The following is a 57,671-nucleotide window of genomic DNA, read 5'->3' as shown; positions in this document are numbered from 1 at the left end:
ACTGTTTTCTTCAATCCGATTTTTTAAACGTAATTGTGATGAAATCGGACAAGTTAGGAGATGAATAATAATAATATCGAGGAGAAATACATACGATGGAAGGATGAAAAGCATGTTTAATAAAATATTTCTTACAGTAGCGCTTATAGGTGTACCACTTTCTGTAATCGGAAAAACACTTCATTGGCCACAAACCATTATGTTTGCTGTATACTGCATTACTATTATTGCATTAGCTGGTTTTATGGGGAGGGCGACAGAAAGTTTAGCAATCGTTTCTGGGCCTCGGATAGGTGGTTTATTAAATGCCACTTTCGGTAATGCCGTTGAACTTATCATTTCAATTTTTGCACTTCAGGCAGGATTAACAGAAGTTGTTTTAGCTTCCTTAACTGGTTCTGTACTTGGAAACTTATTACTGGTAGGAGGGCTATCCTTCTTTATAGGTGGCCTTAAGTATAAAAGGCAAAGTTTCAATGTTTATGATGCAAGACATAATTCAGCTTTATTAATATTTGCTGTTGTCGTAGCCTTTGTTATTCCGGAGATTTTTTCAATGAAGATGGATGCTGGAAAGACGTATCAATTAAGTATTGGTGTTTCTATTATCATGATTATTATGTACCTTGCTGCATTGCTATTTAAGTTAGTTACGCACCGTGGTGTATATCAACATAAAAGTGATGAAGTAGCACATGAGGAAGAGCCAGAGTGGTCCAAAGGTAAAGCGCTACTCGTTTTAGCGATAGCAACACTTGCAGTTGCTTATGTGTCAGAGGCACTCGTACATACTTTTGAAACGGTCGCAAAGTCGTTTGGCTGGTCAGAGTTATTTATAGGGGTTATTATCGTTGCAATTGTTGGTAATGCAGCAGAACATGCATCTGCGATTATTATGGCATATAAAAATAAAGTGAATATCGCAGTAGAAATTGCAGTAGGTTCTACATTACAAATCGCTATGTTTGTTGCTCCTGTGTTAGTACTTCTTTCGATGCTTTTTGCACAAAAGATGCCTTTAGTATTTACAATACCTGAACTTGTTTCTATGATTACAGCTGTTTTCTTAACCATTGCGATTTCAAATGATGGGGATACAAACTGGTTTGAAGGAGGCACTTTATTAGCGGCGTATGTCATTATGGGAATTGGTTTTTATTTATTATGAAAAATAGGGATAACAATGCTTCAGAGGGAAAACAATAAATACAGATTTATATACCTTTATGTAGGAAGGAGCCAGACAGGTGAAACGAGTATACAGCATATGTCTTTCAACCATGGTCTCGTTTATTTTATTATTTCCTAACAGTAGTTTTGCAAAGACACCGGTAGAAGTAAAAATGCCTTCATCTGTTTTAAATATTTCAAAAGATAATACATTTCCAAATGACGCACAAGATTTACCGCGTTTACAGCCAAGTAAGTTTGCGCAAGAATTATTGAAAACAGCAAATATAAAAATTGAAAACCCTGATTTAATTCGAATGTTTAATGAAACAACAATTTCGAATGCACCGCTTGCGGTAGGATACCGGGCGAAAATTTATTTAGGTCAATGGGCATTAAATTATGAGTCAATAGACACATCGATTAATTGGGAATATAAGCAAGTAAATCGGAATGTATATGATAATCGCGGAGGTGATCGCTTATACCCACTTCGCTATAAGCAAGAAACCCAAAAGACAATCGAAGGTGATTTAACAGCAGATATGAAAGATGCTACAGATGTGAAAAAAATGATGCTTCTAAAAGCGCTTGAAAAAGTACAATTGCCACTTTCATTTAAAACAACCATTGGTTATGGTACCGGACATGAGCGTGTTTATAATATTAGTCCAAGTCAACTTGGATATTTATATGCGTATACACCAGCAGTAAATGAAAAAGGAAAAGTAACATTTGGAGAAGTCTACCTTGTGTTAAAAGGGAATCAAAAAAGGCTTGTCGTGAAAAATATTACATCTCAAGGAATCGGAGCTGCTATTCCAATTCATGATCATTTATTTTTTAAATTTGTTTCTTCATCACATTCACAATGAAATAAAAAACGTCAGCCTATAAGCTGACGTTTTTTATTTATCCCGCTATTTGCCGGACAGTAAAACTCCCACCTCAAAATTCGGTTGGAGCAAAGAAGTTAGGTGGGAGCCCTGCTGCCTGTAAACGCCCGAATGGTGAAGGCTAATAATCGGTGGGGGATGAATAAAACCCCCACTGATTAAAGTTTCACTTTATAACATAATGTTTGATGTTTTTGATAAGAAATCTTCTTTTGGATAGTAGCTATTTTTTACAAGAACATTTGGTCCAAGGCATTTCACGGCAGGACAATGGCAACTTAATGATTTTGCTGTTTTTGAGTCACACCATTTGTCGTAAGCTTCTTGTAGTGTATTTGTTTGTACATTACCTAGAAGCGGGACATCACCGAAATCGGTCACGATAATATTTCCATCGAAAATATTTACGTTCAAACGAGAACGACCATCGGGATCATTGCGGACAGTTACATTTTTACTTTCATGTAATCTCTTCAATGTGTATAAATCACGTTCATCATCACTACATGCATAGAAAGGTAATGTTCCAAATAACATCCATACATTTTCATCACGGATCTCTAATAAATGTTCAATTGCATTTCGAATTTCTTCTTTTGTTAAAATTTCAAGTGTGCTAGCGAAGTCACTCGGATACATCGGGTGCACTTCATGACGTTTACAGCCCATTTCTTCAACGATTTGATGGTGAATATGTTCAATATGTGGTAGAGTTCGTTTGTTTAACATAGTTTCGGCTGATACGAGTACACCTGCCTCTGATAGAGCCTTACTATTTGTAATCATTCTTTCAAATAATTTAGCGCGCTGTTCATAAGTAGGTTTACGCTCCATCATTGCAAATCCACCTTCAACGAAGTCATCGATTGTTCCCCAGTTATGTGAAATGTGCAATACATCTAAGTAGGGAATAATTTGTTCGTAACGTGCTAAATCTATAGTTAAGTTTGAGTTGATTTGAGTGCGAACGCCTCGTTCATGGGCGTATTTTAAGAGTGGTGTTACATAGTTGTCGACGGATTTTTTTGAAAGCATAGGTTCTCCGCCTGTAATACTTAAAGAACGTAGATAAGGAATCTCATCTAATCGTTTTAATAAAAGCTCCATCGGAAGCGGATTTGGATCTTTCGGCTGTAATGTGTAACCAACAGCGCAATGCTCGCAACGCATATTGCATAACGTCGTCGTTGTAAACTCAACGTTTGTTAATAGTAGTTTGCCGTACTCTTCAAGGTCCATATACGCTTCCCATGGATCGTAAGAAGGAGTAATCGGCTTCATTATTTGTGATATCGTCATATGAAATACTCCTTTGACTATTGAAATAACAATTTGTCCATTCTCTATAATAGAAGAATATGTGCTTTTTATAAAGTGAAACTTTTTTGTGAAAAAAGAGAGAGGGCTTACATTATAATGAATTACTGCGACAAATTTGATGAAATTACATGCCCATATCCATCATTTTTGCGGTATAATAAAAGCAACTCGAATTAAAAGGAGAGTGCCTTCATGGGAAAAGCAATTCAAGATAAAGATTCACAACTAGTATATTTGAAAAAACGTTTAAATATGTTCATTGAAGTAATTGATACGATTGAACCAGAAGAGGTAGAATTGGAAGATGTAGATCGTCTTCTTGCAATGTTAGATGAATTAGAACTGAAATGTGAGCAATTTAAAAAAGACGAATAATATATTAAAAAGGCTGCCACTACAAAATTGGCAGCCTTTTTCTGTACGGATAATAGAAGGAATATAGAAAAAAAGGTATAATCAAGTTGTGAAAAATTTCATTTAACCTTTAATGGCGTGAAATAAAGTGAAACTTTACTCAGTGGGGGTCATTCCCCACTGAGTATTAGTTGAACCAATCGGGCGTTTACGGGCAGTTGATCTCCCACCTAACTTCTTTGCTCCACCTGAATTTTGAGGTGGGAGTCTTACTGCCCGCAAATAGCGGGATAAATAAACAGCTGAAGAGTATAACAATGGAATTTTCATTTCATAACGTTTTGGTAGCGTTCACAATTGAGGGGGAAGTAACAATGGAAAAGCTTCAAGAAAGCATGTATCAACTAATTGTTGAAACGTCAACGAACTTACCGAAAGATGTTCGTCGCGCAATTCAACAAGCGAAAGAACGAGAAAATGCAGGAACTCGTTCGGCGATGGCACTTGGCACAATTACGAATAATATTAAAATGGCAGATGATAATATCTCGCCAATTTGCCAAGATACAGGGATGCCAACGTTTAAAATTTATACACCAGTTGGTGTGAATCAATTAAAACTGAAGGAAGCTATCTATAGTGCGCTTGAGCGGGCGACAAAAGATGGTAAACTTCGTCCAAACTCTGTTGATTCTCTTTTTGGAGACAATAGCGGAAATAATTTAGGACCAGGTACACCTGTTATTAAGTTTGAACAATGGGAAAAAGATTACATTGATGCACGTTTAATTTTAAAGGGCGGGGGCTGTGAGAACAAAAATATTCAATATAGCTTGCCTTGTGAAATAGAAGGACTTGGACGAGCTGGGCGTGATTTAGAAGGAATTCGTAAATGCCTTCTTCATGCAGTATATCAAGCGCAAGGGCAAGGGTGTAGCGCTGGGGTAATCGGCGTCGGTATCGGGGGAGACCGCACATCAGGTTACGAATTAGCAAAAAATCAATTATTCCGTACATTAGATGATGTAAATTCAATTCCAGAATTACAAAAGCTTGAAGAGTACGTATTAGAGAATGCAAATAAGCTTGGCATTGGTACGATGGGATTTGGCGGAGAAACAACTTTATTAGGTTGCAAAGTTGGAGTATATAATCGTTTGCCAGCGAGCTTCTACGTATCTGTTGCATATAATTGTTGGGCATATCGTCGTCTTGGTGTAACAATTCATCCTGAAACAGGTGAAATTATGGATTGGTTGTACCAGGAAGGTGAAGATACACTTCAGCAAGATGCTGCGCAAGAACAAACAGAGCAGCGTGAAATCGTATTACAAGCTCCAATTACAGAAGAGCAAATTCGTGAACTTCGTGTTGGTGATGTTGTTACAATTAACGGCATGATGTATACAGGACGTGATGCGATTCATAAACATTTAATGGATAACGATTGTCCAGTAGATTTAAAGGGACAAATTATTTATCACTGCGGTCCAGTTGTAGTGAAAGATGAGAATGACAATTGGCAAATTAAAGCGGCAGGTCCAACGACAAGCATTCGTGAAGAGCCATATCAAGGCGATATTATGAAAAAGTTCGGTATTCGTGCTGTGATTGGTAAAGGCGGTATGGGTGTTAAAACATTAGCAGCTTTAGAAGAACACGGTGGTGTGTACTTAAATGCAATTGGTGGTGCAGCACAATATTATGCTGAATGTATTAAAGAAGTGAAAGATGTTGATTTCTTACAATTCGGTATCCCAGAGGCAATGTGGCATTTACGTATCGATGGTTTTAAAGCAGTTGTAACGATGGATTCTCATGGTAAAAGTCTACATGCTGATGTTGATAAAACATCACTTGAAAAATTGGCGAGCTTTAAAGAACCTGTATTTAAGTAAAGAGAAATGCATCTCGAATTATTCGAGGTGCATTTTTTGGTATATATAGAAAAACATGTTCAGCATGAAAGAAAGCAGGGAAACAGAAACTACAGGTACGATTATATATGGAAAGGAGACTATTTATGAAATATAAATGGTTATATATAGGTCTCATTTTTTCAATTATGATGGCACTTGTTCCAGTTTCAACATTTGCTTATACGAATACACCACATAACTGGGGAATCCCACGTCCTAAAAATGAAACGGTGCCAGATGCAGGGAAACTATATACAGAATTACTACAAAAAAATGGTGGGTTTTATTTAGGAGATACGAAGAAAAAAGATATTTATTTAACATTTGATAATGGATACGAAAATGGATACACAGGAAAGATTTTAGATGTATTAAAGGAGAAAAAAGTACCAGCAACTTTCTTTGTGACGGGACATTATATAAAAACACAAAAAGATTTATTATTAAGAATGAAAGATGAAGGACATATTATTGGTAATCATTCTTGGAGTCATCCAGATTTTACAACAGTAAATGATGCAAAACTTCGTGAAGAATTAACGAGCGTAACGGAAGAGATTAAAAAAGTAACGGGGCAAAAAGAAGTGAAATATGTACGCCCTCCGCGAGGTGTATTTAGCGAAAGAACGTTAGCTCTTACGAAAGAAATGGGATATCATAACGTGTTTTGGTCGCTTGCATTTCTTGATTGGAAAGTAGATCAGCAAAGAGGATGGCAATACGCTCATAATAATGTAATGACTATGATTCATCCAGGATCTGTTTTGTTACTTCATGCAATATCAAAAGATAATGCAGAAGCACTTGCGAAAATCATTGATGATTTGCGCGAGAAAGGGTATCATTTTAAAAGCCTAGATGATTTAGTAAAAAGCAATCAACCGTAAGCATGTATGCTTGCGGTTTTCTCATGCTATAATGATGTGTAAAAAGGATGGGGAAACGTATGTGGAGCGAACATGTTACGTTAGAATATCCGTACCATTTTGAAGAAGTGCTAAAGCGTTTAGCTTTCGACCCGTTAAACGTCATTCAATTAGACGAGAAAGTAATTTATGTCCCGCTTTTTATAGACGAAGAACAAATTGTTGTTCGTTTGCAAGGGATTGGTACTGTTCAAAATCCACAGTTTTGGATTTCTAGTCAGGCAGGAGATCAAGAGAAAGTAATGAAACGAATGAGGTCCATTTTTCACTGGAATGAACCGTTTCAAAATATACAAGATCATTTTTTAAACACATCATTACGTCCACTGTTTGAAACATATGCTTATACTCCAATTATATTAGAGTTTGATTATTTCGCTTGTCTTCTTCGTTGTATTATTCATCAACAAATAAATTTGAAATTTGCTACGGTGCTAACAGATCAATTTGTAAAACGATATGGGACAGAGAAGAACGGCGTTTTCTTTTTCCCAACACCAGAAAGAGTAGCGAATATTTCAATAGAGGAATTGAGAGAGCAGAAGTTTAGTCAGCGAAAAGCCGAATATATAGTAGGATTAGCAAAACATATTGCAGACGGTAAATTAGATTTAGCAAGGATAGAAAACGAAACAGAAGAAGAAGTATCGGCACAATTGTTACCAATAAGGGGTATTGGAGCATGGACAGTGCAAAACTTTTTAATGTTTGGGCTTGGCCGGAAAAACATGTTTCCAGAAGCAGATATCGGGATTAGGCGTGCACTTCAAGGTGTATTTCAATTAGATAATAAGCCTGATGATGCATTTTTAGAAAAAGTGAAACAAGAGTGTGAACCATATTGCAGTTATGCAGCGTTATATTTATGGAAAAGTATAGAGTAGAGGTGTAATAATGATACAAGAGCAACAAGAGAGTAAGTTGGAAGTTGGTCAAACGTTTCCTGTGACAATTAAACGTCTTGGGATTAACGGAGAAGGCGTTGGTTATTTTAAGAGACAAGTTGTTTTCATTCCAGGGGCATTACCAGGAGAAGAAGTTGTTGCTGAAGCAACGAAAATTCAGCGTGGCTTCGCTGAAGCGAAAGTGAAAAAAGTTCGTAAATCATCACCACATCGTGTGAAAGCACCATGTTCAGTATATGAGGAGTGTGGTGGCTGCCAATTGCAGCACTTAGATTATAAAGAACAATTAAATCAAAAGCGTGATATCGTTGTACAAGCATTCGAGAAGTATATGAATGACAGTCTAGAAGAGAAAATTCGCCCAACGCTTGGTATGGAAAATCCATGGCATTATCGTAATAAAAGTCAATTGCAAGTGGGGCGTAAAGACGAAAAGGTTATTACAGGGTTATATAAGCAAAACTCACATCAGTTAATTGATATTTCTCATTGCATGATTCAGCATAAAGCAACGAATGAAGCGACAAAAGTTGTAAGACGTATATTAGAAAAATTAAATGTTTCTATTTACAATGAGAAAAAACAAAAAGGTTTAGTACGCACAATTGTGACACGTACTGCAGTTCAAACAGGGGAAGTGCAAGTCACACTTATTACAACAAAAGAAGAATTACCAAATAAAGATCAATTTATCGCAGAAGTACAAAAACAAATGCCAAGTGTTAAATCAATTATGCAAAACGTAAACTGGCGTAAAACGTCTGTTATTTTCGGTGATAAAACATTTAAATTAGCTGGAAAAGAAGTAATTCAAGAAACACTAGGTGATTTATCATTTGAATTATCAGCACGCGCATTCTTCCAATTAAATCCAGAACAAACGGTTGTTTTATACGATGAAGCGAAAAAAGCAGCTGCTTTAACAGGAAACGAGAAGATTGTGGATGCGTATTGCGGTGTCGGTACGATTGGACTTTGGCTTGCGAATGATGCAGCGGAAGTACGTGGTATGGATGTAATTCCAGAAGCGATTGAAGATGCAAAGAAAAATGCAAAACGCCACGGATTCACAAATGCAAAGTATGAAGCTGGTAAAGCGGAACAATGGTTACCGAAATGGGTGAAAGAAGGCTGGAGTCCAGATGTCATTGTTGTCGATCCACCGCGTACAGGTTGCGATGATAAATTACTTGAAACGATTTTAAAAGTGAAACCGAAACAAGTTGTTTACGTGTCTTGTAATCCATCTTCATTAGCACGTGATGTACAAACATTAATGAAGAGTTATGAAGTGGAGTATGTGCAACCAGTTGATATGTTCCCGCATACAGCTCATGTAGAAAATGTAGTGAAACTTGTTAGAAAGTAACATTCAATAAGGATATGTCCCTCACAAAGCAGGAGTTATGTGAGGGTATATTTTATTTAGCGAATGGAAGTAAGGAGAATACGATGAACAATTATAAATTGACGATTCAATATGACGGTGCGCGTTATAAAGGGTGGCAACGTCTTGGGAATAATGACAATACGATTCAGGGGAAAATCGAAAGTATAATATCTGAAATGGTCGGAAAAGAAACTGAAATTATCGGCTGTAGTAGAACGGATGCTGGTGTACACGCTTTGAATCAAGTAGCTAACTTTCAAAGTGATGAGAAGTTAGTAGAACATAAAGTGAAAAAGTATTTAAATCAATATTTACCAAATGATATTAGTATTACGAGTGTAGAAGAAGTACCAGATCGTTTCCATGCTCGTTACAATTCTAAAGCAAAAACATATCTGTATAAAATTTGGAATGAAGAGCATACGAACCCATTTATGCGTAAATACAGCATGCATGTGAATAAACAATTAAATGTGAAAAGCATGAAAGAAGCTGCGAAACATTTAATTGGTTCACATGACTTCACTGCTTTTTCAAATGCAAAGTCTAAGAAAAAATCTATGGTTCGAGAAGTGTATACACTTGATGTTTTCGAAGAATCAGGATTTGTACAAATTAGAGTAAGTGGTAACGGATTCCTTCATAACATGGTGCGAAAAATTGTTGGAGCATTAATTGAAGTTGGATTAGGACAATTAGAGGCGGACGCAATTCCAAACATTTTAGAGGAAAAACAACGTAATCAAATTAATTGTCTTGCTGAGGCGAGCGGGTTGTACTTGGAGAATGTTAAATTTTAATAATAAGTAAAAAAATCGAGCTGATCAGGCTCGATTTTTTTGCACTTTGAAATTAAGAAGATTTTTCTTTCTTCATAAGTAGCTTCAAATTCCAAAAAGCAGCAAGCATAATAGCTGCAAAGGAGCCACTAATTATGCCTAATAGCTTTGCATGAGGAAAGCTGCTCATATCAATGAATAGCATTATACATAGAATGGTAGGGAAAAGACCTAAATAGTGTAGTAACTTTAATTTTTTATCATTACTCATATATATAGCCCCTTTCTAGCATGTTGCATGTATATTATAACATATTTTCCCAAATGGGTACTTACACTTGGAGAAATATTCATCCCGCTATTTGCGGGCAGTAAGACTCCCACATCAAAATTCGGCGAATGCGAGGGAGTTAGGTGGGAGTCGTGCTGCCCGTAAACGCCCAATTGGTGTGGGCTAATAATCAGTGGGGGATGGACAAAACCCCCACTGATCAAAGTTTCACTTTATTTCATATGTGTAAATGCAATTTTTTAATTCGATATTGTAAGTTTTGTCTGCTCAATCCTAAAAACTTTGCGGCTTGTGAGATATTACCTTTATTTTCTTTAAGAATTTGATGGATATATTTCTTTTCCATTTCTTCGATTATACGTTTTAAATTTTGTGGCGTATCAGTATTGTGACTAGTTAGCGGAGTCTGCATATTGAGTTCCTTTTTTGCTAGTTCGCGAAAGTGCGTTGGCATATGGAAAGCTGTAATGATATCTTCATCTTCTATTAAGTTCATGGAGCCTTCAATTATATGTTCTAGTTCTCTCACATTACCAGGCCAATCGTATTTATAGAAAAAGTTATTTACGTTTAAATCTACATCTTTTACGCTAAGATCAAATTGGATATTGTATTTTTCAATAAAGTGTTGAACAAGATATGCAATGTCTTCTTTTCGTTCCCGTAAAGGCGGAAGACATAAAGTAACAACGCTTAATCGGTAATATAAGTCTTGTCTTAATCGATTGTGTGCTATGGCTTCAAGAGGATCTTCATTAATAGTTGCTATAATACGAACATCAATTTCTTTTTCTTGTGTGCCTCCGATTCTTCGTATTGTTTTTTCTTGTATAGCCCGCAGCAATTTAGCTTGAAGTGTTGGACTTAATGAGTTGATCTCATCTAATAACAAAGTCCCGCCGTTTGCTTCTTCAAATAAACCAGGTTTATCTATTGCTCCTGTAAAAGCACCTCGATTTGTACCAAATAGTAGACTTTCCATTAAGGTTTCTGGTATAGCGGCACAGTTTTGCGAAATAAATGGTTTTGTTGAACGCTGGCTTTCATTATGGATGCTTTGCGCAAATAGCTCTTTACCGGTCCCTGTTTCTCCAATGATAAGTATGGAGGAGGATGTACGTATTACTCTCTTTGCCTCTGCAATGACCGATTGAATAGCTCTAGAATCACCAATTATGTGATCAAAGGTAAACTTAGTATTTTGTTTGCGAGAAAGGTTCGTTTTCATTGTTTGCTTTAAATGACTAATCTCTTTTGAAATTTCAATAGCGCCTTTAATTTTTCCATTTTCTATTATAGGAAAAGTATCGTTAATCGTCGTAATCTCTTGTCCTTTATTGTTAAAATACGTTTGTTTTATATTTTTGTTTGTTTTTCCAAGTTTTAATGCTTCTATAAGAGTACTATTTTTATTTTCTTCAAATGCAAATACTTCTAAAGGATTTTTGTCTAGCACATCAGAACGATCCATTGATTCAATGTCCATCATTTTGCGGTTATAGATAATCGTTTTACTTTCCTCATTAATAATATGAATCCCAATATCTAGTTCATTTAGTAAAGTTTCATATAGCATATTCATTTCAATAATCTTTTTAAAATTGATTTCTTCTGTATGCATGTATTATCTTCTCCTCGTTATACCCTATGAAGACTGACTTTTTATAATTTTATTAAAATTCTTATAAAATCGCAAAATTTTTTTTGCTATTTTCTCTTAAAACTTTTCAAATGATAGAAAAATTTTGCGGTTATGCAGATTTTTTTCGTAAGAAATCCCAATTTTACATAGGTGTTGAGGTTGGTACGTATTTTGCATGAATAGTAGTTGAGATCTCTAAATTTAAAGAGTAGGGGGATTAGGAATCTTTATAGGTTATGCAACGTTTCAGTGCCAATTAATAAGAGGGAGGAATTTATAAAGTGAAGACGGTTATAGAAGGCGTGTATAGTCCTTGTTACGGGAAAGTAGAGAAATTATTTGTTACTGAAAGTTCTTACGTATATGAGTGGGAAAAATTAGCGTTAATTGAAACAATAGATAAGCAGCAAGTGGAAATTAAAGTGGGAATCAGTGGTTATATCGAATCATTAGAAGTGGTAGAAGGACAAGCTATCGCTGATCAAAAACTATTAATAACAGTGAGGGATGACCTTTTAATAACAGGTAGTGATTAATAGTAGTAATATGTATTTTTGCTCTTTTAAATAATTATTTTTACTATGAAGGGTTTTAAAAACGCTTACATTAAAAGGGTTTGCAAAGTGAAAAGGGGGGATTTATATAATGGATCAAAACCAAGGATTAAAAAGGGAATTGAAAAGTCGGCACATATTTATGATTGCACTCGGAGGGGTTATTGGTACTGGGCTTTTTTTAGGATCCAGTTATACAATTCATGAAGCTGGACCTGGAGGAGCGATTGTAGCGTATCTTGTCGGTGGATTTGTTATGTATTTAACGATGCTCTGTCTTGGAGAGTTAGCAGTTGCGATGCCTGATGCAGGATCTTATCAAACGTATGCTACAAAGCACATTTCCCCTGCAGCAGGTTATGTAGTGGGATGGATGTCGTGGCTAAACTGGACGGCTACGATAGGTATTGAATTAATTGCAGTTAGTATTTTAATGAAACGATGGTTTCCGGATGTACCGTCATGGATTTGGTGTGTAGTGTTTGCAGTGTTGCTCTTTGTTATTAATGCGTTATCTTCAAGAAGTTTTGCGGAGGTTGAATTCTGGTTTGCAAGTATTAAAGTAATTACAATTATTGCATTTATCATTTTAGGCGGGGCAGCAATGTTTGGTTTTCTAGATATGAAAGGAAATGAGCCAGCACCGATGTTTTCTAGCTTTACTGATTATGGTGGATTGTTTCCAAATGGATTATCAGCTATTTTAATTACGATGATTGCAGTTAACTTTTCCTTCCAAGGAACAGAACTAGTTGGTATTGCAGCTGGTGAGAGTGAAAATCCAGAGAAAACTATCCCGAAGGCAATTAATAATACAGTTTGGCGCATACTTATTTTCTTTGTACTATCTATTTTTATTCTTGCGGGACTATTTCCTTGGCAGCAAGCAGGCGTGATAGAAAGTCCATTCGTAGTTGTATTTGATAAAATTGGTATTCCTTATGCGGCTGATATTATAAATTTCGTTATTATTACAGCTGTACTATCGGTTGCGAATTCAGGATTATATGCAACTTCCCGTATGCTATGGTCGATGTCGAATCAAGGAATGATTAGCCCGATTTTTGGTAAATTATCTAAAAACGGTGTTCCTATTTATGCATTGATTGTAAGTACGTTTGTAGGGTGTCTCTCATTACTATCAGGTATTTATGCGGAAGATACAGTTTATTTATGGCTTCTTTCAATTGCAGGGTTCGGAGCGATATTAGTTTGGGCATCTATTGCTTTATCTAACCTATTAGCTAGAAGGACATACTTAAAGCAGGGCGGAGATATTAAGGATTTGAAATTTAAAACACCACTGTATCCATTTGTTCCAATTCTTGCGTTAGTATTAAATTTAACTGTAATTGTTGCTATGGCTTTTATTCCGGAACAAAGAATGGCATTGTATTGTGGTATTCCATTTATGATTATTTGCTTACTGTTTTACCGTGCTACAAGAAATAAGGGAAGTAAAGTAGAACATATTGAAAAGACAAATACAACAGAAGTAGAAAGTTTACCCCGCATTAACGGGCAGTAAAACTCCCACCTCAAAATTCGGCTGGAGCAAAGAAGTTAGGTGGGAGATCAACTGCCCGTAAACGCCCGATTGGTGAAGGCTAATAATTAGTGGGGGATGAACACCCCCCACTAATTATAGTTTCACTTTATAATATTGATTAATTTGGAGACTGTAAGATTGTAAACAGTCTCTTTTTTTGTGAAAATAAAGCTGGAAACATACTACGTATGTAAAGGGGAATTAGCAATGAATCAAGAAGTTTCACAGCTATTAAAACAAATTGATTTACGAAAAGACGAGCTACTAGAACTTACAAAAGCTTTAATTCGCTTTGAAACACCAGCACCACCAGCAAGAAATACAAATGAGGCGCAAGAATTTGTGGCAGAGTTTCTAAAAAAACGAAATTTTAGTATTGATAAATGGGATGTATATCCGAATGATCCGAATGTTGTTGGAGTGAAAAAAGGGACAGCAAGTGAGTCACATAAAAGTCTCATTATTAATGGGCATATAGATGTTGCAGAAGTATCAAAGGACGAGCCGTGGGAAACAAATCCGTTTGAGCCGTTTATAACAGATGGTTGGTTAGTTGGGAGAGGCGCGGCAGATATGAAAGGTGGACTAGCTGGAGCCTTATTTGCTATTCAGCTTTTAGAAGAAGCGGGGATTGAATTACCTGGGGATTTAATTTTTCAATCGGTAATTGGCGAAGAAGTAGGAGAAGCAGGGACACTTCAATGTTGTAAGCGTGGTTATGATGCTGATTTTGCAGTAGTAGTGGATACGAGTGATTTACATATGCAAGGACAGGGCGGCGTAATTACTGGATGGATTACTGTGAAAAGCCCGCAAACGTTTCATGATGCAACACGTAGACAAATGATCCATGCTGGAGGACGTCTATTTGGAGCGAGTACGATTGAGAAAATGATGAAAATTGTGCAAAGCTTACAAGAATTAGAGCGTCATTGGGCAGTCATGAAAACATATGAAGGCTATCCATCTGGAACAACTACAATTAATCCAGCTGTTATTGAAGGAGGACGTCATGCGGCATTTATTGCGGATGAGTGCCGATTGTGGATAACCGTACATTTTTATCCAAATGAAACGCATGAACAAATAATAGAAGAAATAGAAGAGTATTTAGGAAAAGTGGCAGCAGCAGATCCATGGTTAAGCGAGAACCCACCACAATTTAAGTGGGGCGGAGAATCAATGATTGTGGATCGTGGCGAAATTTTTCCTTCTTTAGAAGTAGATAGCGAACATGTTGCTGTAAAAACTCTAAGTTCAGTACATGAATCTATTTTATCTAAAAATGCAATTTTAGATATGTCAGCAACGGTAACTGATGGCGGTTGGTTTAGTGAGTTCCACATTCCAGCGATTATTTATGGACCAGGCACACTAGAAGAAGCACACTCTGTAAATGAGAAAGTTGAAGTGGAGCAGTTAATTGAATTTACAAAAGTAATTACTGCTTTTATATATGAATGGTGTCATACGAGAAAATAGTTTGATTTTTGAATCGTGCGAGTGAGTATGCTTGTACGATTTTTTTGTAACTATTTCAGAGGTGGATAAATTCAATATCTGAAATAGCTTGTTATGCTGTTTATGTTCTTCGTTTGACTTCAATTAATTTCTCTTTAGCTAATTCAACGGCAATGGCATCATCTAAATAGCCAATTGGAAAAAGATAATCGGGGATAATGTCTGTTGATAAAATGAAATATAGTAAGGCACCCCCAATAATTGCACGTTCTTCGTTTGAAATGGTTTCTGTACAAAATTGTTGATACATACTTGTTAATTGTTCAATGAAAGGGCCAGCACTATCAATTTGTTCTAGTTTACTTTTGAAACTCTCGTGAATACGTTTTTCGCCTTCAGTAGTTTGAGCATAGCGCTCGTAATTTTCAAGTTCTTGTTTCACACGAGTTGTTGTGTACTCGAAGTCGAATAGGTTAGAGGATTGTAATGTTTGCTGAATTGTATCGAGAGATGTGTACATATCTGCTTTTTCTTTATTTATGTGTGGAGAGTCAGGATACATTTCATCAAGTAATAATTGCGGTGGAACTTGTAGACATTTTGCGAATTTTTGTAAATGGTTTTGCTTCGGTTGTTGTTTGCCATTAATTATTCTTGAAATTGTTGCAGGATCAATATTTGTCAGTGTTCCTAGTTGGCGCATAGATAGAGCGCGCTCCTTTAACAGTTTCTTTATTAATTTACCGAGCCGCTCATTTGGATTTTCATTGGGCATAATGTAGGCACTCCTTTTCTATTGTTTATCGTTGAAAAAATGTTGAGCATTTATTACAAGTATATGAAACAGACAAGCACAGTTGCTCAACATTTTCATAATATGCATTGAAAAGTGAGAAAGGGGTGACTGTACGATGAGTACAGCGGGTTTATTTTCAATTTTTTTAATCGGGATTGCGTCTAATTTAGATAATGCAGGTGTTGGGATTGCATATGGCATTCGCAAAATTCGAATTTCGTGGTTTAACAATTTTATCATCGCATTTTTTGGATTTTCATTTACTTTACTAGCTGGATTTTTTGGGAATTGGATCGCATTATTTATTTCAGAGTTCACAGCAAACATTATTGGAGCAATTGTTTTAGGAATAATTGGGGTGTTTATTTTATGTCAGCCTTTCTTGAGTCAAAAAGATACCGTAGGATCTAAAGATAGTAGTGTACTTATGGGGGTTTTACGTGATCCAGAAAAAGCAGATTTTGATGGTTCTAAAACAATTAGTTTTTCGGAAGCAATTGTTTTAGGAGTTGCATTATCCATAAATAATATTGCAGGTGGATTTGATGCTGGAGTAACAAATTTAAATCTTTGGCTTACGGCATGTATTTCTGGGATTTTTAGTTTTATTTGTATTAGCGGTTTTACGTATGTGGGTAAAAGATTTTTAGCTGAATACTTAGGGAAATGGGCAACTATAATTGCAGGTGTGTTATTAATTCTTATTGGAATTGATCAATTGTTGTAAGAAGGATAGAGAAAACAGTATTCGAGTATTTCCTTGGAAATACACTAAGAAATTGCATATATCGACGTGAAATCTTTTCAAGGTAACGAAAATTTTCAAGTATTATCCAATTTTTGCGCAAAAGGTTTAAAAAAATAAAAGCACCTGTATAGGTGCTTTTTAGCGTATATCTTCAATTAGTTGTGCACATTCATCATCATGCATACTGTACTCACTTAAAACTTGAATACAAAGCCATTTCAGTTCTTCAATACTATGTTCAAGTTCTTCGGGAAGTACATGGTAAATGTCTTCAAGTCCCATTCCGAAATGAATAAGTTCTAGTACTTGATCATCGATGTTCCGATCCATTAATAGTTCAAGCACTTCTAAATTGAATATGTATCGGTGAGCTTCATCGAGTGAAACAACTTTTAGTTTCAAACTTTCTACAATACTCAATATGAAAAGGAGAATTGTTTTTTCGAGAACAGGTTGTTTCTCCATTTGAAATATGAGTTTCATCTTTTACACCTCCACATACAGCGCTAGGTTGTACTATATTATTCAGGAGGGGGGAACAAATATGCATAATAAAGAGAACTTTTATTACTGTTTTTTTGAATTGTGTTGATGCCTAGTAGAACGGACTTTTTTGTGAAATAAAAAATCCTGCCAATATAGCAGGATAACTTCTAAATTAAAACATACTCCAACCTTCTTGGGCAGAAAGTAATTCGAGAATTTTAAAACCAGCGATACTATTTCCGTTTGCATCTAAAGCTGGTCCGAAAATACCGATTCCCATTTCGCCTTTTACGCAGCCGAAAATGCCGCCCGCTACACCACTTTTTGCAGGGATTCCAACACGAATTGCAAATTCACCAGATTCATTATACATCCCGCAAGTAACCATAAATGTTTTACAGATTTTCGTAATATGTTTAGGGATGATCTGTTTCTTTTTATATGGATCATATCCATCCATTGCAAAAATTAAGCCAATACGTGCTAAATCGATACAGTTTACTTCAACTGCACATTGACGAGTGTATAAATCCATAAGTTCTTCAATATCACAATCGATAATGCTGTTTTGTTTCATATAGTAACAAAGTGAACGGTTTAAGTAAGCAGTCTCTAATTCTGAATTAGCAACTGTAGAAGAATAATTAATAGTAGGATTATCTGTTATTTCACGTACAAAATGAAGAATATGCTCCATTTTTTCTTCGTTATCTTTTCCCGCTAACATGCTTGTAATAGCTAGTGCTCCTGCATTAATCATTGGATTAAGAGGTTTGGAAGGACTTGTCGTTTCTAACTTAATAATAGAATTAAAAGGGTCACCAGTTGGCTCCATTCCAACTTTAGAAAATACATATTCTTCACCACGATCTAAAAGGGCAAGTGCAAGTGTAATTACTTTGGAAATACTTTGAAGAGTAAATAGTGTTTGTGAGTTGCCAGCATGGATATATTCTGTTTCTTTATGGAAAATGGCAATCCCTAAATCAGCTGGATCTGCATTTCCTAGTTCGGGGATATAAGTAGCAAGTTTTCCTTTTTTCGTATATGGTTTTACTTGTTCTAACAACTGCTGTAAGTTGTTTGTTTCAATGCACTGCATAGTACCAACGCTCCTATTTCGAATTAACTAAGTTTACTTTTCCCGATATGCTCGGAAATAAATAATAACATGAAAAAGTGGAATGATAAAACGAAAGTTATTTGTGCGATAATAAGTTTTTTTGTCTGTATATTGTGGAGCTAACAAGGAGAATTTTCCTTTTATATAACAGTTTGGAAATAGAAAACTTATCCATAAAAAGTTCGGAAATAAAAACTACACATCTATACAACTATATGTTATTATGGTTATGTAATAGAAAGCGTTTTCTAAAGCGTACTTATAATGATAACGATTTCATAAATTTGATAGGGGGAATTAAAATGTTGCAGTTTTTACAACGTATTGGTAAAGCGTTAATGCTTCCAATCGCAGTACTACCAGCAGCAGGATTATTGCTTCGTTTAGGGCAACCAGATGTATTTAATATTCCTGTTATGGCACAGGCCGGCGCAGCGGTTTTTGATAATTTAGCACTTATTTTTGCAATTGGTATTGCAATAGGTCTTTCAGTTGATGGTAGTGGTGCAGCAGGTCTTGCAGGTGCAATTGGTTATCTTGTTATGAAAAACAGTATTGATGCACTTAGTAAGGGATATTCTACTGCAGAATTACAAGATAAATTAGGTAAAGTCCAAGATTTAATAGGCAATAGCGCGAATGTAGATCCATCTAAGCTTGCAGATACAATGACACAAGTATCTAAGGCAGCCGAATTATCGACTAAAGTGGATATGAAAGTTTTAGGTGGTATTATTGTCGGTGTTATAGCAGGGTTCCTTTATAATAAATTCCATAAAATTAAACTTCCAGAATGGTTAGGTTTCTTTGCTGGAAAACGTTTCGTTCCGATTGTTACATCGGTTGTGATGCTAATATTAGGAATTCTATTCGCACAAATTTGGCCGGCAATTCAAAATGGTATTGATGCACTGGCTCATGGAATTGTTAATTTAGGTGCAGTTGGTTCAGGTCTATTTGGTTTATTAAACCGTCTATTAATCCCAATTGGTTTACACCATGTAATGAACACATACTTCTGGTTCGTATTTGGTGACTTTACAAATGCAGCAGGTAATGTTGTAAATGGTGATATCGCTCGCTTCCTTGCAGGGGATAAAACAGCAGGTATGTTTATGACTGGTTTCTTCCCAGTTATGATGTTCGGTTTACCAGCAGCTTGTTTCGCAATGATTGCAGCTGCTAAACCAGAAAAACGTAAAATGGTTACAGGGATGTTAGGTGGTCTAGCATTAACTTCATTCTTAACTGGTATTACAGAACCTATTGAATTCTCATTCATGTTCTTATCACCATTATTATATGGTATTCATGCCGTGTTAACAGGTATTTCTTTATTCGTAACAACATCACTTGGCATTCACGATGGTTTCACATTTAGTGCCGGTGCAATTGATTACTTCTTAAACTTTGGTATTGCAACAAAACCAGTGTTACTAGCTGGAATCGGTTTAATTTACGCAGCAATTTACTTTGTAGTATTCTACTTCTTAATTAAGAAGTTCGACTTGAAAACTCCTGGTCGTGAAGATGATGATGATGAGTTAGTTGAAGATGGAGACGCACCAGTTGCAGGTTCAATTGGTGAAACTTATGTAGCTGCTTTAGGTGGAAAAGACAATTTAACAGTTATTGATAACTGTGCAACGCGTCTACGCTTACAAGTGAAAGATGCAGGTTTAGTAAATGAGCCGGCATTAAAACGCGCAGGTGCAAAAGGTGTTATGAAATTAAGTAATACAAGTGTACAAGTTATCGTAGGCACAAACGTTGAATCTGTTGCCGATGATATGAAAAAACACGTGTAAATAGTTAGATAAGAGGATATCCAAAAAGATTGATAACAACAGTCTTTTACAGGATATCCTCTTTTTTTGTTAATTTTTTAAAGGGAATCTTACTTTTATAAATTTTCTTTTTCTTTTTTGAACATATAGGTTGGTAATATGTTCGGTGCGTGATACAGTAGTGATGACATAAAATGGAGTGTCCATAATCTGCGAAAATGATTTGAAATAAGTCTTGTGTAGATGAATTAAATTATCGGTAAATAAGGGGAAAAAGGTAATCATGGATCAGGAAAAAAATACTGTTAATGGGAAAGCAAATCGGTCGATTGTATACATAAAAAGAACAATCATTCTAGCCCTACTACTGTCACTTGTATATTTCATGTATACAAAAATTGTTGCGCATAATAAAAAAGAGGAAACTTTAAAAGCAGCAGCAGAAATGAAGAAGCAAGAAGAGTTGAAAAAGAAAGAAGAAGAAAAAAAGAAGCAAGAAGCACAAAAACAAAAAGAGCAGGAAGAACAAGTGAAACAAGCGCAAGCTATAGAGCAGCCTGCTGAAGGACCGCCTCAAGAAATTAATGAAAACGCTCAATTGGATCAATATTTACAAAACGCAGGATTTAGTGGAACAGCTGTTATTGTGAAGAACGGGAAAGTTCTTTTGAATAAAGGGTACGGTATGGCGAATAAAGAGAAGCAAGTACCGAATAATTCAGAAACGACCTTTTATATTGGCTCTATTTCAAAGGCATTTGTAGCGACTGCTATTATGCAATTGAAAGATCAGAATAAATTACAAGTAGAAGATACAGTAGCGAAGTATATCCCAGATTTTCCTCAAGGTAATAGCATTCAGCTAAAACATTTATTAACACATACATCAGGAATTCCTGAATATGAGCAGGGAACAGAAGATATCTCTCATGAAGAACTGATAAAGCGGATAGGGAATCAAAAGCGTATTGGCGGTCCAGGAGAGAAATGGAAGTATTCCGATTCGAACTACTCTATACTTGCTTACATTGCTGAGAAGGTAAGTGGACAACCATTAGAAGAATATATTAAACAACATATTTTTGCTACTGCTGGTATGAAGCATTCTGGTTTTGGTAAAGCGTTAGAGCAAACAAGGTTCCCATCAACAGGTTATAAAATAGTGAATAACAACATGACAACACCTAACATTCCGAGCATGTCACAACTATATGGTTGTGGTGATATATATACAAGCGCACATGATTTATATTTATTTAATGAAGCGCTATTCTCAGGAAAATTAATTTCAAAAGAGAGTTATGATCAAATGTTTACAGCCGTGAAAAAGGATTACGGATTTGGCTGGTATGTAGATCCAGGCAGTTATTCAAATCACGGTGTAATGCCAGGATGGAATTGCTTAAATGGATTTAGTAAAAATGGTAGTGTATATGTTGTGTTATTATCTAACATTCAAAACAACATCAAATCATTTGGTAAAGTGAATAACGACATTTATACGATGTTACGAAATATAGAAGTGTAAAAGACTGTCCTTTTGGATAGTCTTTTTTGCATTGAGGAAATATATGTGCGGTGCGATAATGAAATAAATGGAAAAGGGGGAGGTTTATGAGTATACATAAGCATCATGCACGCAATGCGAAACGAACTTTGTTTATAGCTATCATTGTATGGATTATCGTTGTAATTGGATTAGTTATGGAATATAAAAAAGGAACAATATTCACTTCAGATAAAGAAATCCTGAAATTAATAGGTATTTTGCTACCAGCGTTTGGATTACTAATATATAGTTTTATAGAAAAACGAAGAGCAAAAATGCTTAAACAGGACAATTGTAATATAGGGAGCTCTAGATTATTTGAACAACAAAAGTTCGTTGTTCGTAGAGAGGTAGGGGTATTTCAAGTAATAACGTACTTTGGATTAGATGGCAAGGCAGTAGGGTTTTTAAAAGAAGAGTATAATTCCTTTATTCAAAGTATATGGAAAGGTGCACTTTCTTTTCTTTTTAAGGGACTACATAAGCAACAATTTTATTTATATAATCAATCGGGAGAAAGATTGCTGCGTGTTCAAAAGAAGATGGGCGTGCGTAACTTCTATATATTTTATAGTATAAATGGAAAGAAAATTGGAGAGTTGAAACAAGTACTAAGTTTAACAAAATGGGAATGGATATTTTTAGAGATGAATGGTAAGGAAATTGGTAAAGTGACTGGGGACTTTTCAGCAACAATGCAGAAAATAGACTGGCAAGATGGAACACATATTGATGTGAAAGAAGATGGTATTCCGTTAGAAGCTGCAAAATATTTTTCGGCAAGTGGTGGATCCCTTGTTACAGCTTCTATATCCGAACAAGCAGAATTATCAAGAGCGGTATATTACGGCGTAGCTGCCATTGTGACAATTAAAAATTAAAGATTAGAAAAGAGATAGATGGGAAACCATCTATCTTTTTTATGCTCTGAAACAATTATTTCTTTTAGAAAATGTATGCCTTACCTATCACAAAAAAAGCCTGCTTTGTATAAATTAAGATGTATGGATGTAAATTTTTATACTTTAAAAATAATAGGAGGAGAAGCATATGTGTCTGTTCAGAAAATATTGGCATAAATTATCCCGACTGTTTAATAGACAATTAGGCTATTTTTTAGATGACAAGTTACTGCCTGCTGTGGAACGACTTTTATTTTCGCAAAACTTCGCGAGATTTATTCAAAGAAATTCTAAGCAAGCTACGGAAGAGTTTATAGAATCAAGTCAATTTCAATCTATTATTTGTAACATTTTAAAAGAATGCAATACATCACCTTTTAAAGAAATTGCAAAGCAATATTTAGGTAAAAACGTAGAAATTACTGTGACAGTTGGACAGTTAACAGGTGTTATTGTAGCAGTTGGTGACGATTTCTTAACGCTGCAAGAAGGAATAGGAACTGAAGTTTTATTACCATTTACAAGTATTATATCAATGAAAGAAGTGTAAGAAAGGAGACTTATATATGTTATTTACTGATGAATTGCGTAACCATGTTGGTGAATTAGTGCAAGTTGTGACAGCTGTTGAAATTGTTGCAGGTATTCTTTTATCTGTGACGGATGGGGCAGTAAGTGTTCGTACATCACCTTCTTATGGACCACCTGAAGATGTACTCGTGCGTATTCCTATTATTGCTTATGTTCGCTTGGAAGGGTAAGAGTGATACAAGTATGAGAATATCAGTTGTTATTCCAGCGCATAATGAAGCAAGTACTTTATCACAAGTTTTAGTAGAAGTGGAGAAGCTGAAGCCGTATGAAATTATTGTAGTAGATAATGGATCGACAGATGGAACGAAGGAAGTCGCATTACAGCATAGTTGCCATGTAATTTATTATAAACATTCTCTTGGCAATGATGTAGGAAGGGCAATTGGAGCTAGAGAAGCAAAAGGTGAAATTGTATTGTTTTTAGATGGTGACATCGTTATTGAGAGTAAAGAGCTACAACGTTTCGTGAAAGGAGTTCAGCAAGGGCATCAAATTGTTGTGAATAATTTAACATGGTCTGTTTATTTAAAGATGAGACCACACTATACGACAGTTGGGAAATTCATGTTGAATCGTTATTTGAATAAAAAAGAGCTTGTTGTTGGTTCTTTAATCGCAATTCCACATGCGATGAATCGGGATGTTATTGAGAATCTTGGGTGGTGGAATTTAGCAGATCCAGCACTATTTCAAGCGATGGCGATGTCTAGAGGAGTAGATATTGCCGATATGGCTTCGGTCGATGTAATTCACACGAATAAGGTTCGTCCTGTGCATACGGGTACATCACCTGGTTCTCCTTATCCGAAAGCGACTAGTCGTATTATGGGTGATCATTTGCGTGCTTTGCAATACGTAATCGAAACATATGGTAAACGCGGCGGTTTTTCGGAGGGAAACAGGGATAGAGAGTTTATAGGGAAGTATAAACCAGTTTTATTACAAAAGGAAAAAGCGAAATACAGTGCGATTATACCAGTATCAGAAGAAAAAATGACTATAAGATCTGTTATACAAGAAGTGAAAAAAGCAGGTATAGATGAAATTATAGTTGTTGCGAATGGAGCGGATGCGGAGACAATTAAACAAGCAAAACTAGAGAATGTTATTGTCCTTGAATTTTCAAAAGCACTTGGGCACAATGTGGCAAGAGCAATAGGAGCCATGCATGCTACGGCTGATATTTATTTATTTTTAGATGGTGATTTTGTGATTGGTGCGAAAGACCTAGTTCCATTTTTACGTGCTGTAGAAGATGGAAATGATGTTGCGTTAAATGACTTGCAATGTTTATTGGATATGTTTCATCCTACAGATCCAATTAGTATGGGGAAATATTTCGTGAATTTGGTAGCAAAACGACCAGACTTATGGAACAACTCATTAACGGCAGTACCACATGCTATGCATAAAAAAGTAATAGAGAAGATTGGATACGAGGCCCTCGTTATTCCACCGTTAGCTCAAATGAAAGCTATTTTAGCTGATTTTTCTATAAGCGCAATAGATTTTGTTGATGTTATAAAACCGAACCGTATACGTCCAGAACAACACGGGTTTGTAAACGGACGAATTCCTGCATTTGATCGTATTTTCGGAGATCAGCTTGAGGCGATTGCTTATTTATTACAGCATACGAATGAGCGCGGGAGTTTTACGGATGGAGAAAGGGATAGAGATATAATATTACAATTGAGAAGGGAAGAAGAGAATATAGATGAATGCTAGTAGTAAAGTAACCATTATTGGATTAGGATATGTTGGCCTTCCTTTAGCGGTCCTTTTTGCAGAAAAAGGACATGCTGTACTTGGATTAGATAAGGATACTAGGAAAATAGAATCAATTATAAAAGGAGAAAGTTATATTCCTGATGTGTCTTCTAAAGTATTACAAGGCTTAATAAACGAAAGAAAATTAATAGTGAATACACCAGATAAAGGTGTTGCAGATTTTAAGCATAGCGATTATGTCATTGTGACCGTGCCAACCCCAATTAATGAGCAGAAAGAACCAGATTTAAGTGCCCTCATTTCAGCCTCTTATTATATACAACAAAACCTTCAAAAAGGACAAACCTTCATTTTTGAAAGCTCCACATATCCAGGTACACTGGAGGAAGTTATCATTCCGATTATTTCTCAAACAGGTAAAAAGGTAGGAGAAGATTATTATATTGGCTATTCACCAGAGCGAATTGACCCAGCAAATAGTCAGTATTCAGTCGAAACAATTCCAAAAGTTATTAGTGGACAAACCGAGCAGTGTAAACAAAAAGTACAGGATTTGTATAGCACTATATTTGATGTAGTTGTTCCCGTTAGCTCCCCGAAAGTAGCAGAGATGTGTAAGCTATTTGAAAATATTCAGCGCTTAGTTAATATTTCATTAGTAAATGAGTTAAATATACTTTGTGAAAGTTTGAATATTAATTTTTATGAGGCACTTGAAGCAGCATCTACAAAACCGTTTGGATTTACTCCGTATTGGCCAGGACCAGGAATAGGGGGACATTGTATTCCGGTAGACCCTTTATATTTCCAATGGAGAATAAAAAAGAGTGGAGCAATTAGTCAATTAATTGAGGCGGCACATGTAATTAATGAAGAAATGCCAGAGAAAATAATTGGGAAAGTAAAAGGTACGGTGCAATCACCCGCAACGGTTTTAATTGTAGGGATTGCGTATAAGAAAGATGTAAATGATTTGAGAGAATCACCAGCGTTGCCAATTGTTCAATTATTAATAAAAGAAGGATACAAGATAGAATATCATGATCCGTATATTTCTACAGCGGAAATTGGAGATACACTATATCAATCTGTTCCATTAGATGAACAAAGAATTAAACAAGCAGATTGTATTTTAATTGTAACGGATCACTCTAGTATCGATTGGAATCTTTTTAAAGGGATTGAGCGATTAATAGATACACGTGGAATCGTAAAGAAGGTGAGTGTATGAGTAAAAAATGTTTAATTACAGGTGGAGCAGGATTTATTGGTTCGCATTTAGCTGAAGAGTTGGTGAAAAGAGGTTATGAAGTTACTATTGTTGATAACTTCTATAAAGGAAAAAATAAATATCATAATGAGTTAATGAAAGAGCTCCGGGTTATTCCAATAAGCGTTTTAGATAAAAATTCAATTTATGAATTAGTAAATCAACATGATGTGGTGTTTCATTTAGCTGCAATTTTGGGAGTCAAAACTACAATGGAAAAAAGTGTAGAGCTTATTGAAACAAATTTCGATGGAACGAGAAATATTTTACAAGCAGCGTTAAAAGGGAAGAAGAAAGTAGTATTTGCATCTACTTCTGAAGTATATGGAAAGGGAGAGCCGCCATTCTCTGAAGAAGGAGATCGTTTATACGGTGCAACTTCCAAAATACGTTGGAGTTATGCAATTTGTAAAACGTTAGAGGAAACATTATGTTTAGGGTACGCATTAGAAGGCTTACCTGTAACGATTGTTCGTTATTTTAATATTTATGGTCCAAGAGCGAAAGATGGTCCATACGCAGGAGTAATTCCACGATTTATTCGTGCGGCTTTGCAAGGTGACGATATTCTCGTATATGGAGATGGGAAGCAGACACGTTGCTTTACGTATGTAAGTGATGCGGTCGAGGCAACAATTCTTGCAATGGATGAGAAGGTAAATGGTGAAATTATTAATATAGGTTCTGAGAATGAAAAAAATATAAGGGAAGTAGCGGAAGATATAAAAAAATTAACGAAGTCTGTTTCCAAAATTGTGCACGTTCCATTTGAGGAAGTATATCCACATGGATTTGAAGAAATTCCAAATCGAAAACCAGATGTAACGAAATTAAGAGAACTTGTTCAGTTTCAAGCGAAAGTAACGTGGGAACAAGGATTGAAAGAAACTATTAAGTGGTTTCGTGAAGAAAACAATGGCTAAGTCGTTATCAGTTATTATTCCCGTATGTAATGAAGTGGATACGATTTCAGACGTGGTTCAATCGGTAAAAGCACTAAACCCAGTAGAGATTATTGTAGTAGCAAATGGTTGTAATGATGGTACAGAAGCGATTGCTGAGAGCTTAGGATGTACAGTAATCCAGCATAAAGAGTCACTTGGTAACGATGTTGGACGCGCAGTTGGTGCAAAACATGCGATAGGTGATGTATTACTGTTTGTAGATGGTGATTTTGCTATTCGAACTTCACAATTGCAAGTATTTCTTAATCCAATTTTATATGATCAGGCTGATGTAGTTTTAAATAATTTAGACGCATTATTTTTAAAGAAACAAAAACCACATTCTATTACAGTATGGCGCCAAATATTAAATGCAATGTTAGAGCGTGAAGAATTAAAAATTGATTCTTTACTATCTGTACCTCATGCGCTGACGAAGGAAGTTGTGCAAAATATTGGATACGAATGTTTTGTTAATCCTATTGTGGCTCATCTACGCCTAGCACAAAGTAAATGGAGAATTAGCCGTCATTGTGCGATTGATGTTATTACTCCGAATAAATTTCGCCCACTCGAGCATGCTGCATACGGCACGAATCTTGCTCATTCCGAAAAACGAATGATAGGCGATCATATAGAAGCTGTAGCAGAGAGGATATTAGGCAGTGATACGCGCGGGGGATATTGCGATGGAAATAGGAAAAGAGATAGTGTCTACCATACTCTAAATTTTGAAGACTTTTATCAAGGATGGGGCATTACATCTAATTTGTATAAAGGACAGCAATTATCGGTTATTATTCCTGTGCAAAATGAAGAGATGACGATTGGAAAGATTATAGAAGAGCTTCGCAAAATTGAACCATTGGAAATCATTGTTGTTGTAAATGGTTCGTCCGATAAAACGGCAACAATTGCAAAAGACAAGGGAGCAACAACAATTGTGTATAAAGAAGCACTTGGAAACGATGTGGGGCGTTCACTTGGAACTTATTTTGCAAAAGGAGAAATTGTTTTATTTATAGACGGTGATTTTGTTATCCCAGCTAGTGAGCTATATCCCTTTGCAAAAGCTATTGCAGATGGAACGGATGTCGCATTAAATGATTTAAATCATTATTTAGATTTGAGAGTACCACTTCATCTTGTAACAGCATTTAAATATGCATTAAATTTAGCTTATGATAGAAAAGATTTAGGAGTAGGCTCTCTTATTGCGGTTCCTAATGCGTTTAGTCGTACTTGTTTGAAGGAAATAGGGTATAAATCATTATTGTCACCTTGTGTAGCACAAGTGAAAGCTGTACTTTCAGGTTTTGAAATCGCTTGTGTAAGTCGTATCGATGTTGATAAGATGAACCGTGTTCGTCCCAGTGAACATTTCGCAAAAATAGGTCATCCTCCAGCTGTCCTTCGAATTATTGGTGATCATATAGAAGGATTAGAGCAATTAATTGCATTAACAAACAGTCGTGGTGGATTTTATGATGGAAATAGAAAAAGAGATGTTTTATAGTGGTAACAAAAAAAGTGTACAACGTATGTACACTTTTTTGCTCTGTTATAAAAACTATAACAGATTAGGAGATAAGAGTATTACAGCTCTACAATGGGTATCGTTCTTATATTACAAAATAGGACTCGTATATAAGGGTACCAAAAAAATACAATTAAAGAAAGGTTTAGTTATAAAGACTTTTACATGAAGTTAACACTACGGGTATAGTAGTTTGCTCAACATTTCACAAACATGTCACAACTATTTCGTCCACCTCCGAAAAAAAGTAGTATTCTAAGTGTGTAAGCTGTTATATAAAAAAACGCAGTCCTGTACTAATCAAAAATGGAGGAGATTAGGATGACTCAAGTATTAGAAAATGTAAAAAACGCGTGGGAAAACTTTAAAGGTGAAAAATGGAAAGCAGAGATTGATGTTCGCGATTTCATTTTAAATAATGTAAACGTTTACGAGGGAGAAGACTCTTTCTTAGCGGAAGCAACTGAAGCAACGAAAAAACTTTGGGATCAAGTAATGGATTTAACAACAAAGGAACGTGAAAACGGTGGCGTTCTTGATATGGATACAAAAATTGTTTCTTCTATTACATCACATGAACCAGGATATTTAAATAAAGATATTGAAAAAGTGGTCGGTTTCCAAACTGATAAACCATTTAAACGTTCTTTACAACCATATGGTGGTATTCGTATGGCGGAACAAGCTTGTGAAGCGTATGGATATGAAATGGATAAAGAACTTAGCAAGATTTTCAGAGACTGGCGTAAAACTCATAATCAAGGTGTATTTGATGCATACACACCAGAAATGAAAGCGGCTCGTAAATCAGGTGTTATTACTGGTCTTCCAGATGCATATGGACGTGGACGTATTATCGGTGACTATCGCCGCGTAGCGCTATATGGTATAGATCATTTAATTGAAGCGAAAAAAGCTGATTATAATTTAACTGGCGGTGTAATGAGCGAAGATACAATGCGTTTACGCGAAGAATTATCTGAGCAAATGCGTGCACTTCAAGAGTTAAAACAGATGGCTGCTTCTCATGGATTCGATATTTCTAAGCCAGCTACAAATGCACAAGAGGCCTTCCAATGGTTATACTTTGCTTATCTTGCAGCAATTAAAGAGCAAAACGGGGCAGCAATGAGCCTTGGACGTACATCTACATTCCTAGATGTTTACATTGAAAGAGATTTAGCAAATGGTACTTTAACAGAAGAAAAAGCACAAGAAATTGTTGACCATTTCATTATGAAATTACGTCTTGTGAAATTTGCAAGAACACCTGATTATAATGAACTATTCTCTGGAGATCCAACTTGGGTAACTGAATCTATCGGTGGTATGGCGTTAGACGGTCGTCCGTTAGTAACAAAAAACTCATTCCGTTTCTTGCATACATTAGATAATTTAGGACCAGCACCAGAACCAAACTTAACAGTTCTTTGGTCTAAACAATTACCGCAAAACTTTAAAAACTACTGTGCAAAAATGTCTATTAAAACATCAGCAATTCAATATGAAAATGATGACATTATGCGTTCTGACTACGGTGATGACTACGGTATTGCTTGTTGTGTATCAGCAATGAGAATTGGTAAACAAATGCAGTTCTTCGGAGCACGTGCAAACTTAGCGAAAGCATTACTATATGCGGTTAACGGTGGTAAAGATGAAAAGTCAAAAGCACAAGTTGGTCCTGAATACGCACCAATTACTTCTGAAGTATTAGATTATGAAGAAGTTATGCGTAAATTCGATATGACAATGGAATGGTTAGCTGGTCTATACTTAAATACATTAAATGTAATTCACTATATGCACGATAAATATAGCTATGAACGTATTGAAATGGCACTTCATGATACAAATGTTCTTCGTACAATGGCAACAGGTATCGCTGGATTATCTGTAGTAGCAGACTCTTTAAGTGCAATTAAATACGCAAAAGTAAAACCAATTCGTGATGAAAATGGTATTGCAGTTGATTTCGAAATTGAGGGAGATTTCCCTAAATACGGTAACAATGATGATCGTGTAGATGAAATCGCAGTAAATCTTGTGAAAACATTTATGAACAAGATTCGTAAACATAAAACATACCGTAATTCTGTTCATACAATGTCAATCTTAACAATCACATCTAACGTTGTATACGGTAAGAAAACTGGTAATACTCCAGATGGACGTCGTACTGGAGAACCATTTGCACCGGGCGCAAACCCAATGCATGGCCGTGATACAAAAGGTGCATTAGCGTCATTATTATCTGTAGCTAAATTACCATATGAAGATGCACAAGATGGTATTTCAAATACATTCTCTATTATTCCAAAAGCACTTGGTAAAGAAGATGATGTACAAGTACGCAACTTAGTATCTATGCTTGATGGATATGCAATAAAACAAGGACACCACTTAAATATTAACGTATTTAACCGTGAAACATTAATGGATGCAATGGAGCACCCTGAAAAATATCCACAATTAACAATTCGTGTATCTGGTTACGCTGTTAACTTTATTAAATTAACTCGTGAACAACAAATTGATGTAATTAACCGTACAATGCATGAAAGCATGTAAGTGAAAAAAGTGTCCCTCCGCTTTTAATATATAGCGGAGGGAGGCTGTTTCAATAAAGGAGGAAGTAACATGGTAAAAGGAAGAATACATTCTGTAGAGTCTTGCGGTACTGTTGATGGCCCAGGGATTCGTTATGTCATATTTACACAAGGGTGTTTATTACGTTGTCAATATTGTCATAATGCTGATACGTGGGAAATCGGTAAAGGTAAAGAAATAACAGTTGAAGAAGTGATGCAGGATGTGACATGTTACCTTCCATTTATTGAAGCTTCTGGAGGCGGTATAACAGTTAGCGGTGGAGAGCCACTATTACAGCTAGACTTCTTAATTGAGTTGTTTAAAAAGTGCAAAGAAGCTGGTATCCATACAACAATCGATTCTTCGGGCGGTTGTTATTCTGAAGAACCAGAATTCCAAAATAAGCTAGATATTTTAATGGATTATACAGATTTAGTTTTATTAGATTTGAAGCATATTGATTCAAAGAAACATCGTAAATTAACAGGGAAACCAAATGAACACATTTTACAATTTGCTCGTTATTTATCGGATAGAAAGAAACTAATTTGGGTAAGACATGTATTGGTTCCCGGTGTTACCGATGGTGAAGAGGATCTGCAAAAATTATCAAACTTTATTCAAAGTCTATCTAATGTTAAGAAAGTGGAAGTGTTACCATATCATAAACTCGGTGTTTATAAATGGGAGGCACTTGGACATAAGTATCCACTTGCGGATGTGAATCCACCGACAGAAGAAAATGTTGAGCATGCAAAACATATTTTAAAAGCAGTCTAATCCAAATATTGGATTAGGCTTTTTGTTTCTTTACCCCGCTATTTGTGGGAGCCCTGCTGCCCGTAAACCCCCACTGATTATTAGCCTTCACTTTATAATAAAATCTAGAGTATATATTTAGAAAAGAGTATACTGAAGAGAGAATATCCATATTTTTGTAAAAGATAGGCGGAGAAATTTACATAATTGTAAAGGGAAAACAAAATAGTAAAAAGAATTAAGAAGTAAAAGAGTGAGTATCATGAAATATAGAACATTTGTAAGTTATTGCGAAAGCCCTTATAGGAAAGTATAATATAAAGATATGAGCACAGATAGGATTAAGGGGTCAATCTTATATGCTTTGCATATCCACGACAGGTACATAGCTAACAGGGGAATATTGGAATCCGAGTATGTAATGTTTAAGGAAAATGTTTTTCCTATTGTCGTATATGCAATATGGAGAAACAAAAAGCTAGGAGTGGATTTGTTTGATAAAAAACCCCAAGGTTTTAATATTAACTGCACATTACGGTAACGGTCATGTGCAAGTAGCGAAAACATTAGAACAAACCTTTCGTCAAAAAGGAATCAAAGATGTAATTGTATGCGACTTGTTCGGAGAATCACATCCAGTTATAACCGATATTACAAAATATTTATATTTAAAAAGCTATACGGTAGGAAAAGAATTATATCGTTTGTTTTATTATGGTGTAGAGAAAATTTATGATAAAAAAATAGCATCTTGGTATGCGAATTTTGGAAGAAAGCGTTTGAAGACGCTATTACAGGTGGAGAAACCGGATATTGTTATTAATACCTTTCCAATCATCGCTGTACCAGAATTGAAAAAGCAAATAGGTATTTCTATTCCTGTTTATAACGTATTAACGGATTTTTGTGTGCATAAAATATGGATCCATCGAGAAGTAGATCGTTATTTTGTAGCAACCGATCATGTGAAAAAAGTGATGGTTGATATCGGTGTACCTGCAGAGCAAATTGTTGAAACAGGGATTCCGATTCGCAGCAGTTTTGAGCTAAAGATAAATCCAGCAATTATATATAATAAATATCAGTTATGTAAGGATAAAAAGATGTTATTAATTGTAGCAGGTGCTCATGGTGTGCTAGGGAGTGTAAAAGAGCTATGCCAGTCATTTATGTCAGTACCAAACTTACAAGTAGTTGTCGTTTGTGGGAAAAACGAAGCTTTAAAGCAGGATTTAATGGAACTACAGGAACAAAGTTCTGATGCTTTAAAAGTATTTGGTTATGTTGAAAACATTGATGAGTTGTTCCGTGTTACTTCTTGTATGATTACGAAGCCAGGTGGTATTACATTAAGCGAAGCAGCAGCATTACAAGTACCTGTCATTTTATATAAACCTGTCCCAGGACAAGAGAATGAAAATGCGTTGTATTTTGAAAAAAAAGGGGCTGCAGTTGTCATTCGTGATGATAGTGAAGTTTTTGCAAAAACAGAGGCGTTATTACAAGATGATATGAAGCTTCTTCAAATGAAAGAAGCAATGAAAAGTATTTATCGTCCTGAGCCAGCTGGTCATATTGTGGATACAATTTTGGCAGAAAATCATGCAGAGCCGAATCATATACCTATTAAATCACCAGCTCTTGCCGAATCTTTTACTTAATATGAAACCCCTCTTTTAAGCATTTAAAGAGGGTTTTTTTATTGTTGTAAAAAAAGTAAACGTGAATTATTAACTTATCCACAAGGTATTGCGCTTCTATTAGACAGTAAAGTCGGAATATTAACAACTATATCCACATAGTCCACAATTTTTAGAAAATTATCCACAATTCTCACGTTTAGAATTCATTTAAATAGATGAATTCGTAAAAAACTTTTGGAATTTATGCACAATTCTACGATTTTTGTGGATAAAGTTGTCCACAAAAAAGATTCCTTATTTATAAGGAACCTTTTTTGCTAATCTATTGGAAGATCTTATGTAATGAAACTGAATAATTAGGGGGGAAACCTTCTAATTATTCAGTTTCACTTTAAATGCTTTTTGAGCGATAGCCCGCTGCACGATCTGCTTTTCGAAATTCTCGTTGATAGAGAACTTCTTGTGTACTAGATAATGTGTTTTTTGCTTTATCACGTTTCTTTTTATCCATTACAAATCACCTCGTGTCCTAAAGTCACTATCTATCGTTTCCAAAGACATGGGGTGATATACATATATGTCAAATTAGTAATGATTAATTATTATTTCTGAATTTTTAGATTACGCTTCTTTTAATTGGTGTGCTTCTTGGAATGTTGTATCTCGCATTGTTGCAAGTGTATATTGATCTTTTGGAATTTCATATAAATTATATACTTCTTCATGCGCGTTAATTTCATCATAAACGGCTTTTCTTGTTTCGTTTGCTAGATTTACATATTGTAGTTTTTCGGCAGCCTTAATAGACCGGATATTTATTTTACGAATACGCATAAAAATCGTTTCAATATCTAATTCGTAGAAAAGTTCGCTAAAAAATGAATCTTTCGCTAATTTATTATATCCTTTGCCATGATAGGGTTTGCCAAGCCAGGTTCCGAGGAATCCGGCTTTTTCTTGCACATCAAATAAAGTAATTGTACCGATAGGGTTACCCCATTCATCTAAAATTGTGCGTGAGATTAATTCTCCACGCTCTTCGGCTTCAATTGTTTGTTTCGTTAAAAATAAATATTCTTCATAAGAATAAGCCTTTTGACGCACAAAAGGGAAGACAGCTGGATCCACCATTAACTCGTATAGAACGTGGCTGTCGTGTAAGTCGCGTTTTTTCAACACACTAACTCCTCCTCACACGAGGGTAGCATGACGAAAAAACACCCACCCTCGAAATTTTTATATCAATCTTTAAAAAATTTCGGGGTGGGAATCGAACCCACTAGAACCAGTTTATAACGCTGGTGGCGCACCATTTGCCTTCCCCATTCATCAATTTGAAAATGATAATCACGACACAAATTGATTATGGTTTCATTCAGTTTATAATCGTATAATACTTTATCTAGTCAAAAAAATAAACTAGTTTTTTTTATTTTTTTTGTAAATTATTTTTCCGTCAATCATGGTGAGTACAGGCTTGGCTAAATAATGGAAAGGATGGTGAGTCCATAACACGAGATCAGCATCTTTTCCAACTTCAATGCTTCCAATTCTATTCTCTAAACGTAAATTACGAGCTGGAAAAATAGTTATTCCTTCCAAGGCCGTTTTTTCATCTAATCCTTCTCGAACAGCGATAGCGGCACAAACATTTAAATATTGAATGGGTGTATAAGGGTGATCTGTTGTAATAGAAACTTCTATGCCACTTTTAGATAATATATGATAAGTATCCCATGTTTTGTTTTTAAGCTCGATTTTCGAACGTCGTGTAAGGGTCGGACCAACTGAAATCTTTAAATTATGTTTCGAAAGTTCCTCAACAATAAAGTGTCCTTCTGTACAATGTTCAATACGTAAATCAAGATTGAATTCTGTCGCAAAGCGTAAAGCTGAAGTGATATCATCTGCGCGGTGAGCGTGGATACGTACTGGTATTTCTCGGCGGAGTGCTTTTAAAATAGGGAGCATTCGAAAATCAGCTTCATGCCCGTAGTGTTGTGCGTCATAGAATGTTTCACGAAGTAACCCCATAATTCCCATACGTGTTATTGATTCTTTTGTGCCGTTGCTATGGACCTTTTTAGGGTTTTCTCCAAAGGCAATTTTTAAACCAGCGGGTTCCTGAATAATCATATGATCAATACAAGTTCCAGCAGTTTTTATTACACAAGTAGTACCGCCGATAATATTTTGGCTTCCGGGCATAACGTGAACAGTCGTAACCCCATTTTGTACAGCGTCTTGAAATGCAATATCAAAAGGATGGATCCCGTCTAAAGAACGGATATGTGGTGTTGAAACTTCAGATGTTTCATTTGCATCATTACCAGCCCAACCAGTGCCTTCGTCATAGAGACCAAGATGAGTATGCACATCAATAAATCCAGGTAAAAGATGAAGAGCTCGTGCGTCTATAACAGTCATATCTTGAGTAGGCTTAATATAAGGTTTGACCTCGGTGATTCGTTCTCCTGTAACCAGTACATCTCCTTGAAATTTTGGAGAGGTAATAGGATATACGATGGCTTGTTTGAGCAATGTTTTCATAGGTACCTCATTTCTGTTACTTTGTAATATTTAGTGTAAGTTAAGACAAAGTAACTGAAAGGTTGTTCGTGTAGTAATGCTCCGGAGTTTAGAAAGTGAGAAGTTTTGAAGGAGATAAACTACCCGTAAAACTATTTTAGAAGTACTACATTGTATGCAAGAGTATATTTTGTAATGCATGGTTAACTGTAGGAAATGTGTATCGATATCCATGTTCAATCGCTTTATTGGGTAATACATGTTGCCCTTCTAATACAAGTATACTCATCTCACCGAGTAAAGCGCGCAGTACAAATGAAGGAACAGGTAACCAATGAGGTCGCCTAGTTATAGTGGCAATAATTTCACCGAACTCTTTCATCCGTATTGGCGTTGGCGCTGTAATATTAAAAGGTCCGTCAATTTCTTTTTTGTGAATGATGAAATCAATCATGCGAACGACATCGTCTATATGAATCCATGATAACCATTGGTTTCCAGATCCAATTGTCCCCCCAATATATAATTGATAGGGAAGTAGCATTTTTGGAAGAGCTCCTCCGTCTGCACCTAATACGACTCCAAATCTTGAGTAGATTGTTCTTATTCCAAGAGAACGTGCTTTAGATGCTTCTTGCTCCCATAAAAATACTGTTTCTGCTAAAAAATCATTTCCGGGAGTTTCTTGTTGCTCAGTAAAAGACTCTGTTTCAGATGTTCCATAGTATCCAATAGCGCTTGCGTTAATAAATGTGTGTGGTTTTGTTGCGAGTGCTTGTAATTGTTTCATGAGTCCTCTTGTTGTTTGAATCCTACTGTTTAAAATTGTTTCTTTTTGTTTCTTTGTCCATCTACTATTAATAGACTCTCCAGCTAGATTAATAACTACATCGATAGAGGAGAGGGGAAAGGTCTGTAAATCCGGTGTCCATTGTACGTATTGAAGGTTAGTATGTGAAGTTTCAGCAGTTTTTTTTCGAGTAAGAATGTAAACAGTATATCCCTTTTGAATAAAAAAACTAGAAAGGTATTTGCCGATAAAGCCAGAGCCACCAGAAATTGCGATTTTCACAATCATTTCCTCCTCATTATATATATTCTTGAAAAGCAAAAACGTTCCTTGACTATGTTAAAATAATAGAGAGGTGAGAGTATGACTGTCATTACAAAAATAGAAGTGCAAAAACGCTCGAAAGAACGATTTAATATTTATATTGATAAAGGTCAAGGTGAAGAGTACGGGTTTAGTGTGAATCAATCAATCTTAATGAAACATGGGTTACAAAAAGGCTTAGAAATTGATGAAGTAGCGTTAGGGAATATTTTGTACAATGAAGAGGTACAAAAAGCATATTTACAAGCAATTTCCTATTTATCCTATCAAATGAGAACAAAACAAGAAATAGAAGATTTCTTACGAAAAAAAGAAGTGGGACAGGCCATCATCTCTGAAGTCATTTCGAAATTATTACATGATCGATATATTAATGATAAAGAGTACGCTATTTCATACGTGCGAACGCAAAGTAATGTGAATCAAAAAGGTCCAACTGTTATTAGGAGAGGGCTATTAAGTAAAGGTGTTCAGGATTTAATCATTACACATAGTTTACAAGAGTATCCAAAGGAGAAGCAAATTGAGAATGCTTTGTTTCTTATAGAAAAGAAAAAAAAATCTTATCAAAAGCATTCATTTTTACAAATGAAACAAAAATTAGACGAAATGCTTGTTCGTAAAGGGTATTCTAGAGAGGTAATTCAAATTTGTCTGGAAGAATTGAAAGACGAAAAAGATGACGAACAGCAACAAGAAGCGTTACACTATCATGGGAATAAATATTATGAGAAATATAAGAAGTATGATGGTTGGACATTCGAAAATAAGGTGAAGCAAGCGTTATATCGAAAAGGATTCTCTATTGATGAGATAGATATATTTTTACAAATGAAACGTGAAGAGGAATGAGGAAATAAGATGGGTATGCCAAAACGCTACAGTGAAATGACACCACATGAGCTAAGGGAAGAAATTGGGGTTTTGAAGGAGCAAGCAGTAAAGGCTGAGCAACTTGGAATTGTAAATGAATTCGATGTATTAATGAGAAAAATGGCTATGGCTCGTGCTTATATGATAGATATAAATAAATTCCATATTGGTGAGATATATGAATTAGTAGAAGAACCTGGTGTGGTATTTAAAATTACGTATTTCAATGGGGTATTTGCTTGGGGATATAAGCAAAATGATAATGAAGAGATTGGAATACCAATTTCCTTGCTACAAGAAAAATAAAAACCAGAGAGCGAATCTCTCTGGTTTTCATCTTTGGTAGGCGTTAAAGGAGATAGGAGATTCTAAAATTGGCGTTTTTTACATTCGTTTGCCAGTATAATGAGAGACTGGGTTTGTTGCGTCTGTCCGTTAACTTGCGCCTTCGCATGTTTTGGACGAGTCCACGTATGGTTAAATAATTCAGAACGACGATCTAAATGGTCACGGTAGCTCATCTTTATCACCTCGTGTAGGAATTTAATTTGGACTACTCTTCCTGCTGATTTGCAGCACGCATACGTTCTTGTGGGTGCGTGTTAATTGTGCCGTTAGGTCGTTTCGAAGCGAAGCGTGATTTCGCTTTCGGTTGACCTTCGATTTTGCTGTTGTTTTTTGACTCAGACCAAAATTCGGCTTGTCTACCCATTAAGAACGCCCCCTCATTATCAGTCGATACCTCTTTAAGAAGTATCACTTATAGAATGTGCAAAATAGAAGAAACTATCCTTTAGAAATTAAGGGAATAAATAGGTAAAAGGAGAATAGAACATGAATGATATTTATGAAACATTAACGAAAGAATTATTAGATAAGAATGACAACCTTTCTTACGCACAAGCTCGTGCATGGGTTGAATTACTGTGGGAAGACTTCCGAACAACTTATGCTAAATCAGGTCGTTACCAAGGTGAGGAAATGACTGAACAAGTGGTACGAACATGGGTTAATAATCATGGAGAGCGCCTTCATGAAATGCGTACGAATAATCCGAAGTATAGCCATTTAATCAATCAAGAAGATCATTTGAAACATTAAAAAAAGCGACTTAGGTCGCTTTTTTTAATGTGGAAGCAATTCCAGTTTCTTTCGAAGTTTTTCTTCGCTGAAAATCCATCCTGTATATGAATTAATAATATTTAAATTTTGATCGAGCTGGACGATTGCGACGAATGGATAATAATCTTTACTTCGATACCGCAAATCAATAAATCGAACTTCATAATAGTTATCATAATCGAAAATATCCCAGCGATATACAGGCGAGAAAGATAAGAAAGCAGATATATTTTCATCTCGCACAGCAGCTTGCATAATGGCAGTATTCGGGAACGGTACGCGATTAAATTTATCGTATACAAGGATATTACCGCGGTGCCATCTTGCGACGTAGTAATGTTCAGTTGTAACGACGGCTAAATGATAATGATAAAATTTGTAAGAAGGAGAAATAATCACTTTCTCTACATTTTTGAAACGTTTGTATACTACACTTTTGATATTTCGATGCATCATAATGCGGCCGATGTAGTAAACAAACATTAATATATATGCTGCTAAAGCAGTATAGCCTTTATGTGCTCCGACAAGCATACAGGCTATAGCGAGTATATGGATAAAGAAAATGACCGTATCAAACGTATTAATTATGCCGAGCGCTACCCATTTTTTTGTGAAGGGCCTTAATGCCTGTGTACCATAGGCATTGAAAATATCCACAAAGACATGAAGAAAGACGGCAATAAATGACCAAAGTAGTAGATGCAGATAGGGAGCGTCTGAAAAGAAGGCGAAAGAGATGCCACTTATAAGGAGTGACCAAAGAATCACTGCAGGAATGGAATGAGTAATCCCGCGATGATTTCTTATATATTTAGCGTTATTACGCAATTTTAAAACTGTATCGATGTCAGGAATATTGGAACCGGCAATTGTTGCAAGCATCACTGCTTGTGGCCCAATATCACTTTGTGCTATAGCTGGATCTAATGTTGCCAAACTGCCTAGAGTAACGCCCATAACAAGGTGAGTGGCTGTGTCCATAGAAATCCACCTCCGTTTTTTATTAATGTAACTCTTTTTATTCGATACCTCAAGTCCTTTGCCTTCTATTTCCTATGTCATCTTACTTAAATTTTTTCCTAAAATCTTTATAATAGTACATATATGCAAAAAAATGAGGGGGATCAAGTTTGACACTTGAAATATTAAATGAGTTTAACATAGAACAGTTTCAAAATGATTTAATTGGTTGGTTTGAAAAAGAACAACGTGATTTACCGTGGCGAAAAAATAAAGATCCATACCGTGTTTGGGTTTCGGAAATTATGTTACAGCAAACAAGGGTAGAGGCTGTAAAACCATATTACGCAAATTTTATGGGGAAGTTTCCTACGCTTGAAGCGCTAGCAACTGCCGATGATGAAGAAGTATTAAAAGCATGGGAAGGCTTAGGTTATTATTCTAGAGCACGAAATTTACACGCGGCAGTAAAAGAGGTAAAAGAAGTATATGGCGGGACAGTACCGAGCGATGTAAAGAAAATTGAAAAATTAAAAGGAGTAGGACCATATACAAAAGGTGCCATTTTAAGCATTGCATATGGCATACCAGAGCCAGCGGTTGATGGAAATGTTATGCGCGTATTATCTCGTATTTTATCAGTGTGGGATGATATTGCAAAGCCGAAGACGAGAAAAGTTTTTGAAGAGATTGTGCGTGAAATTATTTCGGTAGAAAATCCATCTTATTTTAACCAAGGTTTGATGGAATTAGGGGCATTAATTTGTATCCCGAAAAATCCATCTTGTTTACTTTGTCCTGTACGTGAACATTGCAGAGGGTATGCTGAAGGTGTTCAAAAAGAACTACCAGTGAAAAGTAAAGCGAAAGCACCTACAATGGTACCGCTCGTTGCAGGAGTACTTCAAACTGAAGATGGCCGTTACGTAATTAATAAACGCCCAAGTACGGGATTACTGGCTAATATGTGGGAGTTCCCGAATATTGAACTAGGTGAAGGTATTCGTAATCAGAAACAACAGCTTACGGATTATATGAAGGAGAGCTTTGATCTCTCTGTTTCAATTGATGAATACGCGATGAATGTACAACATACTTTTACACATCGTACTTGGGATATATTTATATTTTACGGAAAAGTAACAGGTAATATTGTCGAAACGGATACATTAAAGTTTGTGTCGAAAGAAGCGTTCGAACAGTTACCTTTCTCGAAATCACATCGTACAATTTACGAAAAGTGTGTTGAGAAAATTACAATGCAATAAAGTGAAACTTTAATCAGTGGGGGTCTTACTGCCCGTTAATGCGGGATAAATAATAAAAACGTGTTCCAGAACTTTGGAACACGTTTTTTATATTGAAAATAAATTTGTATTTTGAGGTTAAAAATCCATGCGTTTATAATCCGCCCCGTGACTCGATTTCTTTCACAACTTCTTTATAAATCGTTTGTCCCTCTACATTTAGATAAGGCATAATTTGCTGAAATGAATGATGAAAATAAGCTAATTCATCCTCTTTCCATTCATTTTTGGAAATCATAGTTAGCTCAGTCATATCACGCCCAGTATACATATTCCCACCTCCATCATATGTAGTTTGAATGAGTGATAAGAGATATATACGTGAATTTTTAAAAAGAAAATTAGGGATAACTTCTAAGCAAATTGGTTACATTATTGATTGTGGAGGTGAGAAAGATGAGTAAAAAACAACAAGGTTATAATAAGGCAACTTCTGGTGCTAGCATTCAAAGTACAAATGCTAGCTATGGTACAGAGTTTGCAACTGAAACGAATGTACAAGCAGTAAAACAAGCAAACGCACAATCAGAGGCACAGAAAGCACAAGCTTCTGGTGCTCAAAGTGCAAATGCTAGTTATGGTACAGAGTTTGCAACTGAAACAGATGTGCATGCAGTGAAAAAACAAAATGCACAATCAGCTGCAAAACAATCACAATCTTCTAGCTCAAATCAGTAATGAAGGAAAAACACTTCTCCGTTCGAGAGAAGTGTTTTCTTTGTGTGCGTGTCACTGTAATGAAAATAAAGTGAACGACATAACTTCTAATAAGTCAACAAATATAGTCAAAGGAGAAAGAAGTTCACGATTAGAAATATGTAATAGGAATTATAACTGGCGAATGAATCAAAAGGGGGTAAGTGATGAACGATTTTGATAAGTTGGTAGGAGAGCAGTTGGAAACGATGGATGAGCTTTTAAAGTTACAATCACATTTAGAGAAGTATCAGCAAATTGAAATGAGTGGAAGGGATACGTGTGATAAAAAAGAATTGCATTTTATCCGTCAAGAAATATACAGAACAGAAATAGCATTAAAACTTTTGCATGAAAAATTTGAACAGCAAACGAATAATGTGATTCAATCTTTTGAAACCGAAAAAATAATTTCAAATTAAGGGTGAGATATGTTGTTGATTTTAGGGGAAAGTCCTTTCTTAAACAGAGATGAGGGGGACTTTTCTTTTTGTTATATCTTCGTTTAATCTTCTAAAATACGTATTGCTAATTCATAGAGGATTTTCCTTTAGTAAAAGGGTTGGTGATGTGGTATTCAATAATACAAACTTCATTATATTCCTTATGAAAACAAGTATCCTATCGCTTTAGTTTTAAAATTTTGACAAAAAAGTTATAATAGAAAAAAAGTGAATGCAGTTCAAGGGGTAGTTAAGACAACTTAAGAATGGCATTTGCAGCTGAAAGAAGGGAGCATATATGGGATTTCCCAAAGAAGGAGAAAAGGTACAAATACATAGTTATAAACATAATGGCTCCATTCATAGAATGTGGGAAGAGACATCGATTTTAAAAGGGACGCAGAGTCTTGTGATCGGAGCGAATGATCGTACAGTAGTTACGGAATCAGATGGCCGAACATGGATTACTCGCGAACCTGCGATTTGTTACTTTCATGCCAATTATTGGTTTAATGTGATTGGAATGCTAAGGGAAGAAGGAGTATATTATTATTGTAATTTAAGTTCTCCTTTTGCATATGACTCTGAGGCATTAAAGTATATTGATTACGATTTAGATATTAAAGTGTATCCGGATATGACATATACACTTTTAGATGAAGATGAGTATGAGAAGCATAGCCAAATCATGCAGTATCCACCTGTTATTGATACAATTTTAAAACGAAATGTAGCACATTTAACACAGTGGATTCATCAAAGAAAAGGTCCATTCGCACCGGATTTCGTAGATATGTGGTACGAAAGATATTTAATGTACAGAAATTAAAACAAACCTGCAGGGGATTTCCCGGCAGGTTTGTCCTATTAGAGGGGGGATTATGTGCAAGGTATAAAAAGATATTTACAATTTGTTAAACCATATCGATGGCTTATTGCTATTACAATTATTATTGGTCTTGTGAAGTTTGGTATCCCGCTTATTATGCCATGGTTATTAAAGTATATTATTGATGATGTTATTCAAAGCACGGGATCGCTTCAAGAAAAAACGTCTCAATTAATAACCGCAATTGGGATTGCTTTTTTTATTTTTGCAGTAGTAAGGCCGCCGATAGAATATTATCGTCAATATTTTGCGCAGCGCATTGCCAATACAATACTATACGATTTACGAAAATATATTTTTGGGCACTTGCAAAAATTGAGCTTACGTTATTATTCGAACACAAAAACAGGGGAGCTTATTTCACGTGTAATCCATGATGTAGAACAAACGAAGGATTTTGTAATTACTGGTCTTATGAATGTTTGGTTAGATACTGCAACAATTGTTATTGCCATTATCGTTATGTTTTCTATGAATATAAAATTAACCTTTGTTGCTTTATTAATCTTACCTATTTATGTAGTTGCAGTGAAATATTTTTTCGGGCGCCTTCGAAAATTGACGAAAGAGCGCTCACAAGCGTTAGCAACTATGCAAGGGTATTTACATGAACGTATTCAAGGAATGCAAGTGACACGTAGTTTTGCATTAGAAGAGTATGAAAGAGGACAGTTTGAAAAGAGAAATAATGAATTTTTAACGAAAGCACTAACTCATACGAGTTGGACAGCGAGAACATTTTCGGCAGTGAATACGTTAACGGATTTAGGGCCATTACTTGTTATTGGTTTTGCGGCGTATGAGGTAATTCAAGGATCGTTAACACTGGGTACTATGGTTGCTTTTGTTGGATATATGGATAGTTTATATAGTCCGCTTCGTCGCCTTGTTAATTCATCTACAACATTAACACAGTCTTTCGCCTCGATGGATCGAGTGTTTGAATTGTTGGATGAAAAATACGATATTGTTAATGTGCCAAATGCAGTGCAAACAAAAAAGTTAAATGGTGAAATTGTATTTGATAATGTTTCTTTTCGTTATAATGCGGATGAAAAAGAAATATTGCATAATCTGTCATTAACTATGCGCTCGGGAGAGAAGGTTGCGCTTGTAGGGGCAAGTGGAGGAGGAAAGTCATCTCTTGCTAGTTTAATTCCGCGTTTTTATGATGTTTCTGAAGGTGCAGTTTATATAGACGGGATAGATGTAAGAAAGTATAATATGAGAAATTTACGTAGTCATATTGGAATTGTGCTACAAGATAATTTATTATTTAGCGATACAATCGGGGCTAATATTTTATATGGCAATCCGAAAGCTACAGAGGCGGAAGTGATTTCAGCTGCCAAAGCTGCACAAATTCATAATTTTATTACAGAGTTGCCAGACGGCTATGATACTGTCGTTGGGGAACGTGGTGTGAAATTATCTGGTGGACAAAGACAGCGTGTAGCAATCGCGCGGGTTTTTCTAAAGAATCCGTCTTTACTTATATTAGATGAAGCAACGTCCGCTTTAGATTTAGAAAATGAACGGTATATTCAAGAGGCACTGCAAACGTTAGCTGCAGATCGGACAACAATTATCATTGCACACCGATTAGCGACGATCACGCATGTCGATACAATTATTTATGTTGAAGATGGTGAAATAAAAGAAAAGGGTTCTCATGAAGAGTTAATGAAAAAAAGGGGATTTTATTACAATCTATATCGACTTCAGCATATAACAGAAACAGCTCCTTTAGCGTAAAAGGAGCTGTTTTTTATTCGTCTTCTTTTTTATCTTCGATTTGGAGTTCGCTTTCTGGTTTATGGTATGTGTAGAAGCTATCCACAAGTAAATCTAAATGCTCTACTTCCTCACTGTAGTTAATAATTGAAGAAATAAGAGGGAAGAGGTGTAACCATATTTTATATGCTTCCTCATCATCCTTATTTTGATAATCCATAAAGATATCAATCAATTCTTGTTTACCTGTTTCAACTTCATCAAGCATCTCAACGGATTGTTGTTTCTTTGCTTTACCAATAAATTTTAATAACACTTGTTCGTGATAATGCGTTAATGAATCAAGTTCGTTTTGAATAGATTCCTGAAACTCTTCTGGCATATAGCGCAGTTCATTTTCAGTGCGATGTAATGACTTTAATGTGCTTAAAGCACGGCTTGTTGTCGCTAACATTTGTCTGAATAAAACGAGCTTACGAATTTTGGCGAATTGTATTTTTTTCGTATAGCTTCTTTCTTCTTTATACAGCAAATAGTAATGATTTAGTTTAATCATTTTTTCTTTCATGCGATCAATATCGGTTTTTAGCGTTGTAAAATCAGAAGCTTGCCTACTGTTCATACGAATCCATTTAACAATTTCCTCTGTATTATCAACGATGCGATGGTAAAGTTTTGTTTCATATTTTGGCGGCATAAATACTAAATTTACAAGCGAAGCCGCAATAATTCCAATCATAATCGTTGCGAATCGAAGTAAGGCAAAATTAAAGAAATCTTCGCCTTGATACTCCATAATGGCGATAACTGTTACTAAAGCGAGTGATATTGTTTTTTCTAAGTGTAATTGTAAAGTAAGAGCAATTACTAATATACACGTTAATCCAATAATAAAAGGATTATGTCCAAAAGCAGTAGCAAATACGATAGCGAATACCGCACCAATTACGTTTGCTTGAATTTGCTCAAGAGCTGTTAAATACGAGCGATATACAGACGGTTGAACAGCAAAGATAGCTGAGATTCCCGCAAATACTGGACTCGGTAATTGAAGTAAAATACAAGCAAATAAAGCTAATGTAATGGCAATACCCGTTTTTAAAATGCGAGCACCAAGTTTCATACCCTTATTGATATCCTTTCTCTTGTCATAATGAATGTACAACATGATACTATACATTCATTACAATATGTTAGCAAGTGATATTTTAGTGACGTTAAAAAGTTTAATAAATAAATTACAATCAATTTATAATTTCTCCAAATTCTCTTTAAACATCTATTCTTTAATAAAAAAACCTGCTGAATTTCAGCAGGTTTCAAATTGTTATTCTAGATTACTATGCGATGCTCGCTTCGTCAATTTTTTTATGAAAATAAATATTGTACATATCATTCAGTTGAAATAGATGGATCCGCCTGTTCTTTTTTCGGGATAATTTCATAGAAGTGAAGCTGGATATCATCTAATAATGGTGTTAACAAAGCGACTTCTTCATATTGTTCATGCTCATTTAATACACGAATGTAGTCTAATAATAATTCGTTCACATCTTGTAAACCATGTTTACTAATTGGCTGCAATGTTACATTTGCACCTTTAGCGATTCTTCTTTTTAAAGCGTGTTCTGTTAAACCTAAGTTTGGCTCATGACGTAAATAAACAACACCACCAGTCATGCCGGCACAAATCCATGGACCAGGATCTCCTAAAACAAGAGCACGACCATTTGTCATATATTCAAAAGCAAATCCTTTTATATTAGAATATACTCCGATATTTCCTTGTTCTTTTTCGCGAAGTGGTTTTGTAATTCTGCCTCCAATTATCATATCTGCTCCAGAAAGGCGAATGCCAGCACGAGCATCAGCGTTACCTTGCACGTATAATGCACCTTTTTGAGCGCCGTATCCAAATCCTTTTCCGACAGAACCGTTATAATATGTTCCATCTTTTCCTTTTGCTTTCGTTATATAAATGCCACCGCCAAATGAAGTTTTTCCAATTCCATCTTGCGCGCCACCATTTACGTGTATAAATAAGTTCTCGCTATTGTACGCGCCTAATCCGTTTCCGGGAACAGATCCGTTTGTATACTTTAATGTAAGTGGTTCAAGATGAGTGTTTTCATATAATTTGCTACGAATACGATAACAGGATTCTAGACCGCCCATTACGCGTTGCTCTACGCCGACGCTTACTAATTCTTTTGACTGGAGAGAATTTGTTGTTTCAAATTGTTTTTCTTGTACAGATGCCGTTATTTTCACGGATGAATCTTCTATCGTTTGTATTAAATTACGTAAGTCTAATAAGTCCTTGCCTCGAGTTTGTTCTAATAAATCCGATCGTCCGATAATATCTTGTAAGTTTGTGTAACCGAGCTGCCCTGTTAAACGTTTCAATTCTGTACCGAAAGTAGTGAATAGGCTTAATAGCCCTGTAACTGCGCTTTCTAATTCACGTGGAACGAAACGGCGCAGTCCATGTTCTTTCGCTTGAGCTTCAGATTCAATTTGTGTTGCAATTCCGACGTGGCACGTATCAAGATGACAACCACGGCAAGTTGTACAGCCAATTGCAATCATTGATAATGTGCCAAATCCGATCCGGTTTGCTCCAAGGAGCATGATTTTTAAGGCGTCATTGACACTTCGAATACCGCCGTCTGCCCAAATTTCTACTTTATGTCTCATATTTGCTTCTAGTAACGCATTGTGAGCAGCTTTAACGCCAATCTCTACAGGAAGACCTACATGTTGCAATGCGTGAATACGCGCAGCACCTGTTCCGCCATCAAATCCACTAATGTTAATAAAGTCAGCGCCAGCTTTTGCGATACCGACAGCAATTGTTCCGATGTTAGGAACGACAGGAACTTTTACAGCTACTTTTGCAAGATGATTAGCCGTTTTAATTTCTGTAATCATTTGAGCCAAGTCTTCAATCGAATAAATATCATGGTTGTTAGAAGGTGAAATTAAATCTGAACCAATTGTAGCATTACGCGCTTCCGCAATTTTGGCAGTCACTTTTGAACCAGGCAAATGTCCACCTTCACCAGGCTTTGCTCCTTGACCGATTTTAATTTCAATTAAATTTGATGAATTTAGTAGTTCAGCGTTTACTCCAAACCGGCCAGATGCAACTTGTTGTCCGCGTGTATGTGGGTATTTACCAATCATATCTTTAATTTCGCCGCCTTCACCGTTCAAACTAATCATATTTAGCTGATTGGCAGCTTCTGCATATGCACGGAAGGCAATTTCATTTTGAGAACCGAATGACATAGAACTAATAATAAATGGTAAATCATGATTGTGAATGCCGATGGACACTTCTTCAGTCGGAATTACATGTTCTGTTTGTTTTGTTTGAATAAGGTGCCTGATTGCGATAGGGTTATTTTCTTCTAATTCACTTAACTTGTCGCGGTAATCATCATAAGAGTTTCCTTTTGCAACATCACCAATTGCTTTCCAAATCCGGGGGAATATATGAAATGATTTTCGCATTCTAACTTTTGGATTGTTATAATCATCAGCTCGAATTTTCGCATCTTCAGCAAGTGATTCAAGTGAAAAAGCTAAATCATTTGAACCGAAGAAATTTGTAATTTGTAATATATTTGCGATTTCCTCATGTAATCCAATAGAGGAGAAGAGGCGACCGTAACCGCGTAATTCATGAATTCCAATCGTCGAAATTACTTTCTCTAGTCCTTTATTAAGTGCGGTATACAAATTAGTAATTGGTGCTTTTGTTCCATCATTTACCGTTGCGAACAATAAATATGGATTAATACCATCTGCCCCTAATCCGTATAGCGTGACGATATCGTGTAAGGAGCGAAGGGCACCAGAACGTATAACGAGAGAGCATTTCCGGCGTAATTTATTTTCAGTTAATGCTTGATGTACTTTAGCAGTAACTAAATGTGGATCAATCCATAACAGTTCATTTTGATGAGATTTAGCGTCATCTAATACTAGTAGGGAAGCCCCGTCTTTAACGGCTGCTATCGCTTCGGAACCAATTCGGTTTAATGCGCTTTGTAAAGTTTCTGATGGACTAAATGTGACAGAAATTGTAGAGACAGAGCTATGAGTGATGAATAGCTGTATAAGTTGTTCGTACGTAATCGTGTGTAAGTCTGCCGCGATAGATTGAGCTAAACTTCCTTCTAAAATAATTGGTGAGAGCATCTCGATTACAAATGGTTGTTTAGAGTTATCTAATAAACCCGGACGCTCTCCGAGTACAGTACGTGTGGAGAAGTGCTCGACTTCTCGATCACGATCGATTGCTGGATTTGTAACAACGGCTACACTTTCCTTAATGAAATCAGCAATATTTCGTCTATCTGTATCAAGTGCGGCAAGTGGTGAGTCATGCCCAAGTGAACGAATTGGTTCGACGCCTTTTGTCGCCATCTGTTCAAGGAGCTGAATATGTTCTCGATCCCAGCCGAAAGCGACGTATTGATTCGTTTCAACTTGAACCAAATCACATAATCCCTCAGTTTCTTTCGTTTCAGGGATAGATAAGTTTACATGATAGTTGGTAACATCGATTCGTTTATTAAAACGGTTGAATACTTCAATTTGATAATTGTCGTATTCATAGAGAACGAGCTCATCTTGTTCATTCCATTTTAATCCAACTTTTTCTCCAGGAGCGAGTGGTTTCGGCTCTGCTACATATTCGGCTGGTGATACAACTCCAGGTTCAGAAGAGAAAATATAGGAGCTCTCTGTCTCTACTTTCCAAACTGGGCGTAATCCAAGGGAATCGACACTGAAAACAGCTTCATCTTTATAACGTGAAATGATGCCAGCTGGACCTTGTGCGAAATGCCCCCAAGCCTCACGTATATAAGTGTATAAGTTTTGTAAGTTTGTTTCGTAAAGTTTTATTTCATTAATAATTGGTGGAAATAATATATCCATTGCTTCAAATAAACTGTAGTTATACTGAACGAGAAGGGTTTCTAAGGTGCGGTTTAAATCTTGGGAATCACTGCCCCCGGCAGTAAGTGGTACATTAATCATGTCAGCTTGATCACGTAATTTTGCAATCGTGTTAATTTCACCATTATGCCCGAGAATACTAAATGGTTGTACACGAAAAAAATTAGATAACGTATTAGTAGAATAGCGATTATGTCCTAGTGTCATAGTTGAAGCGATAAGTGGGTGTTGTAAATCATTGTAATAAGCAACGAGTGTATCACCAGCGCCCAGAACTTTATATACAACATGTTCATGACTTAATGAGGCAACATGAATTGCTTCATTTTCTTCGATTTTTATTGTTACAGAAAATAATGTTTGTTCAATATTTTTAACTTCACTTTGGGCGATAAGGGCAATTTGCCAAAATAAAGGTTCTTCTTGTTTACCAAGAGGACCGAGTGCATCTGAGTTTATTACATCATCATTTTCGAGAACAATTGTAAAGTTTTCATTGTTTAGTTGCGTACGAATGTAATCTTTTAAATCAGCAATGTTTTCTTGTTTGTTTAGAAAAAAATGTCCAACGATAAAGTGGGGATGATCCACAATCGTTGGATTATATCCGCTACTTTTTAGTTTTTCATTCCAAAGTGCTTTTGGCATGTCGATATGAATTCCGATGCCATCTCCTTCGCCATTAATGAAACCAGCTCTATGATTCATTTTGACTAGTGATTGTATACAAAAATCGATGTTTTCTTTTGTAGGAATTCTTCGTTTTTCCATAACGGAAACGATTCCACACGCATCATGTTCTGCATTTTTATAATTCCGAAATAAAGACGGTGTCCATTTATTTTTTTTATTGAGCATCCGTCAATCCCCCCTCTGGAAAATGATTTTTGAATAATCTTACTATTTAAGGCATGAACTGCCTTGTATACAGGGATAGTAAGGATATAAAAGAATATAAAACAGATAATTATGAATAATTATACTATTAATGAGGGATTTATGAAATAGAAAAAAGGAAAAAAGAAAGATGGGCTTTCTTTTTTCCTTTTGAATGAAGAGATTATTTATTGTTCGCTAGGGTAGAAAATGCTCTGCCAACAGCTTCAATTGTATATTCAATATCTTCTTTTGTATGTTCTGTCGTTAAGAACCATGCTTCATATTTAGAAGGTGCTAAATTAATACCTTCTTGAAGCATCAGCTTGAAGAATCTACCGAACATTTCACCATCTGTATTTTTGGCTGCATCGTAATCTTCAATTGTATTTGTCGTGAAGTATACAGTTAATGCACCCTTTAGACGGTTTACTGTAATATCGATGTTATGTTTTGTAGCTTGTTCTAAAATTCCTTTTTCAAGCATTGCGCCAAGTGCATCTAATTTCTCGTATACGCCTTCTTGTTGAAGTACTTCTAGGCAGGCAATACCTGATGCCATAGAAGCAGGGTTCCCGGCCATTGTACCAGCTTGGTATGCAGGGCCGAGCGGTGCAACTTGTTCCATAATTTCTTTCTTACCACCGTAAGCACCAATTGGAAGGCCACCGCCGATAACTTTACCAAGTGCTGTTAGATCTGGGGTTACGCCAAGTAAGTCTTGAGCGCCGCCATACATAAAGCGGAAAGCAGTAATAACTTCATCATAAATTACTAGTGCACCAGCTTCGTGAACAAGTTCATTAACTTTTTCAAGGAAGCCAGGTTTTGGCTCTACAATACCGAAGTTTCCAACGATTGGCTCTACAAGGATAGCTGCTACTTCATGTCCCCATTTATCTAACGCTTCTTTTAAAGTTTCTACATTATTAAATGGAACAGTAATAACTTCTTGGGCGATACTTTGTGGCACGCCAGCTGAATCAGGAATTCCAAGGGTAGAAGGACCAGAGCCAGCTGCTACAAGTACTAAATCGGAATGACCGTGGTAACAACCAGCGAATTTCATAATTTTTGTGCGGCCAGTGTAAGCACGAGCAACACGAATGGTTGTCATAACGGATTCTGTACCAGAGTTTACGAAGCGGACTTTATCTAAAGCGGGCATTGCTTCTTTTAACATTTTTGCGAATTTTACTTCTAATGCTGTTGGAGTACCGTATAGTACGCCGTTTTCAGCTGCTGTTTTAATTGCTTCTGTTACGTGCGGGTGAGCATGTCCAGTAATAATTGGGCCATACGCTGCTAAATAGTCGATATATTTATTTCCATCTACATCCCAGAAATAAGCACCTTTCCCGCGTTCCATTGCAACAGGGGAACCGCCTCCAACTGCTTTAAAAGAGCGAGAAGGACTATTAACACCACCAACGATATGTTCTAACGCTTCTTTATGTAATGCTTCTGATTTCGTGAAATTCACTACAATTCATCTCCTTACAAAAATCTATGTATTATTCTAACATGTTTTTTGAAAAGACGTATTGTTTGTGATAGAAGGAGCAGTTGGGTAAACTATTCGTTGTGACATTTAGGAAGGGGGTCCGATTATGAAATCGGTAATTGAGGTACAAGGGTTACGTAAAGAGTTTACAGCTTATTCAAGTCGTCCGGGCTTAAAGGGTGCATTTCGCGATTTATTAAATCGTAATTATAAAATAGTGCCAGCAGTAAATGATGTTTCTTTTACTATAAAGCAAGGTGAAATGGTTGGTTATATTGGTGAGAATGGTGCTGGTAAATCAACGACGATTAAAATGCTTACAGGGATTTTGACTCCGACATCAGGACAAATTACAGTGAACGGAATGAATCCACACAAACAGAGAGAAGAATTTGTAAGAACAATCGGTGTTGTGTTTGGGCAGCGTTCGCAGCTTTGGTGGGATATCGCAGTGCAAGAATCATTTCGTTTATTGAAGAAAGTGTACGGTGTATCAGACGCTCAGTATAAGGAACATATGGAACATGTTATTGAAACGTTAGATATCGGTCCTTTATTAGATAAACCGGTACGGAAATTATCTCTTGGTCAAAGAATGCGTTGTGAATTAGCAGCGGCGTTAATTCATAATCCGCCGTTATTATTTTTAGATGAACCAACAATTGGACTAGATGTTCTTGTGAAATTGAAAATACGAGAATTCTTAAAAGAGATGAATGAACGTTATAAAACAACAATTTTATTAACGACACATGATATTACTGATATTGAAGCTTTATGTGAACGCGTCATCATGCTTGATGAAGGAAATATTATGTATGACGGATCTTTAGATAATCTTCGTACGCAGTGGGGAGTAGAGAAGGAAATACATTTTCAGTTTGTTGCCCCAGTTTCATACCAGGAGTTATCAATGGTTATGCCAGATAGTCATGTTGTTTGGTCAAAAGCGAAAGAAGAAAACGCATGGGTTGCAAAAATACCGAATGAAGAAGTTATCATTTCTATGTTGATTTCTAAAGTAGTACAAGCCTTTCAAATTAAAGATTTGAAAATTAACGAAGTGTCTACAGAGGAAATTATTCGTAACATTTATGAAGAAGGTATTATGCATGGGTAAGTATATTGAAATGATTCGGATTCGTTTTTTAATGATGCTTGCTTATCGTACAAATTATTACAGCGGGATTTTAATTTATACGATTAACATTGGTGCGTATTATTTTTTATGGCAAGCAATTTATAGCGGGAAAGAGAATATTGAAAGTTTATCTATTTCGCAAATGACTACGTATATTGCGATCGCATGGATGGCACGCGCTTTTTATTTCAATAATATAGATAGAGAAATTGCGATGGAAATTCAAGAAGGACGTGTAGCGGTAGAACTAATTCGTCCATATAACTATTTAGGTATGAAAGTTATGCAAGGGCTTGGAGAAGGGATATTCCGTTTTGCTTTCTTTTCAATTCCGGGTATGGTTATTGTTACGTTATTATTTTCATTACAAATTACAACGAATTTTCAAACGTGGTTATATTTCTTCTTATCTTTAATATTTAGTTTTATCATTAATACACAAATAAATTTAATGACAGGAATGCTTACATTCTTCTTATTTAATAATAGTGGAATTATGTATGCGAAACGTGTTGTTATCGATTTATTTTCTGGTTTATTATTACCGATTAGTTTTTATCCGTTATGGGCCCAAAAAGCAATGGTGTTTTTACCGTTTCAAGCAATTAGTTATATTCCGAGTATGATTTTCTCTGAAGGTATACAAGGAAGTAAGTTATATGAAGCTTTATTATTTCAAATGATTTGGGCAATTATACTTATTATTCCAATTGTACTGATGTGGAAAACGGCGAGAAAACGTCTAATCGTACAAGGGGGATGACGAGATGATATATATAAAATTATTTTTGCAATATGCAAGTCAATATATAAAAATAAAATTGGAGTATCGTGGCGATTTTATCGTCGGATTACTTTCAGATTTATCACTACAAGCTGTTAATTTAATCTTCATTCTCGTTGTGTTTGGGCATACTCAAGCACTAAAAGGGTGGAGCCGAGAAGAAGTAATCTTTATCTATGGGTTCTTTTTAGTACCGTTTGCCATTTTTTCAGCTTTCTTTAATATATGGGACTTTAATGATCGTTACATTATTAAAGGAGAAATGGACCGTATATTAACGAGACCGATTCATAGTTTATTTCAAATTATATTAGAAAGAATGGAACTTGAATCTTTAATTGGAGCTATTACGGGGATTATTGTGATGGGTTATGCAGCAATGGAGCTGCAATTATCTTTTTACTGGTATGATTTCTTCTTATTCCTACTTATGGCAGGGGGAGGGGCACTTGTGTACGGTGGGATATTTGTTACGCTTGCAAGTCTTGGCTTTTGGTCGGATGCGAAAAGTTCCATTATGCCGCTTATGTATAACATAGGGAATTATGGACGCTATCCTGTTGATATTTATAACCGTGTTATTCGCTTTGTTTTAACGTTTGTTTTACCGTTTGCATTTGTTGGGGTATATCCAGCAGCATACTTTTTAAGAAAAACAGAGTGGAATAGCTATGCTTTCGCAACGCCAATTGTTGGTGTTATCTGTTTTACTATTGCAATCAACCTCTGGAATCAAGGGGTTAAACGATATCGTGGTGCAGGGAATTAATTATAGAAGCTTGTTCGTTTCTAAGGGATAAATCAGCTATAGTCCTCATACATATAAAATGAGGTGGAGGACATGTTATGGGGATTTATTCTATTAATTGCAGCAATCGCTATTTTGAGAAGTGTCCAATTATTATGGAGTTCATATTCAAATTCCAATCGTTTCTTTTCGCTGTACAATTTAGCTACGTTGTTTTTAATTTATACAACGGTACTGATTGCGTTTGGATTAAGTTATGTTGTGCTAGAGGAAATGGGTTTTGCAGTTTTGAAAGAAGATGGGGATAGGTTAAGTGCTCATTCCTTTCAGCTCGTTGAAATATGTTTATATTTTAGCGCGGTTACTTTATTGTCCGTTGGATATGGTGATATAGCTCCGATTGGAATCGGAAGATGGATTGCAATTGGAGAAGCGCTAATTGGATATACATTACCGTTTGCATTTGTGGTAAGGACTGTAATGGACAATGAAAAATAAGGTAGCATTTGTTATAGTAATAGAAAAGAAAAGGAGTGATAACAATGATCACAGTAGGAGAAATAGCACCGGAATTTACATTAGAGGGAAGTACCGGAGAACAAATTCGCTTAGCTGACTTCCGAGGTAAAAATGTAGTTTTATATTTTTACCCGAAAGATATGACTCCAGGGTGTACAACTGAAGCATGTGATTTTCGTGATGCATATGGATTATTCCAAGAGAAGGACACGGTCATCCTTGGTGTCAGTCCTGATTCGGTGAACAGACATATGAAATTCATAGAGAAGCATGAGCTTCCATTTGTACTTTTAGTAGATGAAGATCATAAAGTAGCAGAATTGTACGATGTTTGGAAGTTGAAAAAGAACTTTGGAAAAGAGTACATGGGAATCGAGCGTTCTACATTCCTTATCAATAAAGATGGTGAACTTGTAAAAGAATGGCGTAAAGTGAAAGTGAAAGGACATATTGAAGACGTTCTTTCTTATATAAAGTGAAACTTTAATCAGTGGGGGGTGTCTATCTACACTGATTATTAGCCCGCACCAATTGGGCTTTTACGGGCAGTTGATCTCCCGCCTAACTCCTTCGCATTTGCGGAATTTTGAAGTGGGAGTCTTACTGCCCGCAAATAGCGGGATAAAATAATCTATATTAATGTGGAGAAAAAATATATATGTAAGGCATGCGTCTATACATATTTTCTTGCGATACATAAAGTGAAAGTGTAGGGCATACCTCCTCAGATGATAGTATTCCAAGTGCGATTATGTCGCACTTTTTTCTATGTAAATGTATAGGAAATGGGGGAAGGTATATAAGAATAAGGATATATACAAAAATAAACCACATACTTATAGTAGAAATATTGACGATTTATAAGAAAAAGAGTACACTCTTTATAAGAATTATAAAATAATAATCCGTATAGAATCGGGGTGCATGACGGTGGTCAAAGAAGAATTAAAAGAAGCGCTAGAAATGCTGAAAAATACGGGTGTACGCATTACTCCACAGCGTCATGCTATTTTAGAGTACCTTGTGGAATCTATGACACACCCAACAGCGGATGACATTTATAAAGCATTAGAAGGTAAGTTTCCAAATATGAGTGTTGCAACTGTCTATAATAACTTACGTGTGTTTAAAGAAGTTGGACTTGTAAAGGAATTAACTTATGGGGATGCTTCAAGTAGATTTGATTATGTTACAAGTCAACATTATCATGTGATTTGCGAAAAATGTGGTAAGATTGTTGATTTTCCTTATGGAGGTTTGGAACAGCTTGAAGAGGAAGCTGCGAAAACGACAGGCTTCGTTATTAATAGTCATCGCTTAGAAATTTATGGCGTTTGTCCAGAGTGTCATAAGGCGTAATATATAATAAAGAAAGAGGGTGACGATTTCGTCACCCTCTTTCTTTATTATATGGGGATGAAAAAATACTAAAGTGAAAGTACGTGTTATCCTTTATAGCTTTTTTTATTGTACTTCTCATTAAATTCTTTTCCTTCTAAACTCGGATCGAGTGTTAAAGGTTGGTTGCAATGCATACATGCGTCGACACGACCGAGCATTTTTGTTGGTTTATCGCAGCTTGGACAAATAATTTGTATCGTCTTTGTAGATAACATACCAATCCAAAAGTAAACAACAGTGCTAGCGATGACAGCTAAAAAACCAACCATCATAAAGGTTGTCATAATAATGATGTTTTCGCGAAAAAAGACACCTAAGTATGCAATGAAGAGGCCGATAAATACTAAACTCAATGCAAAGGTTCGGATTTTATTAATTTTGTTCGAATATTTAATACCCATTCCCACCACACTCCTATAGGGATAATATAACACACAAT

The 57,671-nt window shown here is 35.9% G+C and carries 57 protein-coding genes; 39 read left to right on the top strand and 18 right to left on the bottom strand.

Features of this window, described 5'->3' with window-relative positions:
* Window positions 1-112 precede the first annotated feature (112 nt).
* The gene (gene cax / locus AB3X48_RS00285) at window positions 113-1,168 is read left to right on the top strand and encodes a calcium/proton exchanger (RefSeq protein ID WP_002159406.1); all 1,056 of its coding nucleotides are present in this window, start codon (window positions 113-115) and stop codon (window positions 1,166-1,168) included.
* A gap of 79 nt (window positions 1,169-1,247) precedes the next feature.
* Entirely contained in the window at window positions 1,248-2,045 is a 798-nt protein-coding gene (locus tag AB3X48_RS00280) for a YfkD famly protein (protein ID WP_016103452.1), read from the top strand.
* A 192-nt stretch (window positions 2,046-2,237) separates the two neighbouring features.
* Here the strand turns inward: AB3X48_RS00280 and yfkAB are convergent, their stop codons facing one another.
* Window positions 2,238-3,365, bottom strand: a complete 1,128-nt coding sequence (gene yfkAB / locus AB3X48_RS00275; protein ID WP_016103453.1) for a radical SAM/CxCxxxxC motif protein YfkAB — start codon at window positions 3,363-3,365, stop codon at window positions 2,238-2,240.
* 213 nt (window positions 3,366-3,578) lie between these two features.
* Between yfkAB and AB3X48_RS00270 the strand changes: the two genes are divergently transcribed.
* The 6 genes from AB3X48_RS00270 (at window position 3,579) to truA (ending at window position 9,680) form a co-directional block, all read left to right on the top strand.
* Window positions 3,579-3,761, top strand: coding sequence for an SE1561 family protein (locus tag AB3X48_RS00270; RefSeq protein WP_002091170.1), 183 nt, complete (start codon window positions 3,579-3,581; stop codon window positions 3,759-3,761).
* Between the two features lie 353 nt (window positions 3,762-4,114).
* Window positions 4,115-5,638, top strand: a complete 1,524-nt coding sequence (fumA, locus tag AB3X48_RS00265; RefSeq protein WP_195743203.1) for a class I fumarate hydratase — start codon at window positions 4,115-4,117, stop codon at window positions 5,636-5,638.
* Between the two features lie 125 nt (window positions 5,639-5,763).
* Window positions 5,764-6,546 (top strand): delta-lactam-biosynthetic de-N-acetylase, encoded by a 783-nt coding sequence (pdaA, locus tag AB3X48_RS00260; protein WP_002159403.1) that lies wholly within the window; start codon window positions 5,764-5,766, stop codon window positions 6,544-6,546.
* A gap of 59 nt (window positions 6,547-6,605) precedes the next feature.
* Complete coding sequence (locus tag AB3X48_RS00255; RefSeq protein ID WP_002113774.1) at window positions 6,606-7,469, top strand: DNA-3-methyladenine glycosylase family protein; 864 nt, start codon at window positions 6,606-6,608, stop codon at window positions 7,467-7,469.
* A 10-nt stretch (window positions 7,470-7,479) separates the two neighbouring features.
* Window positions 7,480-8,859 (top strand): 23S rRNA (uracil(1939)-C(5))-methyltransferase RlmD, encoded by a 1,380-nt coding sequence (rlmD, locus tag AB3X48_RS00250; RefSeq protein ID WP_016103455.1) that lies wholly within the window; start codon window positions 7,480-7,482, stop codon window positions 8,857-8,859.
* A gap of 83 nt (window positions 8,860-8,942) precedes the next feature.
* Window positions 8,943-9,680 (top strand): tRNA pseudouridine(38-40) synthase TruA, encoded by a 738-nt coding sequence (gene truA / locus AB3X48_RS00245; protein ID WP_002113777.1) that lies wholly within the window; start codon window positions 8,943-8,945, stop codon window positions 9,678-9,680.
* A gap of 52 nt (window positions 9,681-9,732) precedes the next feature.
* Here the strand turns inward: truA and AB3X48_RS00240 are convergent, their stop codons facing one another.
* A complete protein-coding gene (locus AB3X48_RS00240) occupies window positions 9,733-9,930 on the bottom strand; it encodes a hypothetical protein (RefSeq protein WP_016103456.1) in 198 nt (65 codons plus the stop codon).
* A 238-nt stretch (window positions 9,931-10,168) separates the two neighbouring features.
* Window positions 10,169-11,572 (bottom strand): sigma-54 interaction domain-containing protein, encoded by a 1,404-nt coding sequence (locus tag AB3X48_RS00235; RefSeq protein ID WP_002159400.1) that lies wholly within the window; start codon window positions 11,570-11,572, stop codon window positions 10,169-10,171.
* Between the two features lie 302 nt (window positions 11,573-11,874).
* On the opposite strand from AB3X48_RS00235, the gene AB3X48_RS00230 reads away from it, so the two are divergent.
* The 3 genes from AB3X48_RS00230 to AB3X48_RS00220 all read left to right on the top strand — a co-directional run bounded on the left by AB3X48_RS00230 (window position 11,875) and on the right by AB3X48_RS00220 (window position 15,178).
* Window positions 11,875-12,129, top strand: coding sequence for a biotin/lipoyl attachment domain-containing protein (locus AB3X48_RS00230; protein WP_002010281.1), 255 nt, complete (start codon window positions 11,875-11,877; stop codon window positions 12,127-12,129).
* Window positions 12,130-12,235: 106 nt separating this feature from the next.
* A complete protein-coding gene (locus AB3X48_RS00225; RefSeq protein ID WP_033714561.1) occupies window positions 12,236-13,675 on the top strand; it encodes an amino acid permease in 1,440 nt (479 codons plus the stop codon).
* Between the two features lie 180 nt (window positions 13,676-13,855).
* On the top strand, window positions 13,856-15,178 hold the full coding sequence (locus AB3X48_RS00220; RefSeq protein WP_080025030.1) for an acetylornithine deacetylase: 1,323 nt from the start codon (window positions 13,856-13,858) through the stop codon (window positions 15,176-15,178).
* 100 nt (window positions 15,179-15,278) lie between these two features.
* Here AB3X48_RS00220 and AB3X48_RS00215 read toward each other — a convergent pair whose 3' ends face one another.
* The gene (locus tag AB3X48_RS00215; RefSeq protein WP_002201865.1) at window positions 15,279-15,932 is read right to left on the bottom strand and encodes a helix-turn-helix domain-containing protein; all 654 of its coding nucleotides are present in this window, start codon (window positions 15,930-15,932) and stop codon (window positions 15,279-15,281) included.
* A 136-nt stretch (window positions 15,933-16,068) separates the two neighbouring features.
* Between AB3X48_RS00215 and ytaF the strand changes: the two genes are divergently transcribed.
* Entirely contained in the window at window positions 16,069-16,680 is a 612-nt protein-coding gene (gene ytaF, locus AB3X48_RS00210) for a sporulation membrane protein YtaF (protein WP_088098680.1), read from the top strand.
* Between the two features lie 159 nt (window positions 16,681-16,839).
* Here ytaF and AB3X48_RS00205 read toward each other — a convergent pair whose 3' ends face one another.
* Together AB3X48_RS00205 and glsA are read right to left on the bottom strand one after the other, a co-directional pair.
* On the bottom strand, window positions 16,840-17,184 hold the full coding sequence (locus tag AB3X48_RS00205; protein ID WP_002091149.1) for a DUF3969 family protein: 345 nt from the start codon (window positions 17,182-17,184) through the stop codon (window positions 16,840-16,842).
* Window positions 17,185-17,359: 175 nt separating this feature from the next.
* On the bottom strand, window positions 17,360-18,289 hold the full coding sequence (glsA, locus tag AB3X48_RS00200; RefSeq protein WP_002113796.1) for a glutaminase A: 930 nt from the start codon (window positions 18,287-18,289) through the stop codon (window positions 17,360-17,362).
* 323 nt (window positions 18,290-18,612) lie between these two features.
* Here glsA and nagE point away from each other — a divergent pair, with 323 nt between their 5' ends.
* From nagE to AB3X48_RS00135, 13 genes are all read left to right on the top strand, one after another.
* Window positions 18,613-20,118, top strand: coding sequence for an N-acetylglucosamine-specific PTS transporter subunit IIBC (gene nagE, locus AB3X48_RS00195; protein WP_002159393.1), 1,506 nt, complete (start codon window positions 18,613-18,615; stop codon window positions 20,116-20,118).
* A 262-nt stretch (window positions 20,119-20,380) separates the two neighbouring features.
* Window positions 20,381-21,625, top strand: a complete 1,245-nt coding sequence (locus tag AB3X48_RS00190; protein WP_256416093.1) for a serine hydrolase domain-containing protein — start codon at window positions 20,381-20,383, stop codon at window positions 21,623-21,625.
* An 86-nt stretch (window positions 21,626-21,711) separates the two neighbouring features.
* Window positions 21,712-22,527, top strand: coding sequence for a hypothetical protein (locus AB3X48_RS00185; RefSeq protein ID WP_016103462.1), 816 nt, complete (start codon window positions 21,712-21,714; stop codon window positions 22,525-22,527).
* A gap of 169 nt (window positions 22,528-22,696) precedes the next feature.
* Window positions 22,697-23,098 (top strand): LSm family protein, encoded by a 402-nt coding sequence (locus AB3X48_RS00180; RefSeq protein WP_016103463.1) that lies wholly within the window; start codon window positions 22,697-22,699, stop codon window positions 23,096-23,098.
* A 16-nt stretch (window positions 23,099-23,114) separates the two neighbouring features.
* Window positions 23,115-23,309 (top strand): LSm family protein, encoded by a 195-nt coding sequence (locus AB3X48_RS00175; protein ID WP_002029614.1) that lies wholly within the window; start codon window positions 23,115-23,117, stop codon window positions 23,307-23,309.
* 13 nt (window positions 23,310-23,322) lie between these two features.
* Window positions 23,323-24,870: a glycosyltransferase family 2 protein gene (locus AB3X48_RS00170; RefSeq protein ID WP_016103464.1), complete on the top strand. Its 1,548-nt coding sequence runs from the start codon at window positions 23,323-23,325 to the stop codon at window positions 24,868-24,870.
* Entirely contained in the window at window positions 24,860-26,104 is a 1,245-nt protein-coding gene (locus AB3X48_RS00165) for a nucleotide sugar dehydrogenase (protein WP_078173498.1), read from the top strand. Before AB3X48_RS00170 ends, AB3X48_RS00165 begins: the two co-directional genes overlap by 11 nt.
* Window positions 26,101-27,066, top strand: coding sequence for a UDP-N-acetyl-alpha-D-glucosaminuronate decarboxylase (locus tag AB3X48_RS00160; protein ID WP_078173497.1), 966 nt, complete (start codon window positions 26,101-26,103; stop codon window positions 27,064-27,066). Before AB3X48_RS00165 ends, AB3X48_RS00160 begins: the two co-directional genes overlap by 4 nt.
* Window positions 27,059-28,603 carry a glycosyltransferase family 2 protein gene (locus tag AB3X48_RS00155; RefSeq protein ID WP_016103467.1) on the top strand — a complete coding sequence of 515 codons (1,545 nt, stop codon included), beginning with the start codon at window positions 27,059-27,061 and terminating at the stop codon, window positions 28,601-28,603. The genes AB3X48_RS00160 and AB3X48_RS00155 overlap by 8 nt, the downstream gene beginning before the upstream one ends.
* Window positions 28,572-28,793, top strand: coding sequence for a hypothetical protein (locus AB3X48_RS00150; protein WP_002159385.1), 222 nt, complete (start codon window positions 28,572-28,574; stop codon window positions 28,791-28,793). The genes AB3X48_RS00155 and AB3X48_RS00150 overlap by 32 nt, the downstream gene beginning before the upstream one ends.
* A gap of 152 nt (window positions 28,794-28,945) precedes the next feature.
* Entirely contained in the window at window positions 28,946-31,195 is a 2,250-nt protein-coding gene (pflB, locus tag AB3X48_RS00145; protein WP_002113820.1) for a formate C-acetyltransferase, read from the top strand.
* 69 nt (window positions 31,196-31,264) lie between these two features.
* Complete coding sequence (gene pflA, locus AB3X48_RS00140; RefSeq protein WP_002159384.1) at window positions 31,265-31,996, top strand: pyruvate formate-lyase-activating protein; 732 nt, start codon at window positions 31,265-31,267, stop codon at window positions 31,994-31,996.
* A gap of 473 nt (window positions 31,997-32,469) precedes the next feature.
* Window positions 32,470-33,636: a diglucosyl diacylglycerol synthase gene (locus tag AB3X48_RS00135; protein WP_002113823.1), complete on the top strand. Its 1,167-nt coding sequence runs from the start codon at window positions 32,470-32,472 to the stop codon at window positions 33,634-33,636.
* A gap of 373 nt (window positions 33,637-34,009) precedes the next feature.
* On the opposite strand, the gene AB3X48_RS00130 is transcribed toward AB3X48_RS00135, so the two are convergent.
* The 4 genes from AB3X48_RS00130 to AB3X48_RS00115 form a co-directional block, all read right to left on the bottom strand.
* Window positions 34,010-34,129, bottom strand: a complete 120-nt coding sequence (locus tag AB3X48_RS00130; protein ID WP_000358484.1) for a YfhE family protein — start codon at window positions 34,127-34,129, stop codon at window positions 34,010-34,012.
* A 110-nt stretch (window positions 34,130-34,239) separates the two neighbouring features.
* Window positions 34,240-34,797 (bottom strand): GNAT family N-acetyltransferase, encoded by a 558-nt coding sequence (locus tag AB3X48_RS00125; RefSeq protein WP_002091129.1) that lies wholly within the window; start codon window positions 34,795-34,797, stop codon window positions 34,240-34,242.
* 240 nt (window positions 34,798-35,037) lie between these two features.
* Window positions 35,038-36,168, bottom strand: a complete 1,131-nt coding sequence (locus AB3X48_RS00120) for an amidohydrolase (protein ID WP_002113826.1) — start codon at window positions 36,166-36,168, stop codon at window positions 35,038-35,040.
* A gap of 145 nt (window positions 36,169-36,313) precedes the next feature.
* Window positions 36,314-37,219, bottom strand: coding sequence for a TIGR01777 family oxidoreductase (locus AB3X48_RS00115; protein ID WP_033714563.1), 906 nt, complete (start codon window positions 37,217-37,219; stop codon window positions 36,314-36,316).
* An 81-nt stretch (window positions 37,220-37,300) separates the two neighbouring features.
* On the opposite strand from AB3X48_RS00115, the gene recX reads away from it, so the two are divergent.
* Both recX and AB3X48_RS00105 read left to right on the top strand, forming a co-directional pair.
* On the top strand, window positions 37,301-38,113 hold the full coding sequence (gene recX / locus AB3X48_RS00110) for a recombination regulator RecX (RefSeq protein WP_016103469.1): 813 nt from the start codon (window positions 37,301-37,303) through the stop codon (window positions 38,111-38,113).
* 9 nt (window positions 38,114-38,122) lie between these two features.
* On the top strand, window positions 38,123-38,440 hold the full coding sequence (locus tag AB3X48_RS00105) for a YfhH family protein (protein ID WP_002201850.1): 318 nt from the start codon (window positions 38,123-38,125) through the stop codon (window positions 38,438-38,440).
* A gap of 62 nt (window positions 38,441-38,502) precedes the next feature.
* Here the strand turns inward: AB3X48_RS00105 and AB3X48_RS00100 are convergent, their stop codons facing one another.
* Window positions 38,503-38,655 carry a YpzG family protein gene (locus AB3X48_RS00100; RefSeq protein ID WP_002010325.1) on the bottom strand — a complete coding sequence of 51 codons (153 nt, stop codon included), beginning with the start codon at window positions 38,653-38,655 and terminating at the stop codon, window positions 38,503-38,505.
* Between the two features lie 32 nt (window positions 38,656-38,687).
* Window positions 38,688-38,846 (bottom strand): small, acid-soluble spore protein K, encoded by a 159-nt coding sequence (locus AB3X48_RS00095; RefSeq protein WP_002113845.1) that lies wholly within the window; start codon window positions 38,844-38,846, stop codon window positions 38,688-38,690.
* 122 nt (window positions 38,847-38,968) lie between these two features.
* On the opposite strand from AB3X48_RS00095, the gene AB3X48_RS00090 reads away from it, so the two are divergent.
* On the top strand, window positions 38,969-39,235 hold the full coding sequence (locus tag AB3X48_RS00090; RefSeq protein WP_002159380.1) for a YfhJ family protein: 267 nt from the start codon (window positions 38,969-38,971) through the stop codon (window positions 39,233-39,235).
* 24 nt (window positions 39,236-39,259) lie between these two features.
* On the opposite strand, the gene AB3X48_RS00085 is transcribed toward AB3X48_RS00090, so the two are convergent.
* Window positions 39,260-40,240, bottom strand: a complete 981-nt coding sequence (locus AB3X48_RS00085) for a metal-dependent hydrolase (protein WP_002151725.1) — start codon at window positions 40,238-40,240, stop codon at window positions 39,260-39,262.
* A gap of 149 nt (window positions 40,241-40,389) precedes the next feature.
* Between AB3X48_RS00085 and mutY the strand changes: the two genes are divergently transcribed.
* On the top strand, window positions 40,390-41,487 hold the full coding sequence (mutY, locus tag AB3X48_RS00080; RefSeq protein ID WP_002159378.1) for an A/G-specific adenine glycosylase: 1,098 nt from the start codon (window positions 40,390-40,392) through the stop codon (window positions 41,485-41,487).
* Between the two features lie 133 nt (window positions 41,488-41,620).
* On the opposite strand, the gene yfhS is transcribed toward mutY, so the two are convergent.
* Window positions 41,621-41,797, bottom strand: coding sequence for a mother cell protein YfhS (gene yfhS, locus AB3X48_RS00075; RefSeq protein WP_002091123.1), 177 nt, complete (start codon window positions 41,795-41,797; stop codon window positions 41,621-41,623).
* A gap of 125 nt (window positions 41,798-41,922) precedes the next feature.
* On the opposite strand from yfhS, the gene AB3X48_RS00070 reads away from it, so the two are divergent.
* From AB3X48_RS00070 to AB3X48_RS00055, 4 genes are all read left to right on the top strand, one after another.
* On the top strand, window positions 41,923-42,204 hold the full coding sequence (locus tag AB3X48_RS00070) for a gamma-type small acid-soluble spore protein (RefSeq protein WP_002151730.1): 282 nt from the start codon (window positions 41,923-41,925) through the stop codon (window positions 42,202-42,204).
* A 185-nt stretch (window positions 42,205-42,389) separates the two neighbouring features.
* The gene (locus tag AB3X48_RS00065) at window positions 42,390-42,644 is read left to right on the top strand and encodes a YgaB family protein (protein ID WP_002010338.1); all 255 of its coding nucleotides are present in this window, start codon (window positions 42,390-42,392) and stop codon (window positions 42,642-42,644) included.
* 319 nt (window positions 42,645-42,963) lie between these two features.
* Window positions 42,964-43,494 (top strand): nucleoside tri-diphosphate phosphatase, encoded by a 531-nt coding sequence (ntdP, locus tag AB3X48_RS00060; protein WP_016103471.1) that lies wholly within the window; start codon window positions 42,964-42,966, stop codon window positions 43,492-43,494.
* A 54-nt stretch (window positions 43,495-43,548) separates the two neighbouring features.
* Window positions 43,549-45,309, top strand: coding sequence for an ABC transporter ATP-binding protein (locus AB3X48_RS00055; protein WP_016103472.1), 1,761 nt, complete (start codon window positions 43,549-43,551; stop codon window positions 45,307-45,309).
* 13 nt (window positions 45,310-45,322) lie between these two features.
* Here the strand turns inward: AB3X48_RS00055 and AB3X48_RS00050 are convergent, their stop codons facing one another.
* The 3 genes from AB3X48_RS00050 to hemL form a co-directional block, all read right to left on the bottom strand.
* Window positions 45,323-46,411, bottom strand: a complete 1,089-nt coding sequence (locus AB3X48_RS00050; RefSeq protein WP_002159375.1) for an aromatic acid exporter family protein — start codon at window positions 46,409-46,411, stop codon at window positions 45,323-45,325.
* Between the two features lie 269 nt (window positions 46,412-46,680).
* Window positions 46,681-51,117, bottom strand: coding sequence for a glutamate synthase-related protein (locus AB3X48_RS00045; RefSeq protein WP_016103473.1), 4,437 nt, complete (start codon window positions 51,115-51,117; stop codon window positions 46,681-46,683).
* A gap of 202 nt (window positions 51,118-51,319) precedes the next feature.
* Entirely contained in the window at window positions 51,320-52,618 is a 1,299-nt protein-coding gene (gene hemL / locus AB3X48_RS00040) for a glutamate-1-semialdehyde-2,1-aminomutase (protein ID WP_002159373.1), read from the bottom strand.
* A 127-nt stretch (window positions 52,619-52,745) separates the two neighbouring features.
* Between hemL and AB3X48_RS00035 the strand changes: the two genes are divergently transcribed.
* The 6 genes from AB3X48_RS00035 (at window position 52,746) to perR (ending at window position 57,190) form a co-directional block, all read left to right on the top strand.
* On the top strand, window positions 52,746-53,759 hold the full coding sequence (locus tag AB3X48_RS00035) for an ABC transporter ATP-binding protein (protein ID WP_002113870.1): 1,014 nt from the start codon (window positions 52,746-52,748) through the stop codon (window positions 53,757-53,759).
* Window positions 53,752-54,543, top strand: a complete 792-nt coding sequence (locus AB3X48_RS00030) for an ABC transporter permease (protein WP_002113871.1) — start codon at window positions 53,752-53,754, stop codon at window positions 54,541-54,543. The genes AB3X48_RS00035 and AB3X48_RS00030 overlap by 8 nt, the downstream gene beginning before the upstream one ends.
* 4 nt (window positions 54,544-54,547) lie before the next feature.
* Window positions 54,548-55,333, top strand: coding sequence for an ABC transporter permease (locus AB3X48_RS00025; protein ID WP_256416090.1), 786 nt, complete (start codon window positions 54,548-54,550; stop codon window positions 55,331-55,333).
* A 72-nt stretch (window positions 55,334-55,405) separates the two neighbouring features.
* Entirely contained in the window at window positions 55,406-55,810 is a 405-nt protein-coding gene (locus AB3X48_RS00020) for a potassium channel family protein (RefSeq protein WP_002091112.1), read from the top strand.
* A gap of 44 nt (window positions 55,811-55,854) precedes the next feature.
* On the top strand, window positions 55,855-56,310 hold the full coding sequence (gene bcp, locus AB3X48_RS00015) for a thioredoxin-dependent thiol peroxidase (RefSeq protein ID WP_002010353.1): 456 nt from the start codon (window positions 55,855-55,857) through the stop codon (window positions 56,308-56,310).
* A 451-nt stretch (window positions 56,311-56,761) separates the two neighbouring features.
* Window positions 56,762-57,190 carry a peroxide-responsive transcriptional repressor PerR gene (gene perR / locus AB3X48_RS00010; RefSeq protein ID WP_000237831.1) on the top strand — a complete coding sequence of 143 codons (429 nt, stop codon included), beginning with the start codon at window positions 56,762-56,764 and terminating at the stop codon, window positions 57,188-57,190.
* An 86-nt stretch (window positions 57,191-57,276) separates the two neighbouring features.
* Here perR and AB3X48_RS00005 read toward each other — a convergent pair whose 3' ends face one another.
* Window positions 57,277-57,633, bottom strand: a complete 357-nt coding sequence (locus AB3X48_RS00005) for a YgzB family protein (RefSeq protein ID WP_002159371.1) — start codon at window positions 57,631-57,633, stop codon at window positions 57,277-57,279.
* Between the last annotated feature and the right edge of the window lie 38 nt (window positions 57,634-57,671).

The sequence above is a fragment of the Bacillus sp. S4 genome, assembly GCF_040838205.1.
Classification (GTDB): domain Bacteria; phylum Bacillota; class Bacilli; order Bacillales; family Bacillaceae_G; genus Bacillus_A; species Bacillus_A cereus_U.
Note: the sequence above shows the minus strand (reverse complement) of the source record. Positions and strands in the feature narration are given on the sequence as shown.

Coding starts and splice junctions, on each gene's coding strand:
- cax (WP_002159406.1), top strand. CDS start 113: ATGTTTAATAAAATATTTCTTACAGTAGCGCTTATAGGTGTACCACTT.
- yfkAB (WP_016103453.1), bottom strand. CDS start 3,365: ATGACGATATCACAAATAATGAAGCCGATTACTCCTTCTTACGATCCA.
- AB3X48_RS00270 (WP_002091170.1), top strand. CDS start 3,579: ATGGGAAAAGCAATTCAAGATAAAGATTCACAACTAGTATATTTGAAA.
- fumA (WP_195743203.1), top strand. CDS start 4,115: ATGGAAAAGCTTCAAGAAAGCATGTATCAACTAATTGTTGAAACGTCA.
- pdaA (WP_002159403.1), top strand. CDS start 5,764: ATGAAATATAAATGGTTATATATAGGTCTCATTTTTTCAATTATGATG.
- AB3X48_RS00255 (WP_002113774.1), top strand. CDS start 6,606: ATGTGGAGCGAACATGTTACGTTAGAATATCCGTACCATTTTGAAGAA.
- rlmD (WP_016103455.1), top strand. CDS start 7,480: ATGATACAAGAGCAACAAGAGAGTAAGTTGGAAGTTGGTCAAACGTTT.
- truA (WP_002113777.1), top strand. CDS start 8,943: ATGAACAATTATAAATTGACGATTCAATATGACGGTGCGCGTTATAAA.
- AB3X48_RS00240 (WP_016103456.1), bottom strand. CDS start 9,930: ATGAGTAATGATAAAAAATTAAAGTTACTACACTATTTAGGTCTTTTC.
- AB3X48_RS00235 (WP_002159400.1), bottom strand. CDS start 11,572: ATGCATACAGAAGAAATCAATTTTAAAAAGATTATTGAAATGAATATG.
- AB3X48_RS00215 (WP_002201865.1), bottom strand. CDS start 15,932: ATGCCCAATGAAAATCCAAATGAGCGGCTCGGTAAATTAATAAAGAAA.
- ytaF (WP_088098680.1), top strand. CDS start 16,069: ATGAGTACAGCGGGTTTATTTTCAATTTTTTTAATCGGGATTGCGTCT.
- AB3X48_RS00205 (WP_002091149.1), bottom strand. CDS start 17,184: ATGAAACTCATATTTCAAATGGAGAAACAACCTGTTCTCGAAAAAACA.
- glsA (WP_002113796.1), bottom strand. CDS start 18,289: ATGCAGTGCATTGAAACAAACAACTTACAGCAGTTGTTAGAACAAGTA.
- nagE (WP_002159393.1), top strand. CDS start 18,613: ATGTTGCAGTTTTTACAACGTATTGGTAAAGCGTTAATGCTTCCAATC.
- AB3X48_RS00190 (WP_256416093.1), top strand. CDS start 20,381: ATGGATCAGGAAAAAAATACTGTTAATGGGAAAGCAAATCGGTCGATT.
- AB3X48_RS00185 (WP_016103462.1), top strand. CDS start 21,712: ATGAGTATACATAAGCATCATGCACGCAATGCGAAACGAACTTTGTTT.
- AB3X48_RS00180 (WP_016103463.1), top strand. CDS start 22,697: ATGTGTCTGTTCAGAAAATATTGGCATAAATTATCCCGACTGTTTAAT.
- AB3X48_RS00175 (WP_002029614.1), top strand. CDS start 23,115: ATGTTATTTACTGATGAATTGCGTAACCATGTTGGTGAATTAGTGCAA.
- AB3X48_RS00170 (WP_016103464.1), top strand. CDS start 23,323: ATGAGAATATCAGTTGTTATTCCAGCGCATAATGAAGCAAGTACTTTA.
- AB3X48_RS00165 (WP_078173498.1), top strand. CDS start 24,860: ATGAATGCTAGTAGTAAAGTAACCATTATTGGATTAGGATATGTTGGC.
- AB3X48_RS00160 (WP_078173497.1), top strand. CDS start 26,101: ATGAGTAAAAAATGTTTAATTACAGGTGGAGCAGGATTTATTGGTTCG.
- AB3X48_RS00155 (WP_016103467.1), top strand. CDS start 27,059: ATGGCTAAGTCGTTATCAGTTATTATTCCCGTATGTAATGAAGTGGAT.
- AB3X48_RS00150 (WP_002159385.1), top strand. CDS start 28,572: ATGATGGAAATAGAAAAAGAGATGTTTTATAGTGGTAACAAAAAAAGT.
- pflB (WP_002113820.1), top strand. CDS start 28,946: ATGACTCAAGTATTAGAAAATGTAAAAAACGCGTGGGAAAACTTTAAA.
- pflA (WP_002159384.1), top strand. CDS start 31,265: ATGGTAAAAGGAAGAATACATTCTGTAGAGTCTTGCGGTACTGTTGAT.
- AB3X48_RS00130 (WP_000358484.1), bottom strand. CDS start 34,129: ATGGATAAAAAGAAACGTGATAAAGCAAAAAACACATTATCTAGTACA.
- AB3X48_RS00120 (WP_002113826.1), bottom strand. CDS start 36,168: ATGAAAACATTGCTCAAACAAGCCATCGTATATCCTATTACCTCTCCA.
- recX (WP_016103469.1), top strand. CDS start 37,301: ATGACTGTCATTACAAAAATAGAAGTGCAAAAACGCTCGAAAGAACGA.
- AB3X48_RS00105 (WP_002201850.1), top strand. CDS start 38,123: ATGGGTATGCCAAAACGCTACAGTGAAATGACACCACATGAGCTAAGG.
- AB3X48_RS00100 (WP_002010325.1), bottom strand. CDS start 38,655: ATGAGCTACCGTGACCATTTAGATCGTCGTTCTGAATTATTTAACCAT.
- AB3X48_RS00095 (WP_002113845.1), bottom strand. CDS start 38,846: ATGGGTAGACAAGCCGAATTTTGGTCTGAGTCAAAAAACAACAGCAAA.
- AB3X48_RS00090 (WP_002159380.1), top strand. CDS start 38,969: ATGAATGATATTTATGAAACATTAACGAAAGAATTATTAGATAAGAAT.
- AB3X48_RS00085 (WP_002151725.1), bottom strand. CDS start 40,240: ATGGACACAGCCACTCACCTTGTTATGGGCGTTACTCTAGGCAGTTTG.
- yfhS (WP_002091123.1), bottom strand. CDS start 41,797: ATGTATACTGGGCGTGATATGACTGAGCTAACTATGATTTCCAAAAAT.
- AB3X48_RS00070 (WP_002151730.1), top strand. CDS start 41,923: ATGAGTAAAAAACAACAAGGTTATAATAAGGCAACTTCTGGTGCTAGC.
- AB3X48_RS00065 (WP_002010338.1), top strand. CDS start 42,390: ATGAACGATTTTGATAAGTTGGTAGGAGAGCAGTTGGAAACGATGGAT.
- ntdP (WP_016103471.1), top strand. CDS start 42,964: ATGGGATTTCCCAAAGAAGGAGAAAAGGTACAAATACATAGTTATAAA.
- AB3X48_RS00050 (WP_002159375.1), bottom strand. CDS start 46,411: ATGAAACTTGGTGCTCGCATTTTAAAAACGGGTATTGCCATTACATTA.
- AB3X48_RS00045 (WP_016103473.1), bottom strand. CDS start 51,117: ATGCTCAATAAAAAAAATAAATGGACACCGTCTTTATTTCGGAATTAT.
- AB3X48_RS00035 (WP_002113870.1), top strand. CDS start 52,746: ATGAAATCGGTAATTGAGGTACAAGGGTTACGTAAAGAGTTTACAGCT.
- AB3X48_RS00030 (WP_002113871.1), top strand. CDS start 53,752: ATGGGTAAGTATATTGAAATGATTCGGATTCGTTTTTTAATGATGCTT.
- AB3X48_RS00025 (WP_256416090.1), top strand. CDS start 54,548: ATGATATATATAAAATTATTTTTGCAATATGCAAGTCAATATATAAAA.
- AB3X48_RS00020 (WP_002091112.1), top strand. CDS start 55,406: ATGTTATGGGGATTTATTCTATTAATTGCAGCAATCGCTATTTTGAGA.
- bcp (WP_002010353.1), top strand. CDS start 55,855: ATGATCACAGTAGGAGAAATAGCACCGGAATTTACATTAGAGGGAAGT.
- AB3X48_RS00005 (WP_002159371.1), bottom strand. CDS start 57,633: ATGGGTATTAAATATTCGAACAAAATTAATAAAATCCGAACCTTTGCA.